Consider the following 57,671-nt stretch of genomic DNA (forward strand, 5'->3'; position numbering starts at 1 on the left):
GCATACGAGATCGCGGAGTTGCCGAATCCGTGCGGGTCGAAGAGTTTCATGCGGCACCCAGCTGTTTCTGCACGAGCTGGAAATACATGCCCTGGAGGGCGACCAGCTCGTCGTGCGAGCCCTGTTCGACGATCGCGCCTTCGTACAGGACGAGGATCTTGTCGGCACGCATGATGGTGCTGAGCCGGTGCGCGATGATCACCGCCGTGCGCCCTTGCAGGATTTCGTGCATGTTCGCGAGAATGTTGCTCTCCGACTGCGTGTCGAGCGACGATGTCGCCTCGTCGAACACGAGCAGGCGCGGGTCGTGATACAGCGCGCGCGCGATGCAGAGCCGCTGGATCTGGCCGCCCGACAGGCCGACGCCGCGCTCGCCCACCACCTGCTCGTAGCCGAGCGGCAGTTTGCTGATGAATGCATGCGCGTCGGCCATCCGGGCGACCTCCTCCATGCGGCGCCAGTCGGGGCTCGCGTCGCCACATGCGATGTTCTCGGCAATCGATCCGGAGAAGACCAGATTGGACTGCATCACGTAACCGATCTGCGCACGGTAGCAGGCCTTGTCGATCGCGCTCATGTCGTATCCGTCGACCACGATCTTGCCGTCCGTGGGCGCATAGAATCCCACGAGCAGCTTCGCCAGCGTGGTTTTTCCCGAACCGCTGCGCCCGACGATGGCCACCATCTCGCCACGCTTGATCGTGCAGTTGATGTTCTCGAGCACGTAGGGCGTTTCGTTGCCGCCGTAGCGGAAATACACGCCGTCGAAGCCGATGTCGCCCTGCAGGTCGGGCAGCAGCACGCGTGAGGCCAGTTCGGACGGCCGCTGCTCGGGCTCGATGTCGAGGACGTCGCCGAGCCGCTCCATCGCCACCGCCGCGTCGTTCATCAGGCTCCACATGCCGACGAGTCCCATCAGCGGCGCCAGCACGCTGCCCATGAACGCATTGAAGGCGATCAGTTGCCCGATGCTGAGTTCGTGCGCGAGCACGAGGTTCGCACCGACCCACAGGATCACGATGGTGGTCGCCGCATTCAGCAACTGGCTGCCCAGCGTCACCAGGATATTGAATGACTGCGCACGGTACTGGACGTCGAGCGCCTTCGCATACTTGCGCTCCCACTTCAGCCGGACCGACCGCTCGATGCCCATGCCCTTCACGGTCTCGACGCCGCCGAGCGTCTCCATCAGCAGCGACTTCGCGTCGGTGGACGCGGCAAACATCTCGCGCGCATAGCCTTTCAGCCTGGGCGTCGCGAGCGCCGTGAGCACCATGATCGGAATCACGAAGGCGATCAGCACGAGCGTCATCTTCACGTTGTACAGAAACATGATCGTGAAGTAGATGAAGATCATCAGAAGATTGAGCGCGGTGGTGACGGTGGACTCCGTCAGGAACGCCCGGATCGTCTGGTTCTCCTGGAAGCGCGCGAACACGTCCCCGCTCTTGCGGCGCGCGAAAAACGAGTAAGGCAGCGACATCGTATGCTGATAGAACTGCGACATCATCGCGAAGTCGAGACTGCGCACCATGAAGTTGGAAAGATGCGCGCGGATCGTGGTCATCAACTGGGTAAACACGTGCGAAATGACGAGCCCGGCAATCAGCAGGTGCAGCAGGTTGACGTTCTGGTGCACGACTACCCCATCCAGGATGCTCTGGATGATGAGCGGCGGTATGACGCCCAGCACCTGGATCACGAACGTCGCCAGGAACAGATGCGCGAGGATCTTCCGGTAAGGGCGCAGATAGCCGATGAAGCGCACCCATGGCGAACGTGACTCGGCCGGCGCCGCGGCCGGCCCGCTCGCGGTAAACAGCAGGCAGGTGCCGCTCCAGCCGCGCTCGAACGCCTCGACGCTCAGCTTCCTGAAGCCGAGCGCCGGATCGGCGATACGCACCCACGACTTCGACACGCCGTACACGACGACGTAGTGGTATCCCTCCCAGTGCACGATGAACGGCAGGTCGAACCCGAGCAGCGCCTCGTACGTGCACTGCACGCCGCGCGTCGCGAAGCCGACCGCCTCGCCGGTGCGCGCGAGACTGTCGAGCGTCGCGCCCTGCGTCGTCACGTTCGCAAGATCGCGCAGCTTGCCGAGCGTCATCGCGACGCCGTAGTGACGGCAGATCATCGCGAGGCACGCCGCCCCGCAATCCATTTCCTCCGCCTGCTCGACCAGCACGAAACGCTTGATCATGCGCTCGCCGAACGCGGCGTCGGCGCCGATATCGATCTGCAGCGGGTGGCGGCGCCGTTCGGCGAGTTTCTTCTGCCGCGTCAGTTCCTGCTCGCCGAAACGGATGCGCTCCTCGAGCACCTCGCGCAATTTCGGGTTGCGCTCGAGCATGAAGTGCACGGTCTTTTCCGGAATGACGAGCAGGCGCGTATCGGTGACGGCGGTGACGGTCGCCGCCTGCTCCTGCCGCAGCAGGCACGCGCGCTCGCCGAAGATCTCGCCTGCGCCGAGCGTCGCGAGCGGATAGTCGTTGCCGCCCTCGTGGCACGACACGCTCACCTCGCCCTGGCGCACGACATACAGCCGGAGGTCGCCGCCCGGCCCCTGCCGGACGATCTCCTTGCCGGCCGGCACGCGCTTCACGCCGACGCTCGACACGTACTCCTCGAGTTCGGCGCGCGTCAGCTTGCCGCGCAGGTCGAACAGCCGCGTCACGAAACCGCCGGCCGAGCTGATCGCGACATAGCTCGTCACGAACGACTGCGCGGCGGGATTGTCGCGCAGGATCGGCTCGATCGCGCTGCGCGGGATGCACAGCACCTCGGTCTTCGTCGACGCGCGCACCGACACCTCGTGCCAGTAGTCGCGCAGCATCGCCATTTCACCGAACACTTCGCGTTCCTTGCGCACGCCGACGCTGGTTTCCTTGCCGCGCTCGTCGGCGATCAGGCGCACGGAACCGAAGCGCAGCACATACAGGCCCTCGGCCGGTTCACCGCGATTGCAGACGGTGTCGCCGAACGCGTAGGTGCGCACCTGCGCATGGGCGGCCATGCGATCGAGTTCGTCGGGCGAGAAGAGCGACAGCGGCTCCACCGACGCGAGAAACGCCGCGAGCGACGGGGTGCTGGCCGGGGCGGGGGCTTGTGCGTCCATCGATGCGATTCTCCGTGATCAACGTGCCTCGATGATGTGTTCCTGCGCGCGCTCGGCGAGCCACTCCTCGCGCAGCAGGCGGCGCACCTCCGACGCGACGTCGGCGTCGAGCGCGGCCGGATGCTTCGCGGTCACCGAGAAGATTTCGAAGAACGAGCCGTCGGGCGCCGCGAACGGCCCGAGCAGGTCGCCCACGTGCGCGTTGAACACCTTGGCCTCGATATCCGTCTTCAGCGAGCCGCGCAGCACCTTGCCGATCACGCCGCCACGCTCGCTCGTGTCGGCGATCGAATGCTCGCGCGCCATGTCGCCGAAGCAGCTCGGGTCGTCCTCCAGGATCGCCATCATTTCGCGTGCCTTGCCCTCCGAATCCAGCACGACGTGGCTGACCTCGATGCTGTCGAACTTCGGCGAATTGAGCTTGAAGTACGCTTCGACGGCTGCATCGCTGCACACCGTGTCGAGCGTCTTTTCCTGGTACAGCGTGTCGGTGATGAAGCGCTCGAACTCGTCGAGACTCACGCCGAGCACGTCCAGGTAGCGGTTCATGTCCGCGGCGCGGTGCAGGCCGCGCACGCGGCGAAACTGGTCGGCACGCTCCTGGATTTCCTCCGGCGTCACCTGCATGCCCATCTTCCGCGCCGCGATCACCGTCAGCCGGTCGCGAACCTGCTGTTCGACGAGGCCCTCGAACTGCCCGGTGAGCTTCAGCACGCGGATGAAGTCGTCGGTGCCGATCACCTCGTCGTCGATACGCACTATTGCCGTCATCTCGTTCCCCTTGATCCTGTAAGCGGCGATCGTCCTGATTCGCCGCCGGTGCCTCGCGTCCCCGCTTGCCTGCATTCCGCGACGCCGTGTCAGTCCACCTCAGCCCGCGATCTGCCTGAACGGGTCCAGCGCGAACCCGATCAGGCGGCGCTCGCGCACCACGATTTCCGCCGTGGCCGTCATCCCGTAGCGCAGCGGGTATTTCGTGCCGGCAATCGTGTACGCGTTGCGCACGAGCGCCACGCGGCCTTCGTAGACGGGTTCCTTCGTCTGCGCCTGCGGCTTCGTCGCCGGCGAGATGTATTCGAGCGTGCCGTCGATCACGCCGTAGCGCTGATACGGAAACGCATTGAACTTGAGCTTCACGGCCAGGCCTTCATGAAGGAACGCGCGGTCCTGCTCCGCGATCGCGACCTTCACCACCGGCCGCGCATCGGACGGCGCGATGCTGCCGAGCGGGGTGTTGGCGAGAATCTTGTCGCCCGGCTGCGTCGTGGTCACATCGGTGATCACGCCGGAGACCGGCGCCAGCACGAGCAGAAAATTGTCCTTGTCGATGTTCTCGAAGCGGATCCGCGCGGCGGCATCGGCTGCGAGGCGCGCCGTCTGCACCTGCAGGCGCAGCTTCTCTTCGGTGTTCGCGACGTCGCGCACGGTCGCGTCGTACTGGATGCGCAGCCCGGTCAGCGTCTCGCCGCTGCCCTCGAGTTGCGCCTTCGCCTGCGCGAACTCGTGACTCTGCTGCGCCTCGAGCTGCGTGAGCCGCGCCTGCGCGACGCGGTAGCTGTCCTGGGCCTGCAGGTACGCGCTGCGCTTCTGCTCCACCTGGCTCTGCGACACGCCGCCGCCGCCCGGCAGCGCGAACAGGCGCGCGTACTTGTCCTGTTCGTCCTTCGCGAGATCGAGCGCGTGGCGGGCGTTGTCGATATTGCTGCGCGCTTCGTCGATCTGCGCACGCTGCGATTGCGCGAGCTTGCTGGTGCCTTCGGCAATGCGGTTCTGGTGCAGGTGCTCCTCGACCTCGATCTGTTGCTTCAGTGCGTCCGCCTTGCGCTCCATCAGCTGCTTCTTGTCCGGAAACTGCTTCCATTCGCGCTCCGCGTCGTCGAGCTTGAGGCGCGCATCGAGCGCGTTGGTCGCCGCCTCGATCGCGCCGCGCGCGTTGATCCGGCCGATCACGTCGTTCTTTTCGACCGGCTGACCCTCGGCGATATAGATGTCCACCAGCTCGCCGTCGACGGGCGCGTAGATGCGGCGCACCTCGGACTCCGGCGCGAGCGCACCCTGCGCGGTCACGATGACGTCGGCGCGGCCGACGAACGACCACAGGAGTGCACACACGACGAGCCCTGCCAGCGCGATGATGGTCGCCTGCGTGAGCCGCCACGGCCGCGCCGTCAGGATCGCGATCCCTTCGGCGCTGTGATCCTCCAGCGCCTCGCCCAGCGAACGTGGCGGCTCCGGCGGCGGCGCCTGCCGCGCGCGCTTAAGGAGACTGTCGAGCTTCACCGCGCCCTCCCGACGAAGCGAGCCGTTCCAGCGTCGCGACATGTGCAGCGAATTGCGGCGTCGCGAAGCGGAACTGCTTGAGGCGATCCAGCACGGCCGGCCCATGCCCGGCCCGCGCGTCGCTCTCGAACTGCAGGTACTGCTGCAGATCGGCACGCACGGCGTCGAGGCCGCCGAGGCGCGGATAGCGCTGCTCGTTATCGGCAAGCAGCGCCGGGAGACCGTCGAGCCGGTCGTCGTCGAGCGCCGACGCGATCGCGCGCTGCAACCGCTCGAGCGCCGCCACATAGACGGAGTTGTCGCTTTGCAGCCGGCGCAGCTGACTGAGCGCGTCGGCATACAGCACGCTGAACGCCGGAACGTATGACGAAATCCGGTCGAGCTGCCGCTGATGCGCGCCCGGGTCGTCGTTCCAGCGGCCGGTCAATGCCTTGATCGGCGCTTCGTCGCGATAGATGCGGATCGGTGCTTCCGCCCCGCCGTGCCCGGCCACGAACGCCTGCAACTCGCCGATCCACGCAACTTCCTCGACGAGCGGCCGTGCGTCGGGGTTATGGCGGGCCAGCGTGCGCATGTCCTGCACGACGGCACGGGCGCGGTCGAAGGCGCGCACGTTCATGGCGGCGATCCAGTCCGGTACTTTCGACCGGATGAGCGCCTCGGTACCCGGCGCGAGGAACGCCGAATCTTCCGGATGGCTCGCGAGATGGCGGTCGGCAAGTTGCGCCGCCTGCGCGGTGTCGCCGCGCGCCAGCAGCGCGTGCATCTCGCGCAGCGGCGCGTCCTGGAAATACAGCGTCGCGAGCAGCAGGACGGCCGCCGCGAGCAGCCCGCCGCTCCACCAGCCGAGCCGGTGCAGGTCGATGTGCCCGCTGCCGCCGAACGCCTCGCTCAGCTCCGACAGGAAGACTTCGATCCTGGCGCGCCGGTGGCGCGCGTCATGCGCGGTTTCGGCGGCGCCATGCGCGGCGTGCGGGTTGACCTCGTCGTCCTGCTGTACGGCCGGAACCGTGCAGAAGATGTCGAGGAACGAATGCGCGGTATCGACGAAGGTCGTCCGGTCGGGGTCCGCGGCGGCCGCATTCGCGGCGGCGCCGGGCGCCGACGCGGCCGTCACGGTGGAGTCCGGCCCGGGTTCGCGCTGCACGCCGACGCGATAGACGAAATGGTCGCCGCCGAACGCGAGCATCGCGCCGTCGCCGAGCGGCGCCGCATGCTCGTCGAGGCGCCGGCCGTCGACGAACGTGCCGTTCGTGCTGCCGAGGTCTTCCACGAAGACCTCGCCGTCCTGCACGTAGATGTGCGCATGCCGGCGCGACAGGTAGTTGACCTGATGCGGATACGCGTTCCGGTAGCAGGCGAACGTGTCGTCGGTCTTGCTCACGAGGAACGGGAAGGCGGTAATGATGACCGGTTGCAGGCCGAGATCGTCGCGCTCCGGCGCCAGCGTGACCACGGCCGGCCGCGCCGGCTGACGCGTCGCGCGCGGCACGAACGCGACGCGGTACGCCAGCGCGCCGGCGAATCGCAGTTCGTCGCCGTCGCGCAGCAGGTGCGGCTTGTCGCCGACATCGACACCGTTGACGGCCGTCCCGTTCTTGCTGCCCAGATCGGCGACATAGGCCGCGCTGCCTTCAAAGAAAATGCGCGCATGCCGGCGCGACAGGTCGGCGACCAGTTCGGGCCGCGCGGACGCGAACGGCGTGTTTGTCCGCCCAACGGCGAACAGCGCCTTGTCGATCCGGATCTCGCTCAGTTCCGGATGAGAAACCGGCTTGAGCACGATGTCGAACTGCCGGTCGAGCGCGGCCTGTTTCTCGGCAATCGAAGCGACGTCTGGAACCATGATTCGACCAACGATCGACCTGCGCCCGCCAATGGGCACGCGGCGCAGGAAACGCGACGCGCTTTCGAACCACCCGTGTGACGCCGCGCCGCCAAGGCACGTGGCGGCGCGATCGTGAAAAAAGTTTAGGCGACGGATGGCGGTAGTCAATCGGCTGCTACCGATTGCGCGGCTGCGCAGGGCTGGCGTGTTCATTGCATCGCTTGCCGAACCGGCTCGCTGCTTGCATTCGAGATTTCGACCGCGCGCCAGCCGCCGCCGATCGCCTTGTAGAGCGTGACCGTGTCGCTCAGAATCTGCTGATGATTCGCGAGCAGCGCGAGTTCCGCGGACGCCACCGAGCGTTCCGATTCGAGCACCTCGAGCTGCGAGACGAGCCCTTCCTTGAGCTGCGCCTCGACCTGTGCGGCGACGGTGCGCAGACGCTCGCCCTGCTGCTGAAGCTGCACGCGCTGCTGCTTGTGCGCGTCGAGATCGACGAGCGCGTTTTCCACTTCCTTGAACGCGGTGAACACGGTCTGCCGGTACTGCTGCTCGGCGACCTTCGTCTGCGCGTCGGTCGTCTTGATGTGCGCACGCACGCTCGGGTCGAACATCGGCAGGTTGATGCTCGGCAGGAAGCTGAACGTGAATGCCTTGAAGAGATCCGACAGCGCAAACGCCGCGGTGCCGCCGCGCCCCGTCAGGCTGATCGACGGCAGTTGCGCCAGCTTCGCCGCGCCCACTTCGTCATACGATTCGAGCACGCGATACTGCGCGGCGACGACGTCCGGCCGGCGCGCGAGCAGTTGCGCGGGCAGCCCCATCGGCACGTCCGGCAGCTTGACGCGCTGCCGGAGATGGCCGGCAGGCAATCTGAATTCGCCGGCCGGCACGCCCAGCAGCGTTGCCAGCGCGTTCTCGGCGGTGTCGCGCGATCGGTGCAGTTCGATCAGCTGGTTCGCCAGCCTGTTGATCTCCGCGCCCTGCCGCAGCACTTCCGTCTGCGGCGCGACGCCGTTCGCAAACATCGACTGGTAGATCGCGAGGATCCGCCGGTTCTTGTCGAGCGTGCGCTGCTCCTGTTCGATCTGGTCGTCGAACTGGAGGATCTCGAAGTACGTGCTCGACACGTCGGCGACGAGCGTCAGGTAGCCCGCGCGCCAGTCGGCCTCGGTCGCGTGATATTCGGCCTTCTGCGCCTGCACCCCTTTCTCGACCTTGCCCCAGATGTCGATCTCCCAGTTCACCTGGCTGCCGAGGTTGTAGGTCCTCGACGGCGATTGATGCGTGTTCTTCTCGAAGTCCACGCCCGCGCCGAGGTTGGCGCTCGGCAGCGCGCCCGCCTGGACTTCGCCGACCTGCGCGCCGGCCACGCCGATGCGCGCCGCCAGCACCTTGATGTCGACGTTGCCCGCGATGGCCTTGTCGATGAGCGCGTCGAGCGTCGGATCGTCGAAGCTCTTCCACCATTCGGCATTGACCGTGTCCGACGCGGTTACGGGCCCGTGCGCGTGCGCCCACGTGGTCTTTGCCGGCATCTCCGGGCGCTGGTAGACGGGCATGTTCAGGTCCATGCAGCCGGACAGCAACGCCGCGCATGCTCCGGCGGAACCGGCGATGCGGGCCAGCGACCGCATGAGACCGCGGCAGTTGCGCGAGGCAGTCGGCGACAGGTGGGTGTTCACGATCGACTCCTTGGGAGGAACGCGGCGACGATGCGGGATCGGGCGGAGGTGTTGGTGTTCGTGCTGCAGCGTTGCACGCTCGCGTCTCATGCTGCATGGGGCGTGCCAGCTGCTCGCGGGATCCGCGGAAATGTTGCCGGATGGCTTGCCGGCGCGGGGCCGGGCGACGACGACGGCAGGTGGCGCGACGTGTGCGGGGCGCACGGATCAAGGATGCGTGATGGGTCGTCGCCGACAGTTCCGGCCCGGGATGTCGGGAATGTGCCGACACTTGCACGCGCGCGACGGGCGGCAGCGTTGCCGCCCGAAGCTCGCCCGCTCGCGCGAGCGCGCGCGACGTCACTTCACGTAGATCGTGATTTTCTTCGAGTAGATGGGGGGATTTTGCGGCACGTGATTGGCGTCGCCCATCAAGAGCTGCAGCGTGTGCTTGCCCGGCGGAAGTTCCAGCGTGGTTTCGGTCTCGCCCGCGCCGAAATGCAGGTGATTCCGGTCGGACGGAATCGGCTGGTCCATCGGCGGCAGGTCCGTATCGACCAGCAGGTGATGGTGGCCCGTGTTCGGAAACTGCACATGCGACGGCGCGACCCCCATGTCGCGCAAGCCGAACCACACCCGGAACGGACGTCCGGCCGGCAGCACCTGGCCATCGTTGGGCCATCCGATGTAGACGACGGCCTTCGGGGGATGCGTGCTGGTCTCTGCAGTCGTCGCCCCCGTCCATAGCAGCGTCACGGCAACGGCGAAGAGGATGAGCTTGTTCATGGCGGCAATTCCCGGTTCATGCGGCAGGCGCGGCATGGTGCGCTACTTGACCGTGATCGTGATCTTCTTCGAGTACACCGGCGGATCGTGCGGCACGTGGTCGTGGTCCCCCATCAGCATCTGCAGCGTGTGCTTGCCGGGTGGCAACTCGATGCGCGCCTCGGTTTGACCGGCGCCGTAATGGAGGTGATTCCGGTCCGACGGTATCGGCTGGTCCAGCGGCGGGAGATCGGTATCGACGAGCAGATGATGATGGCCCACGTTGGCCCGCTCGATGCCTTTCGGGCAGATGCCCATGTTGCGCAGGCCCATGCGCACCCAGAACTTGCCGCCCGTGATCGTTGCACCGTCCGACGGCCAGATGATGTATGCCTCGGCGCCGGGCGGCGAAGGCGTACGCCCGGCGGCAAACGTGATCCTCGGCGCCAGGACGGTGGCGGCCAAAGCCAACAACGTAGCCCTTCTTCGCATCGTGTTGCTCCTCGCGTTGGTGGCGGCGCGCGGCGTCGGACAGTGGAGCGTGTCTAACAGCTTAGGACGTAATCGACAGGAAGACACATAACGATGTCCCAGGGTGATGGGCCGGCCGCGATGCGCGGACGCGTATGTTGTTTTTTGCAAAACCCGCGGGTGGATCCGGTGATCGCCGCGGATCGCACGTGCTATCTTGAATGTGTCCTGGCCGTGCCCGCCGCAAGCCGGCATTGCGCTCGCCGCGACCGGACACCCGGCAACGGCTGCGCTCCGCCTTCGGCACCTCGTCCGACGGCGCACCCTGGGGGGCCGAATATGTGGCGAATACTCTTGCCCGCATGCCTGCTTGCGTCGATCTCGGTGGCATCGAGCACCTGCTCCGGCGAGGACATGCATCCTTTTGCGGTGCCGCCGGCAGCTTCCGCGCGCGCCGGCTCGATCGAGCCGCATCGCGTCGCGCTCGTGATCGGCAACGGTGCATATCGCGACCATCCGCTCGCCAACCCCGTCCATGACGCCGATGCGATGGGCGATGCGCTGCAGGCGCTCGGCTTCGACGTCATCACGTTGCGCAATGCGACCCGTCGGCAAATGCTCGACGGGCTTGCCGCGTTCGAGCGCCGCATCGCGGCCAGCGGCACCGGGCTGGTCTATTTCGCGGGCCACGGCGCCAGCGCGGGTGGAACGACATGGCTCGCGCCGGTCGATGCCGACGTCGGCTCGCCGGCCGGCCTGTCGCGAACGGGTATCGACCTGCAAACCGTGTTCGATGCGACGTCGCGGCCACACGGCGACCGCATTGATCTGATCATTCTGGATTCCTGCCTGATAGCGCCCCCCGGTGCCGGCAACGTGGCGGCCCGCAAGCCACCGCCGCATACGCTCGTTGCCTACGCGGCCGCGCCTGGCGAAGGCGCGGCCGACGGTGCAACGCATGGTGTCTACACGGCGGCGCTGCTGCGGACGCTCGCGTTGCCGGGGCTCGGTATCGCACAGGTCCTTGACCGTGCCGGCGCGATGGTCGAACGCGCCACCGGGCATCGGCAGATACCCTGGATCGCGTCTTCCCTTTCCGATGCGGCAGCAACGTCTGCGCTCACCGGGTCGCGTCGTGCCGGAACCGGCGTGGTGCATTCCGGCGGTGGCACGGAGCAACGATCCGACGTGCTGGCCGACGTCGGCGTCGTCGCACTCGATAGCCGGGGCGTGATGCCGAAAGACAGTGCCGAACAGTACGAAATGACGTTCTGGGAGTCGATCAAGGACAGCAAGGAGGCGGGCGATTACGAGGCCTATCTGAAGACTTACCCGAACGGCCGCTTCGCGCAGTTGGCGCAGGCCCGTCTCGCACGACTGCGCGCGACCGCGCCCAAGGCGCCTGCGGCGTCCGCGCCCGCACCGACGGCGAGCCCCACGCCGGCACCCGCCCCCGCTTCGGCGCCGGCGCCTGCGCACACGCCCGGCTCACCGCCGAAGGCACCGCCTCCCGCCGCGGTGGCATCGCCATCGGCACCTCCGCAGAAAGGGGGCGCGGCGGCCGCCAATGAAATCCGGGATTGCCCGGCATGCCCCGCCATGCTGGCGGTCAGTCCAGGGACGTTCGCAATGGGCAGCAATGCGGGCGATCCGTCGGAAAAACCGTCACATCGCGTGACGCTCGATCATTCCTTCGCGCTTGCGAAATACGTGGTGACTGTCGCGCAATGGAACGCCTGCCGCGACGCAGGCGCCTGCCCGCGCCTGCCCGGCGACAGCAATACGGTCGCGAACGCGCCCGCGCGCGACCTGAGTTGGGACGATGCGCAACTGTACGTGAAGTGGCTGTCGAAAATAAGCGGCAAGTCTTACCGGCTGCCGACCGAGGCCGAATGGGAATTCGCGGCGCGTGGCGGCACCGCAACGCGCTACTGGTGGGGCAACGAGATGCGCCCGGGCAACGCGAACTGCAAGGACTGCGGTCCGCCGTGGCGTGCCGATGCACCGGATAACGTCGGCTCGTTCGCGGCCAATCCGCTCGGTTTCTACGACATGGCGGGCGGCGTGTGGGAATGGGTCAGCGACTGCTGGCACAACTCGTACAAGAATGCGCCTGCCGATGGCCGCTCGTGGGACGAGCCGAACTGCCAGGTACGCGTCATCCGCGGCGGCTCGTGGAGGGATGGTGCGGCCTACATGCCAGTCTCGACACGCTTCAAATACGACAGCAGCGTCCGTTTTTCGGCAAACGGGTTTCGCGTGGCCCGGGACCTGAAGTAGATCGAACATGGCGAGCCATTCGCCAATCCGATGACTGACCCGGGCCGGGAAGCCGGTCATGCGCGCCGTCGAGCGTTCGGCGCGCATCGCCGTGTCAAGGTGCGGCGATCAACGCCTGGACCAGATTGGCGGCCATCGGGCGCCCGAGGCCGGTGACGTAGTCGTATCCGACCGCCGCCGTGCAAAGCGTGCCGCATGCGCCGTTCGAGCCGCTGACGATGTCGCGGAAGTTCGCCGCGTAGGCGCCCGATGCGAGCCCGTACAGCACGCTCTGGATCGCGCCCACCGCGTTCAGCGTCGTCTTGCCGCGCGCGATGCGCAAGCTGTTCGCGATCGCGATCAACGCGGACCATTGCGGTGCGCCCGCGCTCGTACCGCCGACGACGAACCAGCCGCGCTGCCCCGCGTAGCCGTACGAGTTGTAGACCGCGAAGCCGGATGCCGGGTCGCTGTGGTACGCGACATCGGGCACGCCGCGCAGCCCGAGGCTATCCGATGGCGTCCCGAAGTTCGACTGATACGTCGGCTCCGCCTCGACCGCGCTCTGTCCGCCGCCGCTGCCGGCCCATGCCGTTTCGCCCGCGTAGGCGCCGCTCGCATCGGTCGCGATCGACGTGCCGCCGACGCCCAGCACATACGGCGACGCGGCCGGGTAGTCGATGCCATTACCACCGTCGCCGGACGCAGCGACGAACGACACACCGTTCGCGCTGGCGAACTGCCCGTCGAATTGCGTCTCGGCCAGGAATTCGGGGGCCCCCCAACTGATCGACACGACCTTCGCGCCGAGCCCGCCCGGGGCCGGACTCGTCGCGAGCGCGATCGCGCTCATCAGGTCATCGAGCGAACTCGATGCGGCTTCGACCAGCACGATCCGCGCATTCGGTGCGATCGCGTGCGCCCACTGCACGTCGAGCGAGCTCTCGATCGCCCACAGTGCGTCGGGCGGAGGCGGACGCTTGTCGGGTGTCGCGTACACCTTCGAGAAGCAGCGCGGGGACGCGCACGGCGGCAGGCCGAACGTGCTGCTGAACAATCGCAGGTCCGCTTCGGCGTTCGGGTTGTCGTACGCGTCGACGATCGCGATGACCTGATCGTCGCCGCCGTAGCCGCGGGCCGGCAATTGATCGAACCCGTAGAAACGGCGGATCTGCTGCGGCGACAGGCCGACCGGGTTCCGTTTCGCGGATCCGTGCAGATGGAGCGGCGGCCGTGCAAACGCGCGCGGCGCCCGGGCCGCGGACTGCGCGAACGACACGCCGAGCGTGAGCGCGACGCTCGCCGATACGACGAGCATGCGCAGCCCACGCGTGAACGAAGCGCGCTTCATGGTGTTCCCCCGATGGCGAACCAGCCGACGTGCGTCAGTGCGCCTTCGCGCTCGTGAACGACAGCGACTTGCCCGTGCCCGCGATGACCAGCCAGTTGTTCGGATCGGTGCTCACGACTGTCGCGCTCCCGCTTTTCACGCTCGGCAACTGGTACGTGCTCTTCGGCAACAGCCAGGTCATGTCCTGCAGATTCGCCGGATGCGTCGCGCTGAACGTCCAGCTGGTGCCGGTATCGGTCGCCGTCCAGTTCACCAGCAGACGGCGCCGGTCGAACTGCGTGAGCTGGTCCATCGTGAACCACTTGAACTGGCCGGTCGTCGCGAGCGACGCTGCATAGCTGAGCAGCGTCGTGACGACGTTCGGATACCACGACGCGCCCAGCGGGTGCATGTAGATCAGCCGGCTCGTGCGGTTCGCGACGACGAAATCCATCAGCGACTGATACCAGTTCTGGACGTCTGTCGTCGGCACCGCGAATTCCTGGAACTCCTCGAACGTCGCATACTTGCCGAACGGCATCACCGGAAACGCCCAGATGCCCGGATTCAGCAGCGAACCGTTGCGATACGCGCGCGTTTGCGCATTGCCGGTATGGCCGGTGAAGTAGTAGCCGGAATAGCCGTTCGACTCGAGCCAGTTCACCGCCCACGTCGGCGTGTTGCCTTCCGGTGCCGCCCATTCGACGTCCGGCTTGCCCGTCACCGACTGGATCGCATTGTGGTTCAGCACCAGATATTGCGTGAACGTGCTCGCGTTCGTTTCGCTGGCGTTCGCCCCCCAGTAGTCGTGCGCCCAGCCACCGTGACTGCCGACCTTGTGCCCGCGCTTGAGCAGGAACGCGACCAGCTGCTTCGCCGGCGTATTGTTCGTCAGGTTGATCCCGAGCCGGTCGCCGAGTGTCACGTCGTCCGGACCGGCCGTCATCACGATCGAGTACGGGCCGCTGTTCCAGACGCCGAAATTCTTCAGGTACTGCGCCGGCTGGATCTGGTCTGCCGCGCAGAAGTGCCAGTTCAGGACCATCCCGGCCTGGGCGCGCGGCTGCAGCGACAGGTGCGGCATCGACAGGATGTTCGTCGTGAAGTAACGCAGGAAGCCGTGGATCGGCATGCTGTCGGTTTGTCCGTCGAGATACGCGAGCGGCAGGTTGACGAACATCACACCGCCGTTTCCATACACCTGATAGCCGGCGACGAGACCGAAGTTCGGTGACGTCAGCAGCGTCGTGCCGGTATACGTGCCTTGCGTGACGTAGCTCGGATAGGTGAGGAAGCCGTATACGTAGCCGGAAATTCCTTCGAGCACGTCCGTCGTCGCGGATGGCGAGGCAGTCACGAGCGACGTCGCACCCTTCACCGCCGTCGATACCGACGACAGCGTCGTCGATGTCGGCGAATACGATCCGGATCCGACCTTGCCCCCCGTCGACACGCGCCCGAGATTCAGCGGCAGGCCGCTCATGCGCCCGTTATCCATCTTGTACGTGAAATACGCCTGATGGTTGTAACCGGCAAGCCCGCCCGGGTTCGACGTGCTCGGCTGCAGGAAGAGCAGTTGATTCGTCGTCGAGCCGCTCGACGTGCTCGACGTGGTCGCGGCCAACGCCGCTGCGGTCGTCGTCGAGCCGGACCATGTCATCGACTTCCCGGGTGGAATCTGCAGCGCGCGCAACGTGCTCCCCATCCCGGTCACCGGACCGAGGCCGATCATGCTTCCGCCGAACGTATCGTAAAGCACGTAGTTGACGCCGGCCATCGAGCTGAACCGCGATTGACCGGCCGGATAGAAGCCCGCCTCGTTCAGTACACCGAAATCATAGACGAGCATCACGCGCCCGCCGTTCAGCGCGTAAGTCTGGATTGCGGTCACGAGCGTATCGTCGGCGGTCGTATGCACCTGGTCCGGCAGGATGAGCCCCTGATACTGCTGCAGCGACGTTCCGCCCTGCTTGAATTGCGTGTCGCTGATGAGCGAGATCTGCAGTCCCTCCTCCGCCGCCGAATCGAGCCACGCGGACACACGCGGGTCCGGCAGCGTGAAGTTGTCCGGCAGCAGCAACAGCAACTGGTTCGACAGTGCGCTTGCCCGACCGGGTGCGAACGTCATCACGCAAACGGTGAAGACGATCAGAAGGGCTCGTAGGGTTCGAATCGACTTGGCCAACATTGTGCTCTCCCGTCGGAGGTGGGATGACTGCCGATGCCCAACACGTTGCTGCCGGCGCGTTTCACACATCGTGATCGAGCGGCCGGCATCCGGGCCGTGTGACCCCCATCGGCTAGCGGCGGCGAGCGAACGTGCCGCGTTTCGGACGCGGCCCCGGCGACGCATGCACGTCGATTCGTCGGACGATCACGAACGCGCGCGCGGCTATCGTTTCCACCACAACCCGTGAAGCTAACAACGTGCCAGTCTCGCAACCACGCCGCCGGGACAGCCTCCGGCCATGGAATGCGCCGGGCACGGGAAAATCGCGCCAAAAACGTTACAGCGTCGATACGGCGTGCGTGATAGCGCAATGGGACGGAGCCCACGGGGGGCATCGCGATGGACGATGTGATGCGATTTGGCGCGGCGTCGCATGGGACGCGCGCGATCGCCACCGGCATTTGCTGGACATCGGCAAACGCGCCCAAAAATCAACGGAAAATGATTCTGACGTGTAACACCGGCGCTGCACGCGCGTGGACTGAGTAACCGTCTCCCGAGTCGAACCGGTTGGGCCGATGCGCACGGGACGCGTTCACGGGCCCTCGAGCATGACGTGTGGCCCATTTCGACCTTCCGCTCCCGCACCTATCGTACGGGTGAAGTGACGCGCCGGCTGGCCTCGCCCGGCGTCCGAACCCGACGCGATGCCGATCAACGATACAAGGAGCACGAAATGAGACTGTCTTACCTGACTGACGTGACCAGGAAGGTTTCCGAGGGATCACTGCAACAGGAGGTGCTGGATGCCACCGACGCGGCATTCGGTCGCCTTCCTGACGATCTCGATCGCATGGCGCAATTGCTCGCCGCACCGGACAGCACGATGTCCGCGCGGATCGCATTCCTGTTCGGCCGCGCCGACGAGACGACGCTGAACGGCGTTCGGCGCGTCATCGACCGCATGCGGCAGGTCATCTCGCGCAAGATCAGCTGGAGCTGCACGTGGTCCAAGCGAGGGCAACCCGACTACTACGCGTATGTCTTCACGAACGTCGACCCGATGCAGGCGGGCCAGTTGTTCGTCTATCTGGACGAGCGCTACAAGCTAGCGGAAGAGGACGGGCTCGACAATCGCTACCTCACGCTCGCGCATGAATTCTCCCATCTCGCCGCGAAGACGCTCGATCACGCGTACGCCCACGATTGCTTCTGGACGCCCGGCAAGCCCATGGGCAACTGCATCCGGTGGTCCGAGCACGTTTCGTTGACGCCGTACGACCCGGATCGCGCGGTCGAGAATGCGGACTGCTACGGCTATCTCATGGCGGCGACGTTCCGGCGCACGGGAGCGCCTTGTCCGACGCCGTAATGTGCCACGGACCGAAATCGAATCACGCCGGCCGGCGGGCCACCGCCCGCTCCGGCTCTCCCTGCGGCACGACCAGCACCGCCACGGCGTCAGGCCAGTCTCGATGACCGCGGCACGGCAATCGCGCCCTGCGGGCCGCCGCCGGGACCGCCTCCCCCGCCGCCGTATCCACCCGGACCGCCGGGGCCGCCGGGGCCGCCGGGGCCGAAACAGTACGGCCACCAGCAGCACCCGCCGAGCATCAGCATCAGTGCACTCAGACCGACGATTGCAAGCGTTTTTCTCATGGCTGTCTCCGTTGTCGTTCAGTGATGCGGGCCAAGCAGGACGCCTGCGATCACACCGGTCGCGATCGTCGCCAGCACGAAGTCGCCATTGACCTGCAGCCACTGGTAACCCGCGGGTGGCGGCTGAAGATCATGTGCCTGCCAGTCGTCGAGCACGTACTTCTGTCCACGGTAGTCATTCGGCACGCGGCCGCCGCGATGCCAGTCGCTGTGCGGAACCGGACCGGCCACGCGATGGGGCGGTCCATCGGGACGATCGGCATGCGCACCTGGCGGCGGCCCGTTGGGACGGCCTGCACGGTCTGCGGGCGGCGGTGCGTCCGGTCGGCCCGGATTGTCATGCTGTGGATGGCCGGAGACTGCGTCGGGGCGATCGCTGTCCATGCCTTGTTGCGCGAACGTGGCAAGCGGCATGCTTGACATGGTCACCGCGACGAGAAGAATCGTTGCCTGCTTTTTCAAGATGTTTGTCCTCCCGGAAGCAAATACGACACGGCGTATGCTCCCAAAAGCACGCACGGGAATGGTTACGGCGGATTACCCCGGACTTCCGCGCATGACCTCGCCGCAACGAAGCCGGCAAGCGCTTCGGCCGGCCGGGCGCGATCGAACCCGGATCGCTCGCAGCGCGAGCGATCCGTCGGTCGGACATCGTGGAGATCAGCTCCCGTCGCCTTCGAGCTCGAACCGGTATCCGACGCCGTAGATCGAGCGTATGAAGTCGTGATCGGGACGCACGGCCTGCAGCTTGCGCCGCAGGTTCTTCACGTGACTGTCGACGGTCCGGTCGGTCACGACCCGGTGGTCGTCATACAGCCGGCGCAGCAACTGGTCGCGCGGATAGATCCGCCCCGGCGTCGATCGCAACAGCGACAGCAGTCGCAGCTCGACCGGCGTCAGGTTCAGGTCCCTGCCGTCGAGCCGGGCGATGTGATGGTCCGGATCGACGACGAACGCGGAGGGTTCGCCGGCCCGCGCCGGGCGGATCGTGCCGTCGACTCGCCGCAGGATCGCCTTGACCCGCGCGACGACCTCGCGCGGACTGAACGGCTTGCACACGTAATCGTCGGCGCCCAGTTCGAGGCCGAGCAGGCGGTCGATCTCGTCGACGCGCGCGGTCAGCATGACGATCGGCACCGCCGAAAACGTGCGCAGCTCCCGGCAGACGTCGAGCCCGCCGCGGCCCGGCAGCATCAGGTCGAGCAGCACGAGCAACGGCTCGTGCCGCTGCACGTGGGGCACCACCTCGCGCCCGTCCGCAAGGATGCGGGTCTCGTAGCCCTCCGCCTTCAGGTAGTCGGCGAGCAGCGCCGACAGTTTCGGCTCGTCTTCGACGATGAGGATATGGGCGGGTGTCGCGTCAGTGTTCATGGTGCAAACCGGCAAGAGGAAAGCGCATGCGAATCCACAGCCCGCCGTACGGCGAGCGCATGGCGGCGATCGTACCGCCATGCGCGTCGACGATGTGCTTGCACAGCGCAAGCCCGAGCCCCGAGCCGCCGCTCTGCCGGCTGCGCGATGCGTCGACGCGGAACAAGCGGTCGAACAGATGCGGGAGCAGCGGCTCGGGGACTGCAGGGAACGAGTCCTGCACGTCGACATTCAGCCAGCCGTCGCCGGGTTCGACCGCTATGCGTACCTTGCCCCCCGGATCGGTGTAGCGCAGCGCGTTTTCGAGCAGGTTCTGCATCAATTGCGTGAGACGGTACGGATCGCCGGAGATCTGCACCGGCTCCGCCGGAATCTCCAGCTCGAGATCGAGCCGCTTCGACGCGAGCCGCTCGCGGAACGCCTCGGTCGCCCCCTCGGCAAGGTGCGCGAGATCGACGGGCAGGCGCTCGAACGTCAACGCGCCGATGTCGGCGAGCGACAATTCGTGGAGATCGCTGATCAACTGGTTCAGCATCGAAATTTCCGCCTGTAGCGACGCGAACGTCGCCGCGCTCGGCGGACGGACACCGTCTTCGAGCGCCTCGAGCTCGCCGCGCAGGATCGCGAGCGGCGTGCGCAGTTCGTGCGAAATGTCGGCGATGAAATCGCGCCGTGCCCGCGCGGACGATTCGAGCGATGCGGCAAGCTGGTTGAAATCGCCGGCAAGCTGGCCGAACTCGTCGCCGCCCAGTTCGGGAATCCGCACCGTGTAGTCGCCGCTCGCGAGCAGGTGGCCCGCGTCGACCATGCGCCGCACGGGCGCCAGGAACGCGCGGGTGAGCACGACCGCGAGCAGCGCCGCCAGCAAGGCCGCCGCGCCGACGATGATCCAGGTCATCCGGAGCTGCTCCGCCCGGAATTGCAGATCCGCGGCATGGAACGGCCCCCCACGGTCGTCGGCAAACAACCAGCCGACCGTCTTGCCATCGACCTTCAGCGGGCGCAGCGGCGCACCGGGCGGCGGTGGCGGCCCCATGCCCGCGATGCGCCGGCGGTCGGCGTCGTACAGGATCGCCGGCGGCCCCCTGCGAAAGTCGGGCGCCACGGGATCCGGCAACGCACGCCGCTCAGGCGGCGGGGAAAATTCCCCGGGCCCGGCGGCCGGCGCGTCCATCATCTTCGGCGGGCCCGGCGGACCGGGCGGCACATCGAACGGACCGCCGTCGATCGCATCGATGAACCCGGCCCACGCACGTGGGCCGTCGGTCACGAACGTCCAGTTCCGATGCGCCGCGTACGTCCGTTCGAGACGTTGCGCGAGCTGGTCGCTCCGTGTCGCGTTGCGGCTCGTCACGTAGTCGCGAAAGTTGTTCTCGAAGCTGATCCGCTGCGCCACGCCCATCGCGACTGCCGCAACGGCGCACGGCACGAGGATGGCGAGGAACAGTTTCGATGCGATGCCAAGTTTCATAAGCGATTTAGCGCGCCTGACGCGCGTCGTGCCGGGATTGTCCCCAAATTGGATCGGCGCGTGGCGCCCCCCGCGCGATTTCCACAATTTCTCCTCAATTTACCCATTCTCATTCCCCAATTGCTTTCTAAGCTGCCACGCATTCGGCATCGCGACGCATCCCGCCATCCGTCGCAATACGCCGCGCCCTCCTTTCGACCATCCATACCGTCGATTCGCCATGACTACCCATATCCTCGTCGTCGAACCCGACCAGATCGTGCGCGACATGCTTCGTGCCTGTTTTCACAAGTACCAGATCGAGATGTCCGTCCTGTACGATCCATCGTTGCTGCTGGACCGGATGGAGAAAGAGATACCGTCCGCCATCGTACTGCGTGCCGGCCAACCGGTCAGCGACGCCCACGGGACGATCGGCCGCTTGCGCCAGGCCGGCCACGACATGCCGGTGATCGTGCTCAGCCGTTCGCCGGACATCGCGGACAAGGTCCTCGCGCTCGAGTTCGGTGCGGACGATTACCTGGTCGACCCGATCAACCCGACCGAGCTGGCCGCGCGGATTCGCAGCGTGCTGCGACGCTTCAACGCGAGCCCGCAGGCAACCCCCGAAATACGGGAGTGCTACCGGTTCGGCGATATCGAAGTGGATTTTCTCGCCCGGCGCGTCTACCGGGCCGGCCGCGATCTCGGCCTGCGCGAGAGCGAATTCGCGCTGCTCAAGGTATTCGTCCTGCATCCGATGCGTGCGCTGTCCAGGACGAACATGCTGTCGCTGCTCGGCAAGACCGAGCTCGACCAGTCGGAACGCGGGCTCGACGTGCTGGTGTTCCGGCTGCGCGCGCTGATCGAGCAGGCGACGGACAGCCATCGCTACATTCAGACCATGCGCGGCAAGGGCTACATTTTCGTGCCGCACCCGGCGTCGTTGCGGTTCAGGAATTGACCTCCGCTGTAGCGGCCGCCTCCCGATACCTGATACCGGTTTACCGATCCCCGCGCCGGACACCCTGACGGCGCCCGTCCGATCCGGCGGGCGTCGTCCCGGCCCGGGTCAGAACGACGTGCCGATCTGAAACTGGAACTTCTGATACTTGTCGTCGCTGTGGCGCACGATCGGAAAACCGAGACTCAACTTCAGCGGTCCGATCGGCGAGATCCACGACAGCCCCGCGCCATACGAATATCGCAGTCCGTTCGCGCCCGTGCTGCTGCCTTCGTTGCCCCAGACGTTGCCGCCGTCGACGAACGTGAACACGCGCAACGTGCGGTCGTAACCCGATCCCGGCAGCGGAATCGACAGCTCGATGTTGCCCACGACGAGCTTCGATCCGCCGATCGGGTCGCCGGTCTTCGTGTCGCGCGGGCCGAGCGAACTCGTCTCGTAGCCGCGCACGGAGCCGATCCCGCCCGCATAGTAGTTCTCGAAGATCGGGTACGGCTTGCCGCCCAGGCCGGCGCCGTAGCCGCCCTGCACGTTGAAACCGAGCACGTAGCCGCGCGCGAACGAATAGTAATACTGGGCATTGACGTCGGCCTTGTAGTATTGCGTCTTCGTCGCCGGCGTCCCGTATTCGGACGACGCCTGCATGTAATAGCCGCGGCTCGGCGTCAGCGCACTGTCGCGCGCATCGTGTGACCAGCTGACCGATACCGGCACGGTGGTCGACACGTTGCCGAACGAATTGACGTAGTCGAGATAGCTCTGCGGCGTGCTCGAATCCGTCGTCAGCCGGTGCTGCTCGATCCCCGTGCCGAAATAGACCCTGTCCGTCTCGGAGAACGGAATCCCGAACTTCAGGTTCGCGCCGGCGGTAACGATCCGGAAGCTGGTGTCGCTCGACGACGAGTAATAGAGCGGAAACGTCGTCCGGTAATAGACGCTCGTGATCCGCTGGATGCCGTCGATCGTGAAATACGGGTCGGTCTGCGTGACCGTCAGCGTGCGGTAGCTCTTCGCGGTATTCACCGTCACCCCGAGGCTCGTGCCCGAACCGAATACGTTGTCCTGCGTCACGCCGGCGGTCAGCACGACCTTGTCCGACGACGACAGGCCGCCGCCGAGCGTAATCGATCCGGTCGGTTTTTCGGCGACCTTCACTTGCAGGTCGACCTGATCCGGCGTCCCTTCGACCGGTGCGGTCGACACGTCGACATCGGTGAAGTAACCGAGCCGGTTGACCCGGTCCTTCGACAGCGTGATCCGGTTCGAGTCGAACCATGCGTCCTCGAACTGGCGCATCTCGCGGCGGATCACTTCGTCGCGCGTGCGCGAGTTGCCGACGATGTTTACGTGGCGCACGTAGACACGCTTGCCCGGATCCACCGCGAGCGTCAGCCCGACCCGGTGCGTCGCCTGGTCGATATCGGGCTGCGCGTTCACTTTCGCAAACGCATAGCCGTACTCGCCGAGCTTGTCGACGATCGCCTTCGTCGCCTGCTGCAACCTTTCGGCCGAGAAGCGCTCGCCCGCCCTCACGGTCACCAGCCTGCGCAGTTCCGCGTCGCGGCCGAGGAGATCGCCGGACAGCCGGATCGCCGATACGGTGTACGGTTCGCCCTCGTGAACGGAGAGCGTCAGGTACATGTCCTTCCGGTCCGGCGAAATCGAGACTTGCGTCGAATCGATGGTGAACTCCAGATAGCCGCGGTTCAGGTAGTACGCGCGGACGTTTTCGAGGTCGCCCGTCAGTTTCTCCTTCGAGTACAGGTCGTTCTTCGTGTACCAGCTCGACCACGTCGGCGTCGACAGCTGCATTTCCCCGAGCAGCGTGTTCGTGGAGAACGCCTTGTTGCCGATGAAGCTGACCTGGCGGATCTTGGCGCTCGGGCCTTCCGCGACCGAGAACAGCAACGCTACGCGGTACGCATCGAGCGGCGTGACCGTGGTCTTCACCTCGGCCGCGTAGTACCCGCGCGTCAGGTACTGGCGCTTCAGCTCCTGCTCGGCCCGCTGAAGCAGCGCACGGTCGCAGGGCATGCCCGGCGCCAGCCCGACGGACTTCATCGCCTTGTTCAGGTTGTCCTTGTCGAATTCCCGCGTGCCGTCGAAATCGACCTCGGCGATCGTCGGCCGCTCGACCACGTCGATCACGAGCACGCCGTCGCCGATCGACACCTTGACGTCGCTGAAGAAGCCCGTCGCATACAACGTGCGAATGAGGGCCGCCCCCTGTTCTTCCGTGAACGTGTCGCCGATCCTGACCGGCAGGTACGAGCCGATCGTGCGCGCTTCGATGCGCTTGAGCCCGTTGAGGCGGATATCGCGAATCGTCGCCGGCTGCGCGCCATGCGCATAGCCGGACGCGATTCCGCCGGAGAGCAGCACACCCAGTGCGGCAAATCTCTTCAGTGCTTGATTGAACATGCGGATGATCGATGAAAGTCGAGCGGCCAAGTGTAGGAGTCGACCTTCCCGCTTCGGTTACACCGCGATCACGCGGACGTTTCCTTCGATTTCCGCATGTTTCCCGCGGGAAGACCCGCGCGGTGCGATGCCGGCACCGCACCGGCGTGCGCCGCACGTTGCGCGGCATGCCGGATACGGCGGTGGCCGGTGTGGCGGTGCGCCGCGGTCGAGCCGACGGCCGATTGCCGCCGTAACGTGCGGAAACATCTATGCACGACCGCGTAAATCTACTGAATTGCCCGTTGCGATCTAATGCGCTTCGACCGGGATCGCCGATGCCGGTCTCACGGCGAAACAGGCATCGCGAGGACGGAACCTGTTTATCCGCTTTTCATTGCTTCGGAGAATTAAATGAAAAAATCACTTCTTGCCGCCGGCGTTTTCGGCCTGTGCGCCGCAAACACGTATGCACAAAGTTCGGTGACGCTGTACGGGATCATCGATGCGGGCGTGACCTACACCAGCAACGCGGGAGGAAAAAGCAGCGTGGCGGCCACGAGCGGCGTGCTGAGCGGCAGCCGGTTCGGCCTGAAGGGCAGCGAAGATCTCGGCGGTGGCCTGAAGGCGATCTTCACGCTCGAAAACGGCTTCGACGTGATGAACGGCAAGCTCGGCCAGAACAGCCGCCTGTTCGGCCGCCAGGCGTTCGTCGGCCTGTCGAGCGACCGGTTCGGCACGCTGACGCTCGGCCGTCAATACGACTCCATCGTCGATACGCTTGGTGCACTGGAAATGTCGGGGATTTCTCATCCGTACGACAACGACAACGTCCAGGATTCGTTCCGCGTCAACAACGCGGTCAAGTATCAGAGTGTGGACTACGGCGGTCTGACGTTCAGCGGCCTGTACGGCTTCTCGAATTCCACCGGCTTCTCGAACAATCGCGCATACAGCTTCGGTGCGTCCTATCACTACGGCGGCCTCAACGTCGGTGCGGGATACCTGAATCTCGGCCGCCCCGGCTCGACCACCAATACGAGCGGCGCGGTGTCCGACGACACGACGTTTACGGCCAGCGGACAACGAACCTGGGGGCTGGGCGCGAACTACTCGTTCGGCGCGGCGACCGTCGGCGCGCTCTTCACGCAGACGCGCCTGAGCGGCCTGATCGGCATCGGCGCCTCCGCCTCGGGCACGTCGGACGGCCTGTCGTTCAGCAGCGGCGGCGCACGCTTCAACAACTACGAGGTGCAGGCGCGCTACAACTTCACGCCCGCGTTCAGCGTGACGGGGGCCTATACCTATACCGACGGCCAGATCGACGGCGTGCGGCCGAAGTGGAACCAGGCCGGCCTGACGGCCGACTACGCGCTGTCGAAGCGCACCGATGTGTATCTGCGGGGCGTGTATCAGCACGTGCACGGCGCGGGCGACAGCGGCATCACCGCATCGATCGACGGGCTGAGCGCATCGAGTTCGAATCACCAGGCGATCGTCACGGTCGGCCTGCGGCACAGCTTCTGACCGGTTGACGCATACGCCGCGCTTCGGCGCGGCGGCCGGCCGTCCCGTTCCCCACGTCATGCCGAATCGGACAACGGAACGGTCACGCCTTCGCGACACGCGAAGGCAGCTTCCCCCCTTTCAGACATGCGAGACGAGGTCGATCATGACTCGGTATCTTTCAGCGAGCATCCTTGCGGTGGTGCTCAAAAGCAGTTCGTCGCCGGCGGCATTCGTGCTGCTGCAGCAAACCGGCAGCATCGCGCGGATTGCCACGCCTGCGCGGCGCCTGGCGATGCCGGCCGCATGCGTCGCGTGGCCGGGAGAGGCGCCCCATGGCTGAATTCGCGACGCTCAGGATGTGCTCGGTCCGCGCGATGGAAATGTCGGAGGACGGCGAATTCCTGCTGGTGCACGGCGCGCATTCGACGCTCTCGCTGCATCGCTCGACGTTCAATGCGTTGCTGGTCGCGCTGCCGAATGCAATCGAGCACTCGGCGCGGCTCGCGAACGGGAACGACGACGCGCGTTTCGCGCTGCCGACGACCGGCTGGGAAATCGGCCGGATCGACGACACGCCGCACGTGTTCGTCCGCTTTCATCTGCAAGGCGGGCCCGCCCTCGGCTTTTCCGTTCCGGGCGGACAAGTGCCGGCCATGCTCGAGGCGCTCTGCAAGGCCGCCGGCATCGCGTCCATTCTGGCGCCGCCGCCCGGCGCGACCTTCCAGTGACGCCGCCCGACACGGACGTCATCCGCCACGTCGTCGCATACGCTTTCTCGCCGGATCGTTTCTCTTGAATTCACGTTCTCTGCCGGGCCGCCCGCGAGTGAAACCGCTCGTATGGCTGCTGCTCCACCTGCCGTGGTGCATCGTGCACGCGCAAACGGACGCAGGGCCCGACTGGACCCTGCGCTCCGCTGCCACACTTGCCGATCATCCCGCTTCGACCGGGCAACGCCCCGCGACGATCGCGCTCGGCGACGCGGCAAGCACCACCGCCGACACCGACGTCGCCCTCAAGGGCCATGCCGAGTTGCGCCGCGATCATTCGGTCGTCAAGGGCAATGCGATTCACTACGCGTTCGACACCGACGTCGCCGACGCATACGGCGACGTCGTGCTCGCGGACAGCGGGCGCCTCTTCTTCGGACCGGAAGCCCATTTCCGCATCGACGCGAACCAGGGCTACATCGTCGCACCGACATATCGCTTCACGTTGAACGGCGGCCGCGGCAGCGCGGCGCGCATCGATGTCGTCGACGCCGAACGCACGTCCGTCGAGCATGGCACCTACACGACCTGTGCGTGCGGCGATCGGCCGGACTGGTACCTGAAGGCGTCGCGCTTCGACATCGACAGCGGCGACGATACCGGCGTCGCGCGCAACGGCGTGCTGTTCTTCCAGGGGGTGCCGGTCTTCGCGAGCCCATGGCTGTCGTTTCCCCTGTCGAGCGCGCGACGCACCGGGCTCCTGCCGCCGACGGTCTCGTACGATTCGACCGACGGCGTCGAGGTCACCCAGCCGATCTACGTGAATCTGGCGCCGAACTACGACCTGACGCTGACGCCGCGCACCATGCAGCGACGCGGCACGATGCTCGGCGCCGACTATCGTTATCTATCGCCCACCTACAGCGGCGAACTGGCGATCGCATACCTGCCCGATGACCGGCTGACCCGCACGAATCGCTATTCGCTGCACTTCAGGCACGACTGGAACATCGGCAACGGATTCGGATTCCATCTGTACGGCGACCGCGTGTCGGATGCGTCGGCGGCGTCGACACTGGCATCGTCCGGCACGGCCGCGTCGTCGACGCTGTACCGCCAGGAAGCCGGTCTGACCTATTCGCACGCGCCGTGGTCCGTTCTGTTCAGGGTCCAGCACTGGCAATCGTTCGACAGCACGACGATCTATTCCAGCGAGCCGCAATTGAACGTACGCTACGCGCGGTACAACGCCGGCGGTTTCGACTTCGGCATGGAGGCCGATGCGACACGCTTCCGGTCGACCGTCTCCGGCACGACACAGGGCAATCGCTTCGTGTTCGATCCGTATGTCGCATACTCGGTCGAGCGCCCCGGCTGGTTCTTCACGCCGAAACTGAAATGGCATTTCGCGAGCTACGACCTCACGTCGATCGGCAGCGACGCGCCGAGCGGCCAGCCGAAGCGGTTCGACGTGAACGTGCCGACCTTGACCGTCGATACCGGGCTGCGCTTCGAGCGCGGCGTGAGCCTGTTCGGGCACACCTATCTGCAGACGCTCGAACCGCGCCTCTTTTACGTCTATACGCCGTATCGCAACCAGTACCATGCACCGCTGTTCGATACGGCCGTGACGGACTTCGGGATCGGGGAGCTGTTCTCCGACAATACGTTCGTCGGGCACGACCGCATTGCCGATGCGAACCGGATCACCGCGGCGCTCACGTCGCGCCTGATCGAGCCGGCCACGGGCGACGAGCGTGCCCGTTTCGTCCTCGCCCAGCAGTACGACTTCAAAGCGCCCAAGGTCACGCTGACGTCGAGCGATTCGACGTCGACGTTCTCGCGCACGGGGCTCGTGGCCGGCGCCTCATACAAGCTCGGCGCCGGCTTCAACGCCGAGCAGGCCGCGCAGTACGACGAGATCAACGATTATCTGCGGCGTGCATCGATCGGCTTCGGCTGGTCGCCCGGCGAGCAGCGGGTCCTGAACATGTCGTATCGCTACAACCGCGCGGTCGATTATTCGTATGCGAGCGAAGACGTCGAGCCGGTCAGCCAGGCGGTGCTGGCCGCGCAGTGGCCGCTGACGCAGCATCTGTCGGCGGTCGCCCGTCTCGACTACGATCTGCACGCGCGCCGCCTGCGAACCGGGCTGGTCGGCATCCAGTACGACGCGTCGTGCTGGAGCCTCGGCGTGGCCGGCGAAAAGTACCTGTACGCGACGAGTTCCACCAGTACCACGTCCGGCACGCGGATCATGGTGCAACTGCAATTGAAGGGGCTGGGGGCGACCGACAACGGATTGCAGAAGCAATTTTCAGCGGCGGTGCCGGGTTACACGGCGCCTCCCTTGCAACAGGAAGGCAGCGATCGGTTCACCGATCTGCCTTGAGGCACTTGAGCCCGGCAAGCCGGATTTGCCCGGCCGGCGCGCGTCGAGCCGGCCGAGTCCCGGCGCCGGCCCGATCCCCGTCGCCCTGTTGCGAGGCGGGCAACACCGCATGATGAACGCGCCGAGCCGCATGGTTCCCCTCCCGGTCACGCGAACCGGCGATCAAACCGCCATGCACAGGTACTTGACGACGAGGTAATCGTCGATGCCGTAATGCGACCCTTCGCGGCCGAGCCCCGACTGCTTCACGCCGCCGAACGGCGCGACCTCGTTCGAAATGAGGCCCGTGTTGATGCCGACCATCCCGTATTCGAGCTGCTCGGCCACCCGCCAGACACGCCCGATGTCGCGGCTGTAGAAGTACGCGGCGAGCCCGAACTCGGTGTCGTTGGCGAGCTTCACCACCTCGTCGTCGCTCGAGAAGCGGAACAGCGGCGCGAGCGGCCCGAACGTTTCCTCTCTCGCCACGTCCATCTGCGCGGTGACATTCACGAGCACCGTAGGCTCGAAGAAACCGTGCCCGAGCGCATGCCGCTTGCCACCCGTGGCGAGCGTCGCGCCTTTGTCGAGGGCGTCCGCGATATGCGCTTCGACCTTGCCGACGGCCGCATCGTTGATCAGCGGCCCGAGCGTCACGCCGCCTTCGGTGCCGTGTCCCACCTTCAGGCCCTGCACCGCGGCCACCAGCTTCGCGGCGAACGCGTCGTACACGCGGTCATGCACGTAGAAGCGATTGGTGCACACGCACGTCTGGCCGTTGTTGCGGTACTTCGAAGCGATCGCACCTTCGACGGCGGCATCGAGATCGGCATCGTCGAACACGATGAACGGCGCGTTCCCGCCGAGCTCGAGCGTCACCTTCTTCACGGTGGGCGCGCTTTGCGCCATCAGCAGCCGCCCCACGCCGGTCGATCCGGTAAACGACAGCTTGCGCACGATCGGGCTACCCGTCATCGCGCCGCCGATCGCCTTCGGGTCGCCGGTGACGATGTTGAGCACGCCGTTCGGCACCCCCGCGCGCTCGGCAAGCACCGCCAGCGCGAGCGCCGAGAACGGCGTCGCCTCGGCCGGCTTCACGACGATCGGGCAGCCGGCTGCGAGCGCCGGCCCGACCTTGCGCGTGATCATCGCGTTCGGGAAATTCCACGGCGTGATCGCCGCGCACACGCCCACGGGCTCCTTGACGACCACGAGCCGTTTGTCCGATGCGGGTGTCGCGAGCGTGTCGCCGGCCACGCGCTTGCCCTCTTCGGCGAACCATTCGATGAACGAGGCCCCGTAGACGATTTCGCCCTTCGCCTCGGCAAGCGGCTTGCCCTGCTCGGCCGTGAGAATCAGCGCGAGATCGTCGGCGTGCTCGAGCATGAGTTCGTACCAGCGGCGCAGGATGCGCGCGCGCTCCTTCGCCGTCCTGGCACGCCACGCCGGCCATGCCGCATTCGCGGCGTCGATCGCGCGCGACGTCTCCGCCGCGCCCATCAGCGGAGCGCTGCCCAGCGTTGCGCCCGTCGCCGGGTCGAACACCTCCAGTTGCTCGCCCGAGTCGGCCTCGCACCATTGCCCGTCGATATAAGCTTGATGACGCAAAAGCGCCGGATCCTTCAACAGCGTTTTCAATTCCACGTTCGTTCCTTCCGGGATAAAAATGCATCAGGCGGCCCCGGGAAAATCCGGGCCGCTGATACCGAAAATTTCAAAAGACGGTGGGCAGCGACGCTGCGCGGGCAACACTTCCCGCTCTTCGCGATCCCGCTTCTCATTTCGCAGTGCAAATTCGTGTCGACAGGCACGCCGCCGCGAAGTAGAACGCACTACCCCGCCTGACGCCACGACGAACTTTCGTGACCATGGGCCAGCAGCTTGCGCGCGATCTCGGCTACCCGGTGCACGTGCGCGATGGCAGCCTCGCGCGCCGCCGCGCCATTTCCCGTCGCGATGCCCGCGAGAATCTCGCGCATTTCCTCGACCGCCTGGTGGCCGCGATCGTCGGAAGCGATCGTCAGCGCACGCAATCGATTGATCCGCGCGATCAGCGTCTGCACGATCTCCCACGCGACGTGCTTTTTCCCGGCAATGAACATGCGCTCATAGAATGCCGACGTGAGCGCCTTCACCGTCGCATGATCCTGTGCGTCGAACGCTTGCTGGATCCGGTCGATACACGCGGCCAGATCGGCCACGAGCGGCTCGTCGGCATGCTGCGCACAGGCCATCGCCGCCTCGCCCTCCAGCAACGCGCGTATTTCGTAGATCTCGGCCGCCGTGTCGAAGTCGAGGATCGCGACGATCGGCCCCTGGTTCGGGATCGACGCGACCAGCCCTTCCGTTTCCAGATGCCGCAGGACCTCGCGCACGACGCTTCGGCTCACGCCCAGGATCTCGCATAACGCGCGCTCGACCAGCCGCTCGCCCGGCTGGAAATGCGCGTCGAGGATCGCGGCGCGCATTTTCTCGAGCGCGAGCTCGCGCAGCGTGGCGGTGGGCCGCTGGACTTTCAGGGACGGCAGGGCGGGACGCATGGCTGCCGCCGTCAGGCTTGCGCGAACAGGCGCACGTCGCGCGCGTCCCAGTCGACGAGCGCCTGCGCACCGATCACGATGCCGTTGTCGTGCCGGTGAGCGGCCGGCATGCGGATCGAGATTTCCTGCTGCCACGGCGTCGCCACCGCGTAGTGCATCGCATCGCCGAGATAGGTGACGTCGCGCACGGTCACCGGCAGGCCTGCCGTGCCGCTTGAATCATTCGAACCGCTGGCGCGTTGCAGCGAGCAGATGCGCATCTGTTCCGGGCGGATCATCAGCGCACCTTCGTCGCCCGCGGCGAGCGTCGGATGGAACATGTCGGACGCCATCTCGAGGCCGTTGGGGAACACGCCGCCGATGCGGCCGTCGCCGTGCTTCGTCACCTTGACCGGCAGGAAATTCGAATTGCCGATGAAGCTCGCGACGAAGCGTGACGCCGGGTTCGCATAGAGCTCCTCGCCGGTGCCGACCTGCTCGATGCGGCCCTGGTTGAACACGGCGATGCGATCGGACAGGCGCAGCGCCTCCTCCTGGTCGTGCGTGACATACAGGATCGTCACGCCCGTTTCCTGGTGAATGCGGCGCAGTTCCAGCTGGATTTCCTCGCGCAGCTTCTTGTCGAGCGCGGAGAGCGGCTCGTCCATCAGCAGCACGGGCGGATCGTACGCGAGCGCACGCGCGATGGCGACGCGCTGCTGTTGCCCGCCGGAGAGCTGCGCGGGCATCCGGTCGCGGCACTCGGACAGATGCACGAGTTTCAGCATCTGCTCCACTTTCGCGCGGATTTCGGCTTCCGGCCGGCGGCGCACCCGCAGCGGAAACGCGACGTTCTCGCCCACGGTGAGATGCGGGAACAGCGTATAGCGCTGAAACACCATCCCGATGTTGCGCTGGTTCGGCGCGACGGACAGCAGCGGCTTGCCGTCGAGCAGCACGCGGCCGTCGGTCGGCTCCTGAAAGCCCGCGACGATATAGAGCGTGGTGCTCTTGCCCGAACCCGACGGTCCGAGGAAGGTCATGAATTCGCCCTTGCGGACGTCGAGCGACACCTGGTCGATCGCGACGACATCGTCGTAGGTCTTGCGCAGGCGCTGGATTTGCAGGAATGCAGTCATAGCGTGTTACCTCAGTTGGCACGTGCGCGGCGCACGATGGCGCTCGCCAGCATCAATACGGTCGTCAGCGCGACGAGCAGCGACGACGCGGCCGCGACGACGGGTGTCAGGTCCTGCCGCAACGTCGCCCAGATCCGCACGGGCAGCGTTTGCAGCGTCGGGCTCGACATGAAGATCGACACCACGACTTCGTCCCACGATGCGAGGAACGCGAAGATCGCGGCGGCAAACAGGCCGAGCCGGATCGCGGGAAGCGTGACCCGCAGCTTCACCGTGAGCGGCGACGCCCCGCAGATCAGCGCGGCGTCTTCCAGCGCCGTGTCGAAGCTCACGAGCGAATTGCTGATCGAGATGATCGAGAACGGCAGCGCGATGATCAGGTGGCCGATCACGAAGCCGGTCATCGTGCCGTTCAGGCCGATGCGCAGGAAGAACGCATAGAGCGCGACGGCGAGCACGACGACGGGCAGCACCATCGGCGTGAGGAAGAAGCCCCGCACGGCCTCGCGGCCGCGAAACTTGCCGCGCACGAGCGCCAGCGACGCGAGAAACCCGATCGCGACGGAAAGCGCCGTGACGATCACCGCCAGCTTCGCGCTGGTCAGCAGCGAGTCGATCCAGCCCGCATCGGTGAACAGCTGCCGGTACCACTCCAGCGTCCAGCCCGGCGGCGGAAAGATGAGCCACTGCGAATCGCCGAACGACAGCGCGACGATGAAGAAGATCGGCAACAAAAGGAACAGCGCAACGGCCGCGCCCACGGCCACGAGGATCCAGCGCAGCGCGCCCAGGCGATCGAAATCGAGCAACATGTCAGTCCTCCCGCCGGGCCGCCCAAAGGGGCGTAGCGGGGAATTCGCGGAGCATCGCTCCGCGCCCGCGCAGCCGGCCGGCTTTGCAAAGACGGCCGTGGACGGCTGACGCCCCCTCGGGGGGAGCTTTGCATGGGACCGGAGCAAGCGCTGAAGCGCAAACTCCGGTCGACAGCGAACGTAGTGAGCGTGGGGGTTGTTTCATCTCAGCGACCTCCCGTGGTGGCGCGCGCGCTGTTGGTGAAGCGCAGCTGCAACGCATAGAGTGCGAGCGTCACGGCGAGCAGCACGAATGCCGCGGCGCCGGCGAGGCCCCAGTTCAGCAGTGACTGCACGAGCTGCGCGATCAGTTCCGCGAGCATCATGTAGGACGGGCCGCCCAGCAGCGCGGGCGTGACGAAGTAGCCGAGCGCCATCACGAACACCATCAGCGCGCCGGAGGCGACGCCCGGCATCGCGAGCGGCACGAGGATGCGCCAGAACGCCTGCCAGCGGCTCGCGCCGCACACCGCGGCGGCGCGCAGCGTCGACGGGTCGATGCCGCGCAGCGTGGCATGCAGCGGCATCACGAGGAACGGCAGCATGATGTAGGTCATGCCGATCGTCACGCCGGTCAGGTTGTTCACGAGCGCGAGCGGCTCATGGATCACGCCGATCGCCATCAGCGCGCGGTTGATCGGCCCGGTCCCCTGCAGCAGCACCATCCACGCGAACGTCCGTGCGAGCAGGTTGGTCCACATCGACAGCAGCAGGATCGCGAACAGCACCGAACTGAGCTTGCGCGGCGCGATAGCGAGCAGCCATGCCATCGGGAAGCCCACGATGAGCGTGACGAGCGTCACGACCGTGGCCACGAGGAACGTATTGCCGAACACGCGCACATACGTCGTCGAGCCGAGCAGTTGCGCGTAGTTGTGCAGGCCGGGCGTCGGCTCGAGCACGCTGCGCAACAGCAGCGACAGCACCGGCAGCAGGAAGAAAATCACGAGCAGCAGCATCGCGGGCGTCACCAGCCTGATGCTGCGCCAGTCGCGCCGCTTGCGCGCGGCCGGCGCCGGCGGATGCGTGACGGTACTCAATACGTTTGGCATGGTGTCTCCTTTGTCGGCCAGCGTCGGCACTTCAGTGCCCGTTACCGCCGGCCCCATGCAGGTTCGTTGCTCGACCGGGCCGGTTCGATCCGGTTCGGCCTCCTGAACGGCGTTCAGGTCCGTACGTCGTTCCGCGGGCTTACTTCGACTGCCACGCGTACCAGCGCTTCGCGATCGCGTCGCGGTTCTCGGCCCAGTACTTCATGTCGAGATTGATCTGCGAGGTCTTGTACTGGTCGGGCAGCGTCTTGGCGATGGCCGGCGCCATCAGCGCGGCCGACTTCACGTTGATCGGCGCATAGCCCGTATCGGCCGCGAATTTCGCCTGGGCCTGCGCGCTCGTCGCGGCGGCCAGGAACTTCATCGCCGCGTCGCGATGCTTCGCGCCCTTCGGGATCACGAGCATGTCGGCGGCGGTCAGGTTCTGGTTCCACGACATGCCGACCGGCACGCCGGTCTGCGCGAGCGCATGCAGGCGGCCGTTCCAGAACATGCCGACCGGCGCCTCGCCGGATGCAAGCAGCTGCTGCGACTGCGCGCCGCCGCTCCACCAGACGATGTCGCCCTTGATCGAGTCGAGCTTCCTGAACGCGCGGTCGAGATCGAGCGGATACAGCTTGTTGGGCGCGACGCCGTCGGCGAGCAGCGCGATTTCGAGCACGCCCGGCGCCGACCACTTGTAGAACGTGCGCTTGCCCGGGAAACGCTTGGTATCGAACAGGTCCGCCCAGTTTTGCGGCTGCGCGCCCGTGTACTTCGCCTTGTTGTAGCCGAGCACGAACGAGTAATAGAAGCTGCCGACCGCGGAAGGCGTCGCGAAGCGCGGGTCGAGCTCGGCCTTCTTCACCACCGAATAGTCGATCGGCTCGATCAGGCCGGCCTTCTCCGCCGCATACGCGAAGTCGCCCTCCACGTCGACCACGTCCCAGCTCACGTTGCCGCTGTCGACCATCGCCTTGAGCTTGCCGTAGTCGGTCGGCCCGTCCATCAGCACGTTGATGCCGCTCGCCTGCGTGAACGGCTGCGCCCAGTCCTTTTGTTGCGACGACTGGGTCGTGCCGCCCCAGCTCGTGAACACGATCGGGTCCGCGGCCAGTGCGGGCGCGGCGCACAGTACGACCAACGGTGCGATACAGGCAAGGCGGGATGCTGCGACACGCGGGATGCTTCTGCTGCTCATGGTCTCTCTCCAGGGGGAAACGGTTGCGGCTCGCGGCCGCCGGGACGGCAGCCATTCGAATACGCGTACTCCGGCCGGCGGCATCAGTCGCGCCGGCTTCTCGATCTTGTGTTTCATCACTGCGGCGCGCCGCTGCCGGCCGATGCCGTCAGTGCGCGAGGGCCAGCGGCTGGACCGTGCCGGCTTCCGTGTCGCCGACATAGATGCCGTACGCGTCCTGCCGGCGTTCATGCACGTAGCGTTCGAGCATCGAGCGCACCGCGGTATCGGTGATCTCGTCCCACGGAACCTGCCAGAGCGGCACGATGCGAATGCTGCTGTCGAACCACGGCGAACCGGTGGGGATCACGCGGCCGCGGTAATAGATATGGACGCCCGGGCCGCGCCCGCCGGCCGATTCGAATACGGCAAACAGGCAGTCGAGATGCGCGTTGAGGCCGAGCTTCGCGAGCACGCCGCGCAGGCTCGCCGCGTCGCTCGCCGGTCCGAGCCGGATGCCGGTCGGCAAGCGCACGCCTTGCGGCGTATCGACGAGCACGAGCCCGTCGCGATGTTCGAGAATCGCGCCCACCTGCGCGCGGCGGAATCCGAGCATGTCGAATGCCTGTTGCGCGATTGATCCGGTCATCGACTCAGTCATGGCGTGCTCCCGTGGTCCCTGCGTTACTCGATGAGATTATGGTATGCCATCTTATGGACTACAACAATGAACATCGTATTATGGAATACCATGAGTCCCACCCGTCGAATCGACAGACAAAACAAAAGGCCGCCGGGAGGGTGCCGGCGGCCTTTGCTGTTCACGCGCGCGTCTCGATCCCGCGCCCGGGATTCCGTCAGGTGTCGCTGACTGCCTCGTCCTGCTGCCGCGCGAGCGCCGACAGCGCCAGCTCGGAAACGCGCTTGATGTGCGCGGCCGACGCTGCCGAAGCCGCATCGCCGTCGCGCCGCTCGATCGCGTCGAGCAGGCGGTTCATCTCGGTGTTCGAGTCGCCGCCGCGGCCCGGCATCGCGATGGTCAATGCGCGCAACCGGTTGATGCGCGCGTTGAGCGTCTTGACGACCGTCAGCGACACCTGCTTGCCGGCCGCTTCGAACAGCGTCTCATAGAAGCGCTCGGTGTACTCGAGCACACGCGGCAGTTCCTGTTTCTCGAACGCATCCTCGATCACCGCGCGGACCTCGCGCAGCTGCCGCACGACTTCGGGTGTCGCGCTCTCGGCGCATGCGCGCGCGGCATTGGCTTCGAGCAGGCCGCGCAGCTCGTAGATCTCGCCCACCTGCTCCGGATCGAGCCTCGCAACCACCGGCCCTTGTCGCGACACGGTCTCGACCAGCCCTTCGGTCTCCAGGTGCCGCAGCACCTCGCGCACCACCGTGCGGCTCACGCCGAGCTCATCGCACAGCGTGCGTTCGACGAGCCGCGCGCCGGGCCGGAAATAGCCCTGCACGATCGCACCGCGCAGTTTGTCGAGCGTCAGTTCGCGCAACGTCTTGGCATTGCGGTCGATTTTGAGGTCTTGCATGGGCGGCACTCTGGAAACGGGTATTTGGCCTGCGGCAGGCCGGGAGCCGGACACAGGCATGGAATGCCATATTATGACCTAACTGTCAGCGCTTTCCATCCCGCGCGCCGCCGCGCGCACCACCTGCTGGTTCTTTGCAAATGAAACCTGTCCCGGAGCAAAGAAACCTGTGCTGTCGTTTTAGGGCAAAGAAAACTGTTCTGACGCTGCCAAACCCTTGTATTTATTGGCTTCTTCGAGATGAAGTCTAAAACGTCACGAGTCCCCGATGACGCGCGCTGTCGCACCTCCATCGCGGCGTCGGTGGGTCCCCGCCTAAAGCCCCCTTCTCACGCTCTAATGAAATCAATCACTTAGCAGATTCGATGCAAAGAAAGCTGTCGCCGAGGTTCGCATTTGCAAACGAAATCTGTTCTATCGATACTGGCTGCCGCTCTGCAAGCCAACGACACAGCTGCTGTTGGTCTCGGGCACCGTGACTCGCAGCGCACGAAATAAGAGCGCCGGCTGATAAACAAGAAAGCGCCTCGTCTAAAGCGAACGTCCGACCTGGTATGCCCCGGATTCAAAGACGGCGATTGGTTGCACGTGGATGCGCACAGTCTGCGCGCATCCAGAAAATGCAGTCGGACGCCAATCTCAAGCGTGGCAGGTGCATTCAAACGACATCGGATACCACTGAAGCTTCACCTGGAGCTTGCCGATCTCGGCTACCACCTCACCCGGCTGCTCCTGAGCGCTCCTTGCCAAAGCCTCCTACTTTTCGATTCGCACCGTCCGGAACGCGATACTTATGCGCCGCCGGGAGCCTCGTACCGCGTAGAAAAGAAAGCAGTAATGTTTTGGGCCGCTGACTGTGCTCGCTCGAGCGTCGAAGACGTCGCTTCGGCGGCAACGGGTGTCTCTATGACGAGCTGAACCTGCGCTGGAAGTTCACCGAGAATCCCGTGCAGCGGGATGACACCGTCGCCGAGATGAAGCCGTGACGTACGCGCTTCACCGGCAAGTCCTTCCAGAGGCGGGGCGATCCGCTCGCAATCGCTCAGCTGTGCATATGCAATCCGTTCCGCCGGAATTTGCCCGATGTCCGACGCTGTACCGCCGCCCCGGTGAAAGTGGAGGACATCAAGAATCAGGCCGGCGTTGGAACTGCCCGCGGCCTCAACAAGATCCAATGCGTCCCGCCAAGTCCTGATATCGCGGTACAACATGAACTCTATGCCAACGGTAAGACCGAAACCCGCGGCCTGCTCACACAGACGACCAAAAAGGTCAATGCGCTGCGTGCGGGAAAGAAAAGTCGCATGGGGTGCGAGTTCGGTACCGATGGATGAAATGTGGGTCGCGCCGAGTTCCGCACCGAGCTCAAGTGCTGGCTTGAAGCGCTCCAGATCCGTCAGTGGCGATAACACAAATGCCTCGATGTCAAAGACACGCACGCCCGTTTCGCGAAGCGCCGTTTTGATCTCACGGATGACCTCCGGTTTGCCCAGGACCTCGTGGTGCAGCGGATGAGACGTGGCCGTCATTACAAGGAGGCCGACTTTCCCGAAACCGGATTTTGCTGCAGCCCAGACAAGCTCCGCCTGTGGCGTACGCCCAACCGTCAAGTTGGCCAACGACATATTGCGAATCTCAACGCTTGCTTTCATCCGTATTACCCGGTTACAAGAGCTTATTCCACATCGGGGACCGTCACGGTTGAGCGCGCAACCACTGCATCATGAATAGCCAGCGTCGCGGCCAGCGTGCGCGTCCCGTCAATGGCCGGACAAATCGGCACCTCCTTCCCGGCAATGACAGCCGAGAAGTGTCGCAACTGCTCGTAGTAGGGATCAGCTGCGTGTGGCGTGCAACGCTCAACCGTCAGAGCTTCGTGCCAACCCTTGTTGTCGCGGTATTCCCAGACATCGAGTAGCGGCAGTGTCAACGAGGCGTTGGTGCCAAGCAGGAAATGCGTATTGACCTGCTGGCGCGGATAATGGGCCGCTTCGCCCGCTGCCAGATCCCAATTCCACGGAGACACCGCGCAATCCGAAACAGCCAAGGTGCCGAGCGCGCCGTTCTGAAAGCGTAGCAGCACGGCTGCGGTGTCCTCCACTTCGAACCCGCGCACGTCATTGGAGGACTGCGCCTGCACCTCGACAATCTCGCCCATCAGAAAGCGCATGATGTCGATATCGTGAATCAGGTTGATCAGCACCGGGCCACCGCCCACGGTACGCCGCCACTCGACATCGAAATACGGATCGGGCTTGAAAAATGCCGCGAGACCATTTGCAGCGACGAGCTGGCCGAGGCGGCCGGACTGGATTACCTCCCGCGCGCGGCGCAGGATCGGATTGTGCCGCCGCTGGTGGCCCACTAGCAGCGGCACACCCGCGTCACGCGCCGCGCGCGTCAGGCGCGTGGCGTCTTGAACGTTGTCCGCAATCGGTTTTTCAATGAGCGCCGGCACACCACGCGCAATACAGGCCAGTCCGATCTCCATATGAGTCGCATTTGGCGTCGCAACGATCGCCCCTGCGGGACGAATCTCGTCCAGCATCACGGCGTAGTCCGCAAACCAGCGCAATCCGTTCGCCCGCGCAAACTCCTGTGCGGCCGACGACGGGTCCGCGAGCGCAACAACTTCAACGTCGGCATGCGAACGCGCTCGTTCAACATGCATCCTGCCAATTGCCCCCGCGCCAATTACTGCCAAGCGTGCCTTCGCCATTTTCCTCTTCTCTGTCGCTTAGCGGGTTTGTCTCGATCGGGTCTTACCGAAGGCGCTTTTGGGGCTGCAGCCGAAGGTTTGACCCGGAGTTAATGGATGTTCGCGCCACGCGGCGCAGGTCCTTACACGCCGCGGCAACCACCGGGTGCCGCCAGCGCCGACTCAATCACTGCAAGCGTCGCCTCGCGCAAGCGGCGCGCGCGTGCCAGTGCCGGTGTGCTCTGCGCCCAGCGCTGGTTGGGAACTTCGACACTGACTGGCAGATGCATCGGCAAGGCGCGCAGGATACCCCGAAGGTCAATGCCCCCCTCGCCGGGAATCATGCGCTCACAACGCGCCTGAAAAAGCAATGTGTCCAGGTCAGTCGGGCGCTGTGGGCTGGCGTCACAAAACTGCAGGTAACCAAAGTACTCCCGTGGCAACGCACTCAATGCATCGGCCGATGTTCCAGCGCGATCAAAGTGAATCGGATCGATGATGAGCCCGGTGTTCTTCCGACCACTCGCACGAATGACGCGCGCGCCCGCCTCGATATCCCTGACGTCGGTCCACGGCATCGGCTCGACAGACGGCGAAAGACCCAGCGGCTCAGCAAGATCGCAAAGACGGCCGAGATTGTCGACCAGGCGGTTTTCGTCCGGATCGTTACCAGCCACCAGCACGTAGCGCGCGCCAAGTTCGGCTGCGGTCTCGAGCATCGGTACATAGGCGTGCACGTCAGTCTCGGGTTTGAGCCGCAGAATCTCCGCGTCGAGCACGCGTACTCCTGTGTCTCGCAATACTGCGAGGACTTCGCGCTTTAGCGCGGCATCGCCGATGACGTCGTGATGCACCTCAGTTTCGGTCGCCGGCAGCAGTCGCAGACCGACATAGTCATATCCCGACTCGCTGGCACATCGAACCATCTGAGGTGGCGTCAGCTCAAGAACGGTCAGTGCGGCCAGCGACAGTGGCCGGAGTTCAGGTACAGTCATCTCTTCTCCCAAATCGTTGTTTCAGAAACGCCGAATCGCGTGTGCGCGCCCGGCGATCTCCCCGTCAGTACGTCGCACGCCCGCCCGACACATCGAACGTAGCACCAGTCGAAAAGGAGCAATCTTCGGTCGACAACCAAGCGACGAGTGCAGCGACCTCATCCGGCCGACCAGGTCGCCCCATCGGAATCTTGTCGACAACGAGTTTCCGTTGAGCGTCTGTCATGGCCGAGAGCATTTCGGATTCGATCGCAGCCGGAGCAACACAATTGACCCGAATCTCGGTGTCCGCCAGTTCCTTGCCCAGCGATTTCGTAAGTGCCATCACACCCGCCTTCGATGCACTATAGGCAGACTGGTTCGGGTTGCCATCTTTGCCGCCGATCGACGCCAGGTTCACGATTCGGCCGTTGCGAGCCCGCCGCAAATAGGGGATCACGGCCTTGCAGCAAAGGAACGTCCCAGTGAGATTGACTTCAAGCACCTGTCGCCACGAATCGACCGGATATGCTTCGACCTTTTCGATGGCGCCGTTGATTCCCGCTGAATTGACAAGGATGTCAATCGCCCCGAGCTTCGACGCGGCCAATTCCACTGCCGCTTGCACGCTCTCGTCATTGGTCACGTCAACCTGGGTCGTCAACACTGCACCTACCCGTTCTGCCGCGGCCTGCACTGCGTCTGATTTGAGGTCCCAGAGAACGACTTTCGCACCGGAAGCGATGAGGCGTTCGGCAATAGCCAGTCCGATTCCACCCGAGCCGCCCGTCACAATAGCCACGCGGTTTGCAAGATCAAGTTTGTTCATCATCCGTTCCTAACCAAAACTTCCACAAAAATCGTGACACCAAGACATCAACCCTGTTTTTCGCGACGTCCTAATTGTTCCAACGGCACCGTGTGAGCTTCGCGCATCGTCAGTGCCGCAACCGACGAAATCAGACAGACAGTAGCCGCAAAGACGGCGGGAAGAACCCACGGCTGGGTGCCCCACCGGCCCATCAGCGCCGACTCGATCAGCGGAGCAAATCCCGCCACGCCGACACCCAATTGCGTGCCGACAGCCACCCCGGACATGCGGACTTCCGTCGAAAAGCGTTCGCCAAACAGCGCCGGATATACGGCGTTGTTCATCCCGTATGCCAGACCCCCGAGGAAAACCCCGAAACAAAGCACCCATGTTTCATGACCCGTTGTGATCGACCAGAGGAAAAACACCAAGCCGATCGCACACAGGACGTTGCCTGCAACCAACACCGGCCGACGCCCTACCCGATCTGACAACGCGCCCCAGACCGGAATGGTGAAGACCGCCAGCAGATTTGCAAGCGCAGCCGTCCAGAGCATCGTCGAGGTACTGATTGGCTGACTCTGGATGCGGGAGAACGACAGCGCGAACACGGCAAACGTGGTGCCGACTGAGGCTAGCAGCACCGTGAAGAATATCTGGGTCAGTTCCTTGCGATAGCTCGCGAACAGAACCTTCAGCGGCATGTTCTTGACCTTTTCGTGTGCGGCCTTGTTCTCAAAGGCCGGCGTCTCTTCGAGCTTTGCTCGTACAACGAGGCCCACAACAACGACGATCGCACTAAGCCAAAAAGGAACGCGCCAACCCCAGGCCATGAACTGGTCGGTAGGCAGAAAGGCCGCCAGCGGCAAGACCACGGCAGGCGCGAGGACCTGGCCGCCCTGCGTGCCGCTCAGTGTCCAGCTGGTGTAATAGCCGCGCCGGTGCTGCGGTGCATGCTCGAAGCACATCGAACTCGCGCCCGCGAGTTCTCCCGAAGCAGAAATACCTTGCAGGAAACGCAGGGTCACCAGCAAGGCTGGCGCCAGTAGACCGGCATTCTGATAGGTTGGCAGACAGCCCACGAGAAATGTCGAAATTCCCATGAGCAACAGCGTGCCCACCATGACGACTTTTCGACCGAGCCGGTCCCCGAAGTGCCCCATCAGGAATGATCCGAGCGGCCGCGCCGCGTACGCAACACCAAATGTCGCCATCGACGCCAGCGTTGCGGCCGCGATATCTCCCGGCGGGAAAAAGAGCTGAGGAAAGACCAGTGCCGCTACTGTGCCGTAGATAAAGAAATCGTAGTATTCGAGCGCACTGCCGATCCATCCGGCGATTGCCGCCCTTCGAGCATGGCCAGTACCCGATGCGTGTGCCGCATCGCTGGACCGGCCCGCATCTCGGGCGGCCGATGTGATTTCATCCCGCAACGTCTCTACTGTCATGATGTCTCCAAAATTGAATTTAGCGCACTGTTTTGGTCGTATTCGCAGCAGGGCCGCGTCGTGTTGAGCCCGACCCCGACAAAATCTGGGAGCTCGACGCCGCCCCGTCTGGCTTCTTTAAGTCGATCTCTCGGTGCAGCTCAGCCGCCAGTCGGCACCACTTGGGTCACGGTCCTTTAAATCATTTGTATCGTTGTACTAATCGTACTTTTGATATTTAAGTCTGATCTATTAACTACGGCGTGGTCCCCAGAAGTGGAACTTGATCGCCCTGCCAACTCCCACTTCGACTATGCGATTCGCACGCCCGCGAGTTCGATACACATTTCCGCTCGCCTGCTCTCCAAAGCCGGGCTCGGTGCGTCCGCATCGTCGCCCCCCATCTCGTTGATCCCCGCGGCATGCCGCCCTGCGATATACCCAAAGGTCATCGCCGGCCCAAGATTGATCCCGCCAGACGGGTAAAAGCCCCCCATCACACTCGCCATATCGGTGCCCACCGCGTAGAGACCTGTAATCGGCAGATCACCGTCGCCCAGCACCTGCGCGGCGCCGTTGGTCTTCAGGCCCGCGAACGTTCCGAAGCTACCCGGCAGCACCTTGACCGCGTAGAACGGTCCATGTTCGATCGGCGCGACGCAGGGGTTCGGGCCATCATGTAGCGGATCTCCCCCTTTGCGGTTAAATGGCGTCGAGCCACGACCAAATACCGGATCCTCACCACGCCAGGCATGCTCGTTAAATGTGCGCACCGTCTGCACAAGTGCATCAGGGTCGATGTCACATTCGCGGGCCAGCGCCTGAATCGAATCTCCGCGCTTCAGGTAGCCACTACGGACAAACGGGGCAAGCGGTACCGGAAACGGCCGGGCGTAACCAAGCCCATACCGCCGCTGGAAATGGTGGTCGCAGATTAGCCACGATGCGACCTCCTGCCCTTCCGGAACCGCGTCAATCATTGCTTTCGTGTAGTCGTAGTAGCCATCGGCTTCGTTCACGAAGCGTTTGCCGCTGCGCAGTACACCAATAATTCCAGGCTTGGCACGATCGATAATGTGGGGGAAATGTCCCACACGCCCATCGCGGTGGACAACCTGCGACACCGGTGCCCACGCCGCGGGCGACGCAAGATCGGTCACCAGTCGCCCCCCGACGGATTCACCCAGCGTGATTCCGTCGCCACTGCAACCGGCCGGCGGGAGTGCGAGATGTTCCTTGCCAGTCGGGTTGCGGGGAAAGTGAGCCTGGCGGCGCTCAATGTCGTTCGGAAAACCACCCGTAGCCAGCACGACCCCGCGGGCAGCATGAATCTGGATCTCCCCATTACGGGTCGAAACAACCGCACCGCGAACGGCACCTTCGTCATAAATCAGGCGCTTGGCGGGAGCGGACTCCATCATCGTGACGCCCAGATTCTCGGCCGACTTCGCCAGACGCGCGATCAGCGCCACGCCATTCACCAACTGCATTGCACGACCGTGCAGCCCAAGATCCAGCAGATGCCGTGAAAAGCGCCGAACGACATGGAACAAGGATCGCCATGAGCGCGTCACACCAAGAAATGCGGACAGATCGGCACCGGCCATGATCGGCATGCCGAGAATCGACGTCTCGGGCATCGTCTTTCGCAATCGCTTGATCAGCGCTCCCGCTTTCCGCCCGTCGTACGGCGCCGCAATAACCTGATGCCCTCGCGTGGCGGCACCGGGGGTATTGCCATGCATGTCGGGAATCTCGTTGCCATCGACGAATTTGAGCTCGGTGTGCGTCTCGAAGAACGAAACCATGTTCGGGCACTGGTCAAGGAACGCATCGATACGGGCCGCGTCATAGCGCGCACCCAGTTCGTTGCGCAGGTACACGCGCGGTTGCTGTGGGTCTTCATTGATGCCCGCCCGTTGGGCGAGCGGGTTACCGGGCACCCACATCCAGCCGCCCGACCAGGCGCTCGCTCCACCCAGAACGTCGTCCTTTTCGATGACGACCACGCTCAGGCCATGCCAGGCGGCCGTGACCGCCGCCGCAAGGCCTGCCGCCCCCGAGCCGATCACCAGCAAGTCACAGCGCATCTCACGCTCCGCCATCTCCACCTCCTATTCCCCCAATCGATGAGAGAAGTTTAGTGGAATTGAATTCCAATGTCACAGGAAATTTGTTCCATCCAATCTCTGTGCTGTTGAGAACGGATAGGACGCTACCTCTGGTCATCGTCGACACGGGACGCATTCGGCATCCTGGAGACGCGCCAGTCTAGGTGCGCGACCGGCTGAACACACACCGGCCGCCATGTCGCAAGGCCCGGAGAGAAAGATTATTCCACACAGAGTGGAACAAACTTCCAGTACAATGAACGCTCAATGTCGTAAACGGAAGGAGGTATGGATGGCAGGCGGAGTCACATCGCCCGAGCCCGGGTACTCGGGATTGCTCGACCGAGGACTGGCAATTCTCGAACTGCTCTCGGGTAGCGACGCTGGGGCATCGCTCACCTTTATCTCAGAAAATTTGCGAATCCCGCGTAGTGCGACCCATCGACTACTGACAGCGCTTTCAGATCACGGCTACGTGCGCCAGGAGCAGGATCGTGGCGTATATGTCCTGACAACCAAATTGCAGGTATTGGCGTTCCGTCATCTCGCCTCGAGCGGTTACATTGATGCCGCCCAGCAGGTGCTGGACCGGCTGGCGACGGCAACAGGAGAACTGGTTCGCCTCGCCGTCGCAGACAATGATCAGTTGACGTGGGTCGCCAAGTCGCAAGGTGCGCGATCCGGACTGCGATATGACCCTGATATGGGCATGATTGCAAAGCTGTCATGTTCGGCGACAGGCTACGCCTGGTTGTCATGCATGGACGACCATCAGGCGCTTGAGATCATTGAAAGACAAGGACTGGGAAGCCGGGACGAATATGGCCCACAGGCGCCAGAGACCCCCGCCGAGGTACTCGCGCACATTCACACTGCGCGTGAGCAGGGTTACGCGATTGCCGTCCAGACATTTACCGACTGGATGGCGGCGATCGCCACTGCACTGAGGCATCCGCTCACCCGGAAACCCATTGGTGTCATCAGTGTCGCGGGCCCATTTTCCCGGCTACCCGAAAAGCGGCTGCACGAGTTCGCTCCGCTGCTGATCGAAGCGGCGCGAGAAATCGCTCAACTGATTCCAGGCTCGCCGGCCCTGACGAGTCCGGGTATCGCCGCCCTGGCGGCACGCGAAAGCGTCGCTTCGTAACGACACGGCTGACGGTATGCGCTTGTGGGAACAGTCTCACGGAAAAACCTCAATGAGGGCGGTCCGTCGCCCGGGATTACGCCACAAGATGGTTGTCCACGTATCGCACCGTCGACCTTCCGCCCTTCATCTACATGTCTGATCGGTGACCCGACCGATTTTCACGGGTCGGCCCCAAACGCATCCTGTGTTTCAGCGTCATCGGGCTATCCCTGCACAAAAAGGAGCACACGATGTCCGACATCGAACCTATCATCGAACGCGTACTCTTAACCAACGACGATGGTATTGACGCGCCGGGGCTCGCAGTTCTTGAAGCGGTCGCGGCCGAACTTGCACACGAAGTCTGGGTGGTGGCGCCCGAACGCGACCAGAGCGGGACATCACATTCGATCAGCCTGCATTCACCTCTGCGCATCGCTCAACGTGGCGAACGCCGCTTCGGCGTCCATGGCACGCCAGGCGACTGCGTTGTCATGGCGGTGCGCCATCTGATGAAGGACACAACCCCGACGCTTGTGCTGTCCGGCATCAATCGCGGGGCCAATCTTGGAATCGAGACGATGTTCTCCGGTACGGTCGGGGCAGCCATGACCGGCCTCCTGCTCGGCCTGCCCTCAATCGCACTGAGCCAGGCGGTACCGAACCGCAAAAGCGTACGCTGGGATACCGCACGCGCACTTGCACCCGCTGTTCTTCGAAAACTGCTGTCGATTACTCACGACGCTCCCACCTGTCTGAATGTGAATTTTCCGGACTGCGATGCATCGGAGGCTGGGCCACTCGCTATTACGCGGCAAGGGACAGGTTACTTCGAGAGCATCGACGTCTTTGCGCACATCGATCCACGCGAGATTGACTATCACTGGATGCGGTTCCGACATGGTCGCCGCCCGGATGCGCCTGACACCGAGGCCGCAATCATCAGTGCCCGCGGCATTTCCGTGACACCGATACACTTTGATCGTACCGCTCAACACACCGTTTTGACGCTGCAATCTGGCCTGCAAGCCGGCGCCATGGTATAGCGACTTTCGCAGTGAATGCTCGTCATGCACTAAGACTGCCTCGACGTTACTATTCAGATATCCAAAATGTTTTCAGCAGAGCGCGGGTTGTGCATCTACGATGCATGAGCTGACCAGTGTGTGGGTGGCATGGATAAAGAGTTGCTGACCAAGATCGTATAGAGATAGCGCGGCAGCTTCGTCGCGCGATCGCCGCGCTTCGCGAATGCGAGCAGTTCCGGCGTCTTGTCGATGAAGCGTCTCGTCACGTCGCCCGCGATGAAGAAATGAAGGGCGATTCCGTGAAGTGGCGCGTGGCAGCCAAGCGGTGAAACATCAAGCCGATGCAGGGCGGTGCGCTGAAGGATCCGGTGATCCCGCTCGAGTCCACCACGGCACAAATCGGCGCGCGGCTCGAGCATCCGTTTCATGGTAAGCGGTCCGATAACAACGTCCCTCAGAGGCTTATTAGCCTCTCGAGTGCAGAGGTAATCACATCCTGTGCTCGCGCAGCCTCAGTCATCAAGCGTGCGTAATCGATCTTAGGCCGCGCTTCATCGATGAGCGAGCAGTCTATATAGTTCGGGTAGCGAAGTTCGATCATAAGAGTTTCGACGTTCGAACGCCGACCATAGTGCCGAACGATGTACCCGCCCCGAAACGGAGTATTGTCGCCTACGGAAAATCCGGCATCTCGATACGCCGCGAAGAATGTCTGGAACGTTTGAACGGACGTGGTGCAATGGCCACCGTTCCCAAGGCAAACATCGAAAGTCGTAGGTCCCATGAAGGAGTGCAGATCGAGCACCAAAACGCGACCGAAATTTTCCACCATTGCATCAACTTCTGCCTCTAGCCTCTGATGAAAGGGCCGATGAAAAGAGGTAATCCTGCCGACGGCTTCCGCTGCGGTTGGCTCATGCAAATAGATCGCTTCGCCATCGTAGGTGCTGAGGGTAATCGGTGAATCCGACCACGCCCCGGGGGCTACCAAATTGGGATCACGATTGACGTCGACGACATATCGGCTATGTGTAGCCAAGATGGCGGTGATCCCCATTCCTGGCAAGAAAGAGTACAAGTCGTTCAAGAACCAGTCGGTGTTACGCTGCCCGCTTATCGCGGCAACTTCCTGATCGCTCAACCCCATTTCCACCAAGCGACTGACAGCCTTATGCCGCAAGTCGTGGAAATGGAGATCGTCAAGACCGAGATCGCGAACAATATCGGCCCAGAGTTTCTGAAACACGTATGGTTTGCGCTTCTTGTCTCGCCCATGCTCGTACCATGGCGCCGCTCGCCAGGCTGATAGAGGCGCTCGATGTCAAAGGGATCATCGAATAACAGCTTTCCCCGCCATCAAGACGCTCGATGACTACGACTACAGTTTCGCCGTCGGGGCGCCGCGCAAGACGATCGACGAGCTTACCACCCTGCGCTTCATCGAGCGGGGTGAGAACGCCGTGTTGCTAGGCCCGTCAGGCGTGGGCAAGACCCACCTCGCGATCGCCATTGGGTATGCCGCGACACAGGCCGGCATCAAGACGAAGTTCATCACGGCGGCGGATCTGATGTTGCAGCTCGAGGCCACGCGCCGACAGGAGCGATACGACGCCGTACTTCGGCACAACATTCTCGGCCCGAGGTTGCTCATCGTCGACGAGATCGGCTATCTGCCGCTCTCGGGGGATCAGGCTAGCCACTTCTTCCAGATCGTCGCCAAGCGCTACGAGCGCGGGTCGATGATCCTGACCAGCAACCTTCCGTTTGCGCAGTGGGACGAAACCTTCGGCGGCAACACCACACTGACTGCAGCGATGCTCGACCGCATCCTGCACCACGCCCACATTATCCAGATCAAAGGAGACAGCTACAGGCTGAAACTGCAACGCCAAGCCAGTCACGTTTCGTCATCGAAGAGGTAACGACTGGCTCAGTTTTACTTTGCGCGATCAGGCGCGAAGTGGCTCAGATTTCAAATGCGTTTGACACAGGATGCGGCGCCTTCTTCAATCGCTGCCCAGGGTATAGCGAGGGGACGTCATGCCAGACAATCTAAATAAAGCGTCCGAATTTCGTTTTAGGTTTGACCCGGTCCACGCTTAGCCAGAACTCCCCCGGCTGCGAGGTGGGTGGCCCCAATCGCCGGGGCATATGAAGCGTTTAGCCACCCTCACCGCCTTGACACTACTGCCGGCACGCACGTCGACATCCGAGGTGATGCCGGCTGGCGACGGACACTACACTGTGGTAGCAACGCGCAGCTGCATCAGCTCGACAGGCAGACGCATGGGGTTCGCGGCTGGACGCCGCAAGAGGCTCAACTGACATTCGCATGCGTTGGGGCAAGAGGTCATGGCAAAGCGACCCCGGGCAACTTCCCCGATACGAACTTGGTGCTTGCCGAGCGGCAGGCCACACGCCAAGGACATCAGTACAGATTTCCTTTGCAAATCCGTTTTGCAGCGCCCCCCCGCGCCAGACCAAATATGCTTGCAAACATGTAATTGCGGGGAAAGACGAATCCTCATACAAAACAGCTACTTAGCGAGCTACGTCAGAACAGGTTCCGTTTGCAAACAACTACCACGCGATCAGCCCTCGAACCCCTCGACGATCGCGATCTGGGCGCGGCAATGTCCATCCCGCTTCGCCTTCGCCGCCTGGTATTCGGGCGAGTGATAGCACGCGAGCGCCGTCTCCATATCCGGGAAGCGGATCACGACGTGGCGCTCGAACGAGTCCCCCTCCAGCACCTGCGATGCGCCGCCGCGCGCCAGGAACACCGCGCCGAACTTCTTGAACGCCTGCGGCGCGAGGTCCGTGTAGTCCTTGTATTTCACGGGGTCCAGCACCTGCACGCGGGCAATCCAGTACGCACTCATTTCTCGCCTCCAGTTTCGGGAAATTCCCAGACACGGGTTAACACCCATGGCATGCCGTAACATGGTATACCACAATGAATCCCACAATCAACGCACGAAAGGAAGGTGCCATGAGCCTGATTCGGAAATCCGTCCTCCATGTCGAGACGCTCTACGTGGACGGCGACAAGGTCGCCGCCAAGCCGCTGAAGATGATCGGGGCGGTCGCCGTGATCAAGAACCCGTGGGCAGGCCGCGGGTACGTCGAGGACCTGTCGCCGGAGATCCGCGCGCTCGCGCCGCAGCTCAGCGAACACCTGACGAAGATGATCCTCGACGAAGCCGGTTCAGGCGACGCGGTCGAAGCGTTCGGCAAGAGCGCGATCGTCGGCCTCGACGGTGAAATCGAGCACGCGTCCGCGCTGATCCACACGCTGCACTTCGGCAACACCTATCGCACGGCCGTGGGCGCCAAGTCGTACCTCGCGTTCAACAACACGCGCGGCCCGGCCAATGCGCCGCTGTTGATTCCGATGATGGACAAGAACGACGAAGGCCGCCGCTCGCACTATCTGACGCTCCAGTTCTCGATTGCGGACGCACCGGCCGCCGACGAACTGGTCATCGCCATCGGCGCCGCCACCGCCGGCCGTCCGCATCACCGCATCGGCGACCGCTACAAAGATCTCGCAGAGCTCGGAAATGACGTCAAGAACCCTGCCGCTGTCAAATAAGCGCATCGTCCACTACCTCGACCAGGGTGCCGGCGAACCGCTGGTGCTGATCCACGGCGTGGGCATGCAGGCGAGCGCGTGGTATCCGCAGATCGACGACCTGTCGCGCGATTTCCGCGTGATCTCCGTCGACATGCCGGGCCACGGCATGAGCGATGCGCTCGACACCGACGCCGACCTGCAGCAGTTCGTGCAGTGGGCGATCGAGTTCATCGAGGCGCTGCAGGTCGGCCCCGTCAACCTGGCCGGCCACTCGATGGGCTCGCTGATCGCCGCCGGCGTCGCGGTGACGCGGCCCGATCTGGTCAAGCGCGTGGCAGTCCTGAACGGTGTGTACCGCCGCACCGAGCAGGCGCGCGAAGCCGTCCTGCAACGCGCCGCCGAACTGCGCTCGGGCACCATCGACGTCGATACGCCGCTGCGGCGCTGGTTCAACGCGGAGGAAGCGCAGCAGGCCGCCGCGCACAAGGTGGAAGCGTGGTTGCAGTCCGTCGACCTGGCGGGCTACGCCACCGCGTACACCGCGTTCGCGAAGGGCGACGAGGTGTATGCCGACGGCTGGCACCGGATTGCCTGCCCGGCCCTCGTGCTCACCGGATCGGACGACCCGAATTCGACGCCCGAGATGGCCCGGCAGATGGCGCAGGCCGCGCATGACGGCAAGGCCGTCGTGATCGAGAACGAGCGCCACATGGTGAACCTGACCGCGCCCGAGGAAGTCAATCGCGCCCTGCGTGCCTGGTTGCAGACCGTGCCGCAGGCGGAAACCCTGAAATCGGAAGTGTGACATGAGCCAAGCAACCCGCCAGGAAGTCCCGACGATCAACACCCGCGAGCTGCGCGATGCGTTCGGCGCGTTCATGACCGGCGTGACGATCGTCACCACCGCGCGTGACGACGGCCAGCCGCTCGGATTCACCGCGAACTCGTTCTCGTCCGTGTCGCTGGACCCCGCGCTGCTGCTCGTCAGCATCGCGAAGACGTCGAGCAATTTCCAGACGTTCTCCACCACGGGCCACTTTGCGATCAACATCCTCGCGGAAGGGCAAAAGGACCTGTCGAACACCTTCGCGCGACCGAGCGACGATCGCTTCGCGCAGGTCGGCTGGCACCTGAGCGCGCATCGCAACCCGCTGATCGACGACGTCAGCGCGTGGTTCGACTGCACGACGCACGCGGTGATCGACGCGGGCGATCACGCGCTCATCGTCGGCAAGGTCGAGGCGTTCCATTCGGCCGGCTACGCGGGGCTCGGCTATTACCGCGGCGGCTATTTCACGCCGGCGAAGCTGTCGGCCGAAGTCATCGCCGGCCCGAAGGTGATCGTGAGCGCGATCATCACGCGCGACGACAAGGTGCTCATGGTGAAGACCGCCGACGGCAAGTGGGCGCTGCCGACCAAGGAAATCGGCAACGAAGGCGCCGACAAGGCGCTCGCCGAACTCTTCCGACAATACCAGCCGGACGCTTCGGCAAGCTTCATTTATTCGGTCTACAACAACACTGAGACGCACTACCAGTACATCTCGTTCCTCTGCAGCGCACCGGACGAAGTGGCGGCCGCCGGCGAATTCGTGAGCCTCGAGAACATCGAGGCCGACGCGTTCCAGGACAGCGCCCTCGCCAGCATGCTCGAGCGCTATCGCAAGGAGAGCCAGTTGAAGAGCTACGGCCTCTACTTCGGCGACCACAGCACCGGCACCGTCCGCCCGCTTCTTTCCTGAAAGGTCACATCATGCGTTTTTCGCTTTTCGTTCACATGGAGCGCGTCTCCGACCAGACCAGCCAAAAGCAGCTGTACGACGAGATGGTCGAGCTGTGCCAGATCGCCGATCGCGGCGGCATGCACGCCGTCTGGACCGGCGAGCACCACGGCATGGATTTCACGATCGCGCCGAACCCGTTCATCAACCTCGCCGATCTCGCCAACAAGACGAAGCGCGTGCGGCTGGGCACGGGCACGGTCATCGCACCGTTCTGGCACCCGATCAAGCTCGCCGGCGAAGCCGCGATGACCGACATCATCTCGGGCGGCCGCCTGGAACTCGGGATCGCGCGCGGCGCATACTCGTTCGAATACGAGCGCCTGATGCCGGGCCTCGACGCGTGGGGTGCCGGCCAGCGCATGCGCGAACTCATTCCCGCGGTGAAGAAACTGTGGGAAGGCGATTACGCGCATGACGGCGAGTTCTGGCAATTCCCGTCGACGACGTCGTCGCCGCTGCCGCTGCAGCAACCGCATCCGCCGATCTGGGTGGCCGCGCGCGACCCGAACAGCCACGAGTTCGCGGTGGCCAACGGCTGCAACGTGCAGGTCACGCCGCTGCACCTGGGCGACGAGGAAGTCGAGAAGCTGGTCGGCCACTTCAACGCCGCGTGCGAGAAATTCCCCGACGTGCCGCGCCCGCAGATCATGCTGCTGCGTCACACCTACGTGGCGAGCAGCGAGGACGACGCGCAAGTGGCCGCCGACGAAGTCAACGTGTTCTACAACTACTTCGGCGCGTGGTTCAAGAACGAGCGGCCGATCAGCCGCGGGATGATCAAGCCGCTGAGCCGCGACGAAATCGCCGCGCATCCGTTCTACACGCCGGAAGCGATGCGCAAGAACAACGTGATCGGCACGCCCGCCGAGGTCATCGAGCGTCTGAAGGCATACGAGGCGCTCGGCTTCGACGAGTACTCGTTCTGGATCGATACCGGCATGAGCTTCGAGCGCAAGAAGGCGTCGCTCGAACGGATGATCCGCGACGTGATGCCTGCGTTCCAATAAGGGGACGACGCCATGAATGCGCACTTTCAGCTATATATCGACGGGAAGTTCGAGCCCGGCGCCGCGACCTTCGGCAGCATCAATCCGGCTACCGGCGCCGTATGGGCGCAGATGCCCGAAGCGCGCACCGACGAGGTCAACCGCGCGGTCACGGCGGCCGGCCGCGCTTTGACCGATCCGGCCTGGGCGGGGCTTTCGGCATCGGCGCGCGGCAAGCTGCTGTACAGGCTCGCCGATCTCGTCGAACGGGCTGCGCCGCGGCTCGCCGAAATCGAAACGAACGACACCGGCAAAATCATCCGGGAAACGTCGAGCCAGATCGCGTATGTCGCCGAGTATTACCGCTACTACGCCGGTATCGCCGACAAGCTCGAAGGCAGCAGCATCCCCGTCGACAAGCCCGACATGCAGGTGTGGCTCGAGCGTCAGCCGGTCGGCGTGGTCGCCGCGATCGTGCCCTGGAACAGCCAGCTGTTCCTGTCAGCGGTCAAGGTCGGCCCGGCCCTCGCCGCCGGCTGCACGGTGGTGCTCAAGGCTTCCGAGGAAGCGCCGGGGCCGTTGCTCGAGTTCGCGCGCCTCGTGCACGAAGCCGGGTTTCCGCCGGGCGTCGTCAACGTCATCACCGGCTTCGGCCCGGAATGCGGCGCGGTGCTGAGCGGCCATCCGGGCGTGGACAAGGTCGCGTTCACCGGCGGCCCCGAAACCGCGCGCCACATCGTGCGGAACACGGCCAGCAATCTCGCGAAGGTGTCGCTGGAGCTCGGCGGCAAGTCGCCGTTCATCGTGTTCGCCGATACCGACATCCAGAGCGCGGTGAATGCGCAGGTCGCCGCGATCTTCGCGGCGAGCGGCCAGAGCTGCGTCGCGGGTTCGCGTCTGCTGATCGAGGCGTCCGTGAAGGACCGCTTCCTTGCCCTGCTGGTCGAGCGCGTGTCGCGCATTCGCGTGGGGTTGCCCAACGAGCGGGAAACGGAGTACGGCCCGCTGTGCACCGAGCGCCAGCTTCGCAACATCGAGGCGGTCGTCGCGAGCTCGGTGCGCCAGGGCGCGAAAGTGCTCGCCGGCGGGAAGCAGCTGGAGCGCGACGGGTACTACTACGCGCCGACGATCCTCGACTGCACCGGCGTCGAGCAAGCGGACAGCATCACGACGGAACTGTTCGGCCCGGTGCTGTCGGTCGACACGTTCGACTCCGAGCAGGAAGCGATCGAAAAAGCCAACAGCACGGCCTACGGTCTCGCCGCCGGCATCTTCACGACCAATCTCACGCGTGCGCACCGCGTGTCGAAGCGCGTGCGCTCGGGCATCGTGTGGATCAACACCTATCGGGCGGTGTCGCCGCTCGTGCCGTTCGGCGGCTTCGGCCTGTCCGGGCACGGCCGTGAAGGCGGCCTGAGCGCCGCGCTCGAATACACGACGACGAAATCCGTGTGGCTGCGCACGTCGGACGATCCGATCAGCGACCCGTTCGTGATGCGTTGAGCGGGTACGCATTCGCCTGCAGTATCGATTCAAAGCCGCGGAAGCCATGTCGTGCCATGCCGCACCGCGCCGGTGAGCGCGTGCGGCGCGGCATGGTCCCGGCAATAAAAATGGAGACAGCATGACCCAGCAGGAAAGCGACGGCAGCGTTCTCGCCATCGAAAGCAACTCGATCGAATATGTTCCCCCGGAGGCGCGGCACGGCAAGCCGGCCGACCTCTTCACCCTGTGGTTCTGCACCAACGTCGCGCCGCTGGCCGTGATCTCGGGCGCCACGTCGGTGCTGGTGTTCCACCTCGACCTGGTCAGCGCGATTCTCGCGATCGCGGCCGGGCAATGCTTTGGCGCGATCTTCCATGCGCTCACCTCCGCGCAGGGGCCGCTCGTCGGCGTGCCGCAGATGATCCAGAGCCGCGCGCAGTTCGGCCGCTACGGGTCGCTGCTGGTGGTGGGATTCACGACGCTGATCTACCTCGGCTTCTTCGTGTCGAACATCATTCTCGCGGGCAAGACGCTCCACACGGCCGCGCCCGCGGTGCCCGTGCCGGTCGCGACCGTCATCGGCGCGGTGCTCGCGACGCTGGTCGGCGTGATCGGCTGTCACTTCATTCATCGCTTCAACAAGGTCGGCGCGTGGTTCATGGGCGGCGCGCTCTTGATCGGCATCGCACTGATGGCCCCGGGCCTCGATGCGCGGATCTTCCAGCAGGGCCATTTCGATCTCGCCAACTGGTTCGCGATGTTCGGGCTGTGCGCGGTGTGGCAGATCAGCTTCGCGCCCTATACGTCCGACTATTCGCGCTATCTGCCGACGTCCGCCGGATTCGCGAAGACCTTTGCGTATACGTATTTCGGCACGTCGCTGGGCACGATCTTCGCGTTCCTGTTCGGCGTGCTCGCCGTCAGCACCGGGCATTCGACCGACGCGATGCAGGCGGTCCGCGAACAGACCGGTGCGTTCGGCTACGTGCTGATCTTCCTGTTCCTGGTCAACATCATCGGCCACAACGGGATGAACCTGTATGGCGCGGTGCTGTCGTTCATCACCGCCGCGCAGACGTTCCGTCCGCACTGGGTGCCCGGCCGCAACGTGCGCGTCGTCGTGTCGGCGGTGCTGCTGGTGGCGTCGACCGCGACCGCACTGTGGGCGTCGAGCAACTTCATCGCGATCTTCCTCGACGCGATCTTCGCGTTGCGCATCGTGCTGGCGCCGTGGATCGCGATTAACCTGATCGACTTCTACCTGGTCAACAATCGGCATTACCGCGTCGCGGAGATCATCAGCAGCAATGGCGGCGTGTATGGTTCGTTCAACGTCAAGGCCATTGCGATCTACGTGTTCGGCGTCGCGGTCCAGGTGCCGTTCATGGAGGAAAGCTTCTTCCACGGCCCATGGGCGTCGATTCTCGGTGGCGCGGACGTGTCGTGGATGGTGGGCCTCGTCGCCACCGCGCTGGCTTGCTACCTGTTCGCGTCGAAGGACGCCTCGCGTGCGCGCGGCCGGTGTCCGGCAGGCGCCGGGGCTTTGGATTAACGAAGGAGATCAATCATGAATGAAGACGACGCGCTGTTTCAGAAAGGCTTGCCGATCCGCCGGGAAGTACTCGGCCCCGAATACGTCGATGCGTCGATGGAGAAGGCCGACGCCTTCATGATGGCGTTCCAGCGGGCCACCACTGCCTGGGCGTGGGGCTGGGCATGGGGCGACGACACGCTCGACCGCAAGACGCGCAGCCTGCTCAACCTCGCGATGCTGACCGCCGGCGGCCATACGAACGAACTCAAGCTGCATGTGAAGGGTGCGCTCAACAACGGCGTGAGCGTCGACGAGATCAAGGCGACGCTGCTGCACGCGACCGCTTATTCGGGCATCCCGCACGGGCTCAGTGCGTTCAAGGCCGCGCATGAAGTGCTGGTGGCCGAGGGGGCGTTGAAGTAAGGGACCGACATGCCGGCGCTTGCCGTCATCGGCAGCACCGGCATGGCCGAGTTGCACGGCAGTCCCCGTCACAACGCGTTCGGCGCCGCCCTCCCGTCAAGCACCGCCGCGACGTTATCGAGCGCGGTAAAACCCATCTGATCCCGCGTCTCGATCGTCGCGCTGGCCATGTGCGGAGACAGGAACACATTGTCGAGCATGGCGAAGCGCGGATCGATGTTGGGCTCGTTGCGATAGACATCGAGCCCCGCGCCGAACAGGCGCCGCGACGTCAACGCGTCGTACAGCGCGTCCTCGTCGACGAGGCTCCCGCGCGCCGCGTTGACGAACACCGCACCATCGCGCAACAAGCCGAATTCGCGGCGCGTCATCAACGGCGTGCCGCCGCCCGGCACGTGCAGCGTGAGGATGTCGCACTGCGGCAGCAGCGTGTCGAGATCCGCGCAATAGCGCGCGCCCGCCTCGATCTCGGGCGGTGCCGGCCGCCTGTCGGTATAGACGATCCGCATCCCGAACCCGCGTGCGCGCTGCGCGACCGCGCGGCCGATCCGGCCGAAGCCGACGATCCCGAGCGTCTTGCCGTTCACGCGCGTGCCGAGCATGTCGGTCATGCCGAACGACTTGCCCCACCCCGCGCGCATGATGCGCTCGTACTCCGATGCGCGCCGGCACGCGGCCAGAATGAGCAGCATCGTGAAATCGGCCGTGCAATCGGTCAGCGCGTCGGGCGCATTGCTGACCACGATCCCGCGTGCACGCGCGGCCGCCACATCCATGTGGTCGTAGCCGGCGCTCGCGTTCGCGATGATCTTCACGCTCGGCGGCAATGCCGCGATGTGCTCGGCCTGCAGCCCCGATTTCTTGCCGATCAGCACCGCCGGCGTTTCGTGGCGATTGCAGAACTCGACGACGGACGGCGCGTCCATGTCGGCATCCGTCACGTACGCATGGAATTCGGTTTCGGCACGTGCGGCCACGGCCGCGGGAACCCGTCGCGCTACCAGCAGGCGGGGGCGATTGTTGTCAGGCATGGTCTCGTCCTTGGGTCGGAAAACGGAGCACAGCCTACGAAGCGCACGCGACGCGGGTCAATATTGATTGATTCAATCAACGTGTCT

The 57,671-nt window shown here is 64.5% G+C and carries 46 protein-coding genes and 3 pseudogenes; 18 read left to right on the top strand and 31 right to left on the bottom strand.

Annotated elements, in window-relative coordinates; all coding sequences use genetic code 11:
* Nucleotides 1–46: 46 nt before the first annotated feature.
* The 7 genes from DIE22_RS31565 to DIE22_RS31595 form a co-directional block, all read right to left on the bottom strand.
* The gene (locus DIE22_RS31565; protein WP_124606883.1) at nucleotides 47–3,118 is read right to left on the bottom strand and encodes a peptidase domain-containing ABC transporter; all 3,072 of its coding nucleotides are present in this window, start codon (nucleotides 3,116–3,118) and stop codon (nucleotides 47–49) included.
* Between the two features lie 18 nt (nucleotides 3,119–3,136).
* Nucleotides 3,137–3,889 carry a peptidylprolyl isomerase gene (locus DIE22_RS31570; RefSeq protein ID WP_124501575.1) on the bottom strand — a complete coding sequence of 251 codons (753 nt, stop codon included), beginning with the start codon at nucleotides 3,887–3,889 and terminating at the stop codon, nucleotides 3,137–3,139.
* 99 nt (nucleotides 3,890–3,988) lie between these two features.
* Nucleotides 3,989–5,398 carry an HlyD family efflux transporter periplasmic adaptor subunit gene (locus DIE22_RS31575; protein ID WP_124606884.1) on the bottom strand — a complete coding sequence of 470 codons (1,410 nt, stop codon included), beginning with the start codon at nucleotides 5,396–5,398 and terminating at the stop codon, nucleotides 3,989–3,991.
* Nucleotides 5,376–7,244, bottom strand: coding sequence for an FHA domain-containing protein (locus DIE22_RS39255; RefSeq protein ID WP_124606885.1), 1,869 nt, complete (start codon nucleotides 7,242–7,244; stop codon nucleotides 5,376–5,378). Before DIE22_RS39255 ends, DIE22_RS31575 begins: the two co-directional genes overlap by 23 nt.
* Before the next feature lie 191 nt (nucleotides 7,245–7,435).
* Nucleotides 7,436–8,863 (bottom strand): efflux transporter outer membrane subunit, encoded by a 1,428-nt coding sequence (locus tag DIE22_RS31585; protein WP_124606908.1) that lies wholly within the window; start codon nucleotides 8,861–8,863, stop codon nucleotides 7,436–7,438.
* 387 nt (nucleotides 8,864–9,250) lie between these two features.
* Entirely contained in the window at nucleotides 9,251–9,676 is a 426-nt protein-coding gene (locus DIE22_RS31590; RefSeq protein ID WP_124501572.1) for a DUF4399 domain-containing protein, read from the bottom strand.
* Nucleotides 9,677–9,718: 42 nt separating this feature from the next.
* The gene (locus DIE22_RS31595; RefSeq protein ID WP_124501571.1) at nucleotides 9,719–10,147 is read right to left on the bottom strand and encodes a DUF4399 domain-containing protein; all 429 of its coding nucleotides are present in this window, start codon (nucleotides 10,145–10,147) and stop codon (nucleotides 9,719–9,721) included.
* 393 nt (nucleotides 10,148–10,540) lie between these two features.
* Here DIE22_RS31595 and DIE22_RS39365 point away from each other — a divergent pair.
* Nucleotides 10,541–11,167: pseudogene (locus tag DIE22_RS39365) on the top strand (caspase domain-containing protein); the annotation flags it as partial.
* On the top strand, nucleotides 11,168–12,406 hold the full coding sequence (locus DIE22_RS39370) for a formylglycine-generating enzyme family protein (protein WP_409410205.1): 1,239 nt from the start codon (nucleotides 11,168–11,170) through the stop codon (nucleotides 12,404–12,406).
* 94 nt (nucleotides 12,407–12,500) lie between these two features.
* On the opposite strand, the gene DIE22_RS31605 is transcribed toward DIE22_RS39370, so the two are convergent.
* Both DIE22_RS31605 and DIE22_RS31610 read right to left on the bottom strand, forming a co-directional pair.
* The gene (locus tag DIE22_RS31605; RefSeq protein ID WP_124606886.1) at nucleotides 12,501–13,736 is read right to left on the bottom strand and encodes a S53 family peptidase; all 1,236 of its coding nucleotides are present in this window, start codon (nucleotides 13,734–13,736) and stop codon (nucleotides 12,501–12,503) included.
* A gap of 34 nt (nucleotides 13,737–13,770) precedes the next feature.
* A complete protein-coding gene (locus tag DIE22_RS31610; RefSeq protein ID WP_124606887.1) occupies nucleotides 13,771–15,903 on the bottom strand; it encodes a polysaccharide deacetylase family protein in 2,133 nt (710 codons plus the stop codon).
* 598 nt (nucleotides 15,904–16,501) lie between these two features.
* Here DIE22_RS31610 and DIE22_RS31615 point away from each other — a divergent pair.
* Nucleotides 16,502–17,257, top strand: coding sequence for a M35 family metallo-endopeptidase (locus tag DIE22_RS31615; RefSeq protein WP_124606888.1), 756 nt, complete (start codon nucleotides 16,502–16,504; stop codon nucleotides 17,255–17,257).
* Nucleotides 17,258–17,562: 305 nt separating this feature from the next.
* On the opposite strand, the gene DIE22_RS31625 is transcribed toward DIE22_RS31615, so the two are convergent.
* From DIE22_RS31625 to DIE22_RS31635, 3 genes are all read right to left on the bottom strand, one after another.
* The gene (locus tag DIE22_RS31625; RefSeq protein ID WP_260426808.1) at nucleotides 17,563–18,006 is read right to left on the bottom strand and encodes an RcnB family protein; all 444 of its coding nucleotides are present in this window, start codon (nucleotides 18,004–18,006) and stop codon (nucleotides 17,563–17,565) included.
* 198 nt (nucleotides 18,007–18,204) lie between these two features.
* Nucleotides 18,205–18,915 carry a response regulator gene (locus DIE22_RS31630; protein ID WP_124606890.1) on the bottom strand — a complete coding sequence of 237 codons (711 nt, stop codon included), beginning with the start codon at nucleotides 18,913–18,915 and terminating at the stop codon, nucleotides 18,205–18,207.
* Nucleotides 18,905–20,386, bottom strand: a complete 1,482-nt coding sequence (locus DIE22_RS31635; protein WP_124606891.1) for an ATP-binding protein — start codon at nucleotides 20,384–20,386, stop codon at nucleotides 18,905–18,907. Before DIE22_RS31635 ends, DIE22_RS31630 begins: the two co-directional genes overlap by 11 nt.
* A 220-nt stretch (nucleotides 20,387–20,606) precedes the next feature.
* Here DIE22_RS31635 and DIE22_RS31640 point away from each other — a divergent pair, with 220 nt between their 5' ends.
* The gene (locus DIE22_RS31640; protein WP_124501564.1) at nucleotides 20,607–21,329 is read left to right on the top strand and encodes a winged helix-turn-helix domain-containing protein; all 723 of its coding nucleotides are present in this window, start codon (nucleotides 20,607–20,609) and stop codon (nucleotides 21,327–21,329) included.
* Nucleotides 21,330–21,437: 108 nt separating this feature from the next.
* Here the strand turns inward: DIE22_RS31640 and bamA are convergent, their stop codons facing one another.
* On the bottom strand, nucleotides 21,438–23,750 hold the full coding sequence (bamA, locus tag DIE22_RS31645; RefSeq protein WP_124606892.1) for an outer membrane protein assembly factor BamA: 2,313 nt from the start codon (nucleotides 23,748–23,750) through the stop codon (nucleotides 21,438–21,440).
* 393 nt (nucleotides 23,751–24,143) lie between these two features.
* Between bamA and DIE22_RS31650 the strand changes: the two genes are divergently transcribed.
* The 4 genes from DIE22_RS31650 (at nucleotide 24,144) to DIE22_RS31655 (ending at nucleotide 28,340) form a co-directional block, all read left to right on the top strand.
* The gene (locus tag DIE22_RS31650) at nucleotides 24,144–25,256 is read left to right on the top strand and encodes a porin (RefSeq protein ID WP_124501562.1); all 1,113 of its coding nucleotides are present in this window, start codon (nucleotides 24,144–24,146) and stop codon (nucleotides 25,254–25,256) included.
* Nucleotides 25,257–25,401: 145 nt separating this feature from the next.
* Nucleotides 25,402–25,578: a hypothetical protein gene (locus tag DIE22_RS38370; protein ID WP_185640734.1), complete on the top strand. Its 177-nt coding sequence runs from the start codon at nucleotides 25,402–25,404 to the stop codon at nucleotides 25,576–25,578.
* Nucleotides 25,571–25,966: a hypothetical protein gene (locus DIE22_RS39025; protein WP_260426809.1), complete on the top strand. Its 396-nt coding sequence runs from the start codon at nucleotides 25,571–25,573 to the stop codon at nucleotides 25,964–25,966. Before DIE22_RS38370 ends, DIE22_RS39025 begins: the two co-directional genes overlap by 8 nt.
* Nucleotides 25,967–26,030: 64 nt before the next feature.
* Entirely contained in the window at nucleotides 26,031–28,340 is a 2,310-nt protein-coding gene (locus tag DIE22_RS31655) for an LPS-assembly protein LptD (RefSeq protein ID WP_260426810.1), read from the top strand.
* 162 nt (nucleotides 28,341–28,502) lie between these two features.
* Here DIE22_RS31655 and DIE22_RS31660 read toward each other — a convergent pair whose 3' ends face one another.
* The 14 genes and pseudogenes from DIE22_RS31660 to DIE22_RS31730 all read right to left on the bottom strand — a co-directional run bounded on the left by DIE22_RS31660 (nucleotide 28,503) and on the right by DIE22_RS31730 (nucleotide 44,601).
* On the bottom strand, nucleotides 28,503–29,963 hold the full coding sequence (locus tag DIE22_RS31660) for an NAD-dependent succinate-semialdehyde dehydrogenase (protein ID WP_124606894.1): 1,461 nt from the start codon (nucleotides 29,961–29,963) through the stop codon (nucleotides 28,503–28,505).
* A gap of 188 nt (nucleotides 29,964–30,151) precedes the next feature.
* Nucleotides 30,152–30,859, bottom strand: a complete 708-nt coding sequence (locus tag DIE22_RS31665) for a GntR family transcriptional regulator (protein WP_124606895.1) — start codon at nucleotides 30,857–30,859, stop codon at nucleotides 30,152–30,154.
* A gap of 11 nt (nucleotides 30,860–30,870) precedes the next feature.
* Nucleotides 30,871–31,977 (bottom strand): ABC transporter ATP-binding protein, encoded by a 1,107-nt coding sequence (locus DIE22_RS31670; protein WP_124501558.1) that lies wholly within the window; start codon nucleotides 31,975–31,977, stop codon nucleotides 30,871–30,873.
* Between the two features lie 11 nt (nucleotides 31,978–31,988).
* Nucleotides 31,989–32,789, bottom strand: a complete 801-nt coding sequence (locus tag DIE22_RS31675) for an ABC transporter permease (RefSeq protein ID WP_124501557.1) — start codon at nucleotides 32,787–32,789, stop codon at nucleotides 31,989–31,991.
* 206 nt (nucleotides 32,790–32,995) lie between these two features.
* The gene (locus DIE22_RS31680) at nucleotides 32,996–33,880 is read right to left on the bottom strand and encodes an ABC transporter permease (RefSeq protein WP_124501556.1); all 885 of its coding nucleotides are present in this window, start codon (nucleotides 33,878–33,880) and stop codon (nucleotides 32,996–32,998) included.
* Between the two features lie 139 nt (nucleotides 33,881–34,019).
* Nucleotides 34,020–35,060, bottom strand: coding sequence for an ABC transporter substrate-binding protein (locus DIE22_RS31685; RefSeq protein ID WP_124501555.1), 1,041 nt, complete (start codon nucleotides 35,058–35,060; stop codon nucleotides 34,020–34,022).
* A 148-nt stretch (nucleotides 35,061–35,208) separates the two neighbouring features.
* A pseudogene (locus DIE22_RS31690) lies at nucleotides 35,209–35,640 on the bottom strand (flavin reductase); the annotation flags it as partial.
* 256 nt (nucleotides 35,641–35,896) lie between these two features.
* A complete protein-coding gene (locus DIE22_RS31700) occupies nucleotides 35,897–36,586 on the bottom strand; it encodes a GntR family transcriptional regulator (protein ID WP_185640735.1) in 690 nt (229 codons plus the stop codon).
* Between the two features lie 791 nt (nucleotides 36,587–37,377).
* The gene (locus DIE22_RS31705) at nucleotides 37,378–38,238 is read right to left on the bottom strand and encodes a sugar phosphate isomerase/epimerase family protein (protein WP_124606896.1); all 861 of its coding nucleotides are present in this window, start codon (nucleotides 38,236–38,238) and stop codon (nucleotides 37,378–37,380) included.
* Nucleotides 38,239–38,261: 23 nt separating this feature from the next.
* Nucleotides 38,262–39,305: a Gfo/Idh/MocA family protein gene (locus DIE22_RS31710; RefSeq protein ID WP_124501552.1), complete on the bottom strand. Its 1,044-nt coding sequence runs from the start codon at nucleotides 39,303–39,305 to the stop codon at nucleotides 38,262–38,264.
* 122 nt (nucleotides 39,306–39,427) lie between these two features.
* A complete protein-coding gene (locus DIE22_RS31715; RefSeq protein ID WP_124606897.1) occupies nucleotides 39,428–40,279 on the bottom strand; it encodes a sugar phosphate isomerase/epimerase in 852 nt (283 codons plus the stop codon).
* A gap of 64 nt (nucleotides 40,280–40,343) precedes the next feature.
* Entirely contained in the window at nucleotides 40,344–41,087 is a 744-nt protein-coding gene (locus DIE22_RS31720; RefSeq protein WP_124501550.1) for an SDR family NAD(P)-dependent oxidoreductase, read from the bottom strand.
* Between the two features lie 47 nt (nucleotides 41,088–41,134).
* Nucleotides 41,135–42,517 carry an MFS transporter gene (locus tag DIE22_RS31725; protein WP_124606898.1) on the bottom strand — a complete coding sequence of 461 codons (1,383 nt, stop codon included), beginning with the start codon at nucleotides 42,515–42,517 and terminating at the stop codon, nucleotides 41,135–41,137.
* A 290-nt stretch (nucleotides 42,518–42,807) separates the two neighbouring features.
* Entirely contained in the window at nucleotides 42,808–44,601 is a 1,794-nt protein-coding gene (locus tag DIE22_RS31730) for an FAD-dependent oxidoreductase (protein ID WP_124606899.1), read from the bottom strand.
* A gap of 298 nt (nucleotides 44,602–44,899) precedes the next feature.
* Between DIE22_RS31730 and DIE22_RS31735 the strand changes: the two genes are divergently transcribed.
* Both DIE22_RS31735 and surE read left to right on the top strand, forming a co-directional pair.
* Nucleotides 44,900–45,754, top strand: a complete 855-nt coding sequence (locus tag DIE22_RS31735; protein ID WP_124606900.1) for an IclR family transcriptional regulator — start codon at nucleotides 44,900–44,902, stop codon at nucleotides 45,752–45,754.
* A 233-nt stretch (nucleotides 45,755–45,987) separates the two neighbouring features.
* Nucleotides 45,988–46,782: a 5'/3'-nucleotidase SurE gene (surE, locus tag DIE22_RS31740; protein ID WP_124606901.1), complete on the top strand. Its 795-nt coding sequence runs from the start codon at nucleotides 45,988–45,990 to the stop codon at nucleotides 46,780–46,782.
* A 95-nt stretch (nucleotides 46,783–46,877) separates the two neighbouring features.
* Here the strand turns inward: surE and DIE22_RS39375 are convergent, their stop codons facing one another.
* Nucleotides 46,878–47,192 (bottom strand): hypothetical protein, encoded by a 315-nt coding sequence (locus DIE22_RS39375; RefSeq protein ID WP_409364668.1) that lies wholly within the window; start codon nucleotides 47,190–47,192, stop codon nucleotides 46,878–46,880.
* Nucleotides 47,193–47,218: 26 nt separating this feature from the next.
* Complete coding sequence (locus tag DIE22_RS38535) at nucleotides 47,219–48,010, bottom strand: N-formylglutamate amidohydrolase (RefSeq protein ID WP_221623910.1); 792 nt, start codon at nucleotides 48,008–48,010, stop codon at nucleotides 47,219–47,221.
* A 58-nt stretch (nucleotides 48,011–48,068) separates the two neighbouring features.
* Here DIE22_RS38535 and istB point away from each other — a divergent pair.
* A pseudogene (gene istB, locus DIE22_RS31755) lies at nucleotides 48,069–48,686 on the top strand (IS21-like element helper ATPase IstB); the annotation flags it as partial.
* A 669-nt stretch (nucleotides 48,687–49,355) separates the two neighbouring features.
* Here the strand turns inward: istB and DIE22_RS31760 are convergent.
* Nucleotides 49,356–49,646, bottom strand: a complete 291-nt coding sequence (locus DIE22_RS31760; protein ID WP_124606902.1) for a DUF1330 domain-containing protein — start codon at nucleotides 49,644–49,646, stop codon at nucleotides 49,356–49,358.
* A 110-nt stretch (nucleotides 49,647–49,756) separates the two neighbouring features.
* On the opposite strand from DIE22_RS31760, the gene DIE22_RS31765 reads away from it, so the two are divergent.
* From DIE22_RS31765 to DIE22_RS31795, 7 genes are all read left to right on the top strand, one after another.
* Entirely contained in the window at nucleotides 49,757–50,359 is a 603-nt protein-coding gene (locus tag DIE22_RS31765; RefSeq protein WP_124502075.1) for an amino acid synthesis family protein, read from the top strand.
* Nucleotides 50,328–51,146 (top strand): alpha/beta fold hydrolase, encoded by an 819-nt coding sequence (locus DIE22_RS31770; RefSeq protein ID WP_124606903.1) that lies wholly within the window; start codon nucleotides 50,328–50,330, stop codon nucleotides 51,144–51,146. Before DIE22_RS31765 ends, DIE22_RS31770 begins: the two co-directional genes overlap by 32 nt.
* A gap of 1 nt (nucleotide 51,147) precedes the next feature.
* Nucleotides 51,148–52,083 (top strand): flavin reductase, encoded by a 936-nt coding sequence (locus DIE22_RS31775; RefSeq protein WP_124502073.1) that lies wholly within the window; start codon nucleotides 51,148–51,150, stop codon nucleotides 52,081–52,083.
* An 11-nt stretch (nucleotides 52,084–52,094) separates the two neighbouring features.
* The gene (locus DIE22_RS31780) at nucleotides 52,095–53,132 is read left to right on the top strand and encodes an LLM class flavin-dependent oxidoreductase (protein WP_124502072.1); all 1,038 of its coding nucleotides are present in this window, start codon (nucleotides 52,095–52,097) and stop codon (nucleotides 53,130–53,132) included.
* A gap of 12 nt (nucleotides 53,133–53,144) precedes the next feature.
* A complete protein-coding gene (locus tag DIE22_RS31785; RefSeq protein ID WP_124606904.1) occupies nucleotides 53,145–54,614 on the top strand; it encodes an aldehyde dehydrogenase in 1,470 nt (489 codons plus the stop codon).
* Nucleotides 54,615–54,735: 121 nt separating this feature from the next.
* Nucleotides 54,736–56,148, top strand: coding sequence for a cytosine permease (locus tag DIE22_RS31790; RefSeq protein WP_124606905.1), 1,413 nt, complete (start codon nucleotides 54,736–54,738; stop codon nucleotides 56,146–56,148).
* Nucleotides 56,149–56,163: 15 nt separating this feature from the next.
* The gene (locus DIE22_RS31795) at nucleotides 56,164–56,553 is read left to right on the top strand and encodes a carboxymuconolactone decarboxylase family protein (RefSeq protein ID WP_059516993.1); all 390 of its coding nucleotides are present in this window, start codon (nucleotides 56,164–56,166) and stop codon (nucleotides 56,551–56,553) included.
* 68 nt (nucleotides 56,554–56,621) lie between these two features.
* Here the strand turns inward: DIE22_RS31795 and DIE22_RS31800 are convergent, their stop codons facing one another.
* A complete protein-coding gene (locus DIE22_RS31800; protein WP_124606906.1) occupies nucleotides 56,622–57,584 on the bottom strand; it encodes a D-glycerate dehydrogenase in 963 nt (320 codons plus the stop codon).
* Nucleotides 57,585–57,671 lie beyond the last annotated feature (87 nt).

Origin of the sequence: Burkholderia sp. Bp9142 (assembly GCF_003853415.1) — a bacterium.
GTDB lineage: Bacteria > Pseudomonadota > Gammaproteobacteria > Burkholderiales > Burkholderiaceae > Burkholderia.

Coding starts and splice junctions, on each gene's coding strand:
- surE (WP_124606901.1), top strand. CDS start 45,988: ATGTCCGACATCGAACCTATCATCGAACGCGTACTCTTAACCAACGAC.
- DIE22_RS39255 (WP_124606885.1), bottom strand. CDS start 7,244: ATGGTTCCAGACGTCGCTTCGATTGCCGAGAAACAGGCCGCGCTCGAC.
- DIE22_RS39375 (WP_409364668.1), bottom strand. CDS start 47,192: ATGAAACGGATGCTCGAGCCGCGCGCCGATTTGTGCCGTGGTGGACTC.
- DIE22_RS31605 (WP_124606886.1), bottom strand. CDS start 13,736: ATGAAGCGCGCTTCGTTCACGCGTGGGCTGCGCATGCTCGTCGTATCG.
- DIE22_RS31675 (WP_124501557.1), bottom strand. CDS start 32,789: ATGTTGCTCGATTTCGATCGCCTGGGCGCGCTGCGCTGGATCCTCGTG.
- DIE22_RS39370 (WP_409410205.1), top strand. CDS start 11,168: ATGGTCGAACGCGCCACCGGGCATCGGCAGATACCCTGGATCGCGTCT.
- DIE22_RS31735 (WP_124606900.1), top strand. CDS start 44,900: ATGGCAGGCGGAGTCACATCGCCCGAGCCCGGGTACTCGGGATTGCTC.
- DIE22_RS31650 (WP_124501562.1), top strand. CDS start 24,144: ATGAAAAAATCACTTCTTGCCGCCGGCGTTTTCGGCCTGTGCGCCGCA.
- DIE22_RS31565 (WP_124606883.1), bottom strand. CDS start 3,118: ATGGACGCACAAGCCCCCGCCCCGGCCAGCACCCCGTCGCTCGCGGCG.
- DIE22_RS31595 (WP_124501571.1), bottom strand. CDS start 10,147: ATGCGAAGAAGGGCTACGTTGTTGGCTTTGGCCGCCACCGTCCTGGCG.
- DIE22_RS31720 (WP_124501550.1), bottom strand. CDS start 41,087: ATGAACAAACTTGATCTTGCAAACCGCGTGGCTATTGTGACGGGCGGC.
- DIE22_RS31770 (WP_124606903.1), top strand. CDS start 50,328: ATGACGTCAAGAACCCTGCCGCTGTCAAATAAGCGCATCGTCCACTAC.
- DIE22_RS31780 (WP_124502072.1), top strand. CDS start 52,095: ATGCGTTTTTCGCTTTTCGTTCACATGGAGCGCGTCTCCGACCAGACC.
- DIE22_RS31610 (WP_124606887.1), bottom strand. CDS start 15,903: ATGTTGGCCAAGTCGATTCGAACCCTACGAGCCCTTCTGATCGTCTTC.
- DIE22_RS31775 (WP_124502073.1), top strand. CDS start 51,148: ATGAGCCAAGCAACCCGCCAGGAAGTCCCGACGATCAACACCCGCGAG.
- DIE22_RS39025 (WP_260426809.1), top strand. CDS start 25,571: ATGGCTGAATTCGCGACGCTCAGGATGTGCTCGGTCCGCGCGATGGAA.
- DIE22_RS31685 (WP_124501555.1), bottom strand. CDS start 35,060: ATGAGCAGCAGAAGCATCCCGCGTGTCGCAGCATCCCGCCTTGCCTGT.
- DIE22_RS31705 (WP_124606896.1), bottom strand. CDS start 38,238: ATGAAAGCAAGCGTTGAGATTCGCAATATGTCGTTGGCCAACTTGACG.
- DIE22_RS31800 (WP_124606906.1), bottom strand. CDS start 57,584: ATGCCTGACAACAATCGCCCCCGCCTGCTGGTAGCGCGACGGGTTCCC.
- DIE22_RS31715 (WP_124606897.1), bottom strand. CDS start 40,279: ATGACTGTACCTGAACTCCGGCCACTGTCGCTGGCCGCACTGACCGTT.
- DIE22_RS38370 (WP_185640734.1), top strand. CDS start 25,402: ATGACTCGGTATCTTTCAGCGAGCATCCTTGCGGTGGTGCTCAAAAGC.
- DIE22_RS31585 (WP_124606908.1), bottom strand. CDS start 8,863: ATGCGGTCGCTGGCCCGCATCGCCGGTTCCGCCGGAGCATGCGCGGCG.
- DIE22_RS31795 (WP_059516993.1), top strand. CDS start 56,164: ATGAATGAAGACGACGCGCTGTTTCAGAAAGGCTTGCCGATCCGCCGG.
- DIE22_RS31790 (WP_124606905.1), top strand. CDS start 54,736: ATGACCCAGCAGGAAAGCGACGGCAGCGTTCTCGCCATCGAAAGCAAC.
- DIE22_RS31760 (WP_124606902.1), bottom strand. CDS start 49,646: ATGAGTGCGTACTGGATTGCCCGCGTGCAGGTGCTGGACCCCGTGAAA.
- bamA (WP_124606892.1), bottom strand. CDS start 23,750: ATGTTCAATCAAGCACTGAAGAGATTTGCCGCACTGGGTGTGCTGCTC.
- DIE22_RS31785 (WP_124606904.1), top strand. CDS start 53,145: ATGAATGCGCACTTTCAGCTATATATCGACGGGAAGTTCGAGCCCGGC.
- DIE22_RS31670 (WP_124501558.1), bottom strand. CDS start 31,977: ATGACTGCATTCCTGCAAATCCAGCGCCTGCGCAAGACCTACGACGAT.
- DIE22_RS31710 (WP_124501552.1), bottom strand. CDS start 39,305: ATGGCGAAGGCACGCTTGGCAGTAATTGGCGCGGGGGCAATTGGCAGG.
- DIE22_RS31680 (WP_124501556.1), bottom strand. CDS start 33,880: ATGCCAAACGTATTGAGTACCGTCACGCATCCGCCGGCGCCGGCCGCG.
- DIE22_RS31725 (WP_124606898.1), bottom strand. CDS start 42,517: ATGACAGTAGAGACGTTGCGGGATGAAATCACATCGGCCGCCCGAGAT.
- DIE22_RS31640 (WP_124501564.1), top strand. CDS start 20,607: ATGACTACCCATATCCTCGTCGTCGAACCCGACCAGATCGTGCGCGAC.
- DIE22_RS31765 (WP_124502075.1), top strand. CDS start 49,757: ATGAGCCTGATTCGGAAATCCGTCCTCCATGTCGAGACGCTCTACGTG.
- DIE22_RS31730 (WP_124606899.1), bottom strand. CDS start 44,601: ATGGCGGAGCGTGAGATGCGCTGTGACTTGCTGGTGATCGGCTCGGGG.
- DIE22_RS31665 (WP_124606895.1), bottom strand. CDS start 30,859: ATGCGTCCCGCCCTGCCGTCCCTGAAAGTCCAGCGGCCCACCGCCACG.
- DIE22_RS31635 (WP_124606891.1), bottom strand. CDS start 20,386: ATGAAACTTGGCATCGCATCGAAACTGTTCCTCGCCATCCTCGTGCCG.
- DIE22_RS31700 (WP_185640735.1), bottom strand. CDS start 36,586: ATGCAAGACCTCAAAATCGACCGCAATGCCAAGACGTTGCGCGAACTG.
- DIE22_RS31630 (WP_124606890.1), bottom strand. CDS start 18,915: ATGAACACTGACGCGACACCCGCCCATATCCTCATCGTCGAAGACGAG.
- DIE22_RS31590 (WP_124501572.1), bottom strand. CDS start 9,676: ATGAACAAGCTCATCCTCTTCGCCGTTGCCGTGACGCTGCTATGGACG.
- DIE22_RS31570 (WP_124501575.1), bottom strand. CDS start 3,889: ATGACGGCAATAGTGCGTATCGACGACGAGGTGATCGGCACCGACGAC.